This is a genomic window from Yinghuangia soli (genome assembly GCF_021502675.1).
GTDB lineage: Bacteria > Actinomycetota > Actinomycetes > Streptomycetales > Streptomycetaceae > Yinghuangia > Yinghuangia soli.
In genome coordinates, this window is the sequence record NZ_JAKFHA010000004.1 from 180,565 (window position 1) to 238,235 (window position 57,671).

Consider the following 57,671-nt stretch of genomic DNA (forward strand, 5'->3'; position numbering starts at 1 on the left):
GCGCCGACCCGCACCACGACCAGGGGGCGACTTCCCCGAGAAGGCGCCCTCCGACCCCGCACCGGGGCCCGGAGGGCGCCTTCTCGCCGTCGGGGGAGGGGGGAGAGCCGCACGGAGGCGGCGGGGCCGCCCCAGGGGCTGCGGGGGCGCCGCCACACCGCGGCCGCGCGGACGGCGGTGGATGGTGGAGCGGACCGAACTGCGGTGCGCCCGGTGCCTCAGCTGAGGGTGCCGTCCGGGCGTACCGCGTACCGGGTGACGACGTCGGGCTGCCCCGGGACGGTGGCGGTGCGCAGGATGGCGCCCGGTTCGACTGACCACTTCGCGGCGGTCATCGCGGGATCGCCCTGGACGGCCTTGACGCCGAGCGGGACCGGGACGCCGCCGTCGAAGCGGAACAACTCCACGAACTGCGTGACGGGGCCGCCCGCGCCGGGCGTGCGGGTCAGCACCACCACGACCGCCGGTTCGCCCGCGAAGGTGGCCGGGACGGTCTCCGACAGGTCCACGCGGTCCGCGCCGACCGTGGCCGAGCCGCCGATCAGGGTGAGCGACGCGCCGCCCGCGGTCGGGTCCGCATAGGTGCGGTTGGCCCAGTCCGCGGCGGGCGCCGACGCCGCGGGCGCGAGCGCGCCGACGCCCTCGGAGACCACCGGCTTCGGACTGCCGGCCGGCTTCCCGGAGTCGCCGCCCTGGAACGCCGCGATGGCCAGCGCCACCACGGCCGTCACGATCACGAAGACGATGGCCTGGTGCACCAGGATCCGGCGGCGGCGCTGCTGCGCGCTGGGACGGGCGCCGGACGTCGAACCGCCCCGCGAGCGCGGACCGGGACCCGCACTCGGGCGGCCGGCGGCCCCGTTCCGCGCGGCGCGGTTGCGGCCGGTGTCCGGGCCCGAGGCGCTCCCGCCGCCACCGGTACGCCCGTTGGGGGAGTCCGCGGCGCCGCCGGGGCGCGGCGGGTGCACGGCATCGGGCTTGGCGTCCGGGGCCGGTGCCGACGTACTGCCCGGCTTCGCGGTGCCGACCCGCTGCGACCCCGAGGGGGAACGCGCATCGCGGCCGGACGAGGACGCGATGCGCTGCGGACCGGAGCGCGGCCCGGCATCCGGCTCGCCGGCCTGGCGCCGGGCCAGCACGGCCAGCCGGTCGCGCACCTCTTCGGCCTTGGGCCGCATCAGCGGGTCCTTCGACAGGCACGCCGAGATGAGCGGCACCGCAGGCCCGGGCACGCCGTCGAGATCCGGCTCCTCGTGCACCACGCGGTACAGCAGCGCGTCGACCGGGCCCGAGCCGAACGGCGAACTCCCGCGCCCCGCGTACGCGAGCGTCACGCCCAGCGCGAAGACGTCGGTGGCCGGGGTGACCGGCTGGCCGCGCACCTGCTCGGGCGCCAGGAAGCCGGGAGAGCCCACCGCGGTACCCGTATGGGTGAGCGTGCCCGCACCTTCCGAGTACGCGATGCCGAAGTCGATGATCTGCGGGCCGTCCGGGGACAGCAGGATGTTCGACGGCTTCACGTCCCGGTGCACGACGCCGGCCGCGTGCACCGACACCAGCCCGTCGGCCACCGCGGAGCCCACCCGGGCCAGTTCGACGCAGCCCAGCGGGCCGCGCTCGCCCACCCGGCGCTGCAGCGAGGGCCCCGGCACGTACGCGGTCGCCAGCCAGGGCCGGGCAGCCTCCGGATCGGCGTCCACCAGCGGTGCGGTGCGGTTCCCGCGGACCCGGGCCGCGGCCGCCACCTCGCGGGCGAACCGGGAGCGGAACTCGGGGTTGTTGGCCAGCTCCGGCCGGATCAGCTTGAGGGCGACCTTCTGCCCGTGCCGGTCGGTGCCGAGGTAGACCACGCCCATGCCGCCCGCGCCGAGCCGGCGCAGCAGGCGGTACGACCCCACGACGCGCGGGTCCTGCCGACGCAGCCGCACCATCGTCATAGGGGGCGTTCTCCTAGTACCTGGTCGTTCCGGCCTGCACGGCCGGGTCCGGCCCGGCGGCCTGCACGGCTGCCATGGGACACACGTTAGAGGAATGTCGACGCTTCCAGCGGCAACCACGCCCCGGCGCGAGCCCGCGCCGAACCGCCGCCCCCGCCCGCGGTACGCAAAACCGGGTGACATCGTACGGCCGGAGCGCGACCCTGGTCCCGGCGCCGCAGCGTGAACCCCCGCTCCGGCGCCGTCCCTTGCGCACCTTCGCCGCCGGACACCTCCCGCGTCCCCCGGACGCCGCCCCCTCAAGGACCCTTTGTGCAGTCTTCCGTGACCGTCACCCCCGCCGCGCTGCCCGAGGTGCTGCTCCATGTGGCCGTCGTGCGGCCGGTGTTCCTGTGGGGCGCGCCGGGCATCGGGAAGTCCGCCATGGTCCGGCAGTTCGCCGACCAACTGGGCCTGGAGTGCGTCTCGCTGCTGGGCACCCAGTTGGCCCCCGAGGACCTGATCGGCGTCCCGCAGATCGCGGACGGCCGCAGCCGGTTCTGCCCGCCCGAGCAGATCGCCCGCGACGAGCCGTACTGCCTGTTCCTCGACGAGCTCAACGCCGCCGCGCCGGACGTCCAGAAGGCCTTCTACTCGCTGATCCTGGACCGCCGCATCGGCACCTACGAACTGCCCGCGGGCTCGGTCGTCATCGGCGCCGGGAACCGGGCCACCGACAACGCGCTGGCCCGGCCCATGTCCTCGGCGCTGGCGAACCGCCTCGTGCACGTCCACCTGCGCGCGTCCGCGGCCGACTGGCTGACCTGGGCGGTGCACGCGGGCATCCACCCGTGGATCGTCGAATACCTCACGCAGCGCCCCGACCACCTGTGGAGCGCGCCGCCGAAGACCGAGGAGCCGTTCTCCACGCCGCGCAGCTGGCACATGCTGTCCGACACCCTCACGTCGTACGGCGACGCCGTGAACGGCCCGCGCGGCACCGAGATCGTCGGCCTCCTCGCGCACGGCACGCTCACCGCGACGCACGCCGCGGGCTTCCTCGCCTACCTCAAGACCGTGCGCAACGCCTACGGACTGGAGGCCATCCTCAAGGGCGACGCCCGCTGGCCCGCCGCGCCCGCCGACCGCGACCTGCTCTACTTCCTCGCCGAGACCTTCCGGGCCCGGCTGGCCAAGGACCTGCCCGCGGACAAGCGGCACGCCTCGGCTTCCGTACGCCAGTTCGCCTTCCGGGCCAAGGGCCTGCTGGTCGAACTGGCCGAGATATCCCTGGAGATCGCCCAGCTCGTGATCGCCGACGACGACGCGGGCAACACGCCGCTGCCCGGCTGGTTCCTCATCGACGCGGCCAAGGACATGCCGCGCCTGGTCGCGGCCCGCGCGGGGAAGTGAGGCCGGTGTCCCGCGCGAAGGCGAAGGAGCAGGCCGCCCGCCGCGCCGCCGCCCGCGCGGCCGGCCAGGAGATCGTGCGCGGCCAGGGGACGCTGAGCAGTCTGCTGGGCAGCCCCCACCAGGACGCCGCAGGCCCCGAGCCGGTCGCCTGGGCGCGTGTCGGTTCGCGCGGCGGGATCGAGGTCAACCCGTACCAGGAAGGCCGGCCCGAGGAATGGGCCTGGGTGTTCACCCATCTGCTCCTGCACCTCGGACTCGGGCACACGGCTCCCGACCGGCTGCGCGAAGCCGGCATCGACCCGGGCGGCCCGGTGCCCGACGCGTACGCGGCCGCCTGCTGCGTCGCGGTCGAGCGGTTCGCCCAGGAGGCGCTGCGCATCGGGCAGCCGCTGACGCACCAGCCGCCGCTGCCGAACGGGGACGAGACCGTCCTCGCCGCGCGCTGGGCCGAGACCGGGGTCCCGCCCGAGCTGCGCGGCCTGGGCACGAACGGGAGCCGGCCCTGCTTCGTGTCCCTCCCCGAGCCCCACGGCTGGGACAGCACGTACGAGCCGTGGGACCCCGACTGGTCCGCGATCCTCGCCCGCGGCCTGGCCCGCACCGCGCAGGCGTCGATGCGCAAGGCCAACGAGCAGGCCGGCGGCGTGCAGCGCAAGACCGCGCCCGGCCCGTGGGACCGCGCGCTGAACTGGTTCGTCGCTGCGTACCCGCTGCTCGGCGCGCTGGCCGCGGGGCTGACCGTGGTCGACGATCCCGCGGTGGCCCGGGCCTGGGACATCGAGATCGCGGCGGTCAGCGCGTCCGCGGGGGAGATCTACATCAACCCCTACGCCGACCTCACCGAGCGCGAATGGCGGTTCGTGCTGGCTCACGAGATGCTGCACGCGGCCCTCGGCCACGAGCGGCGCCTCGCCGGCCGCGATCCGGAACTCTTCAACATCGCCTGCGACTTCGTGGTCAACGACTGGCTGGTCCAGATGGGTGTCGGGGACATGCCCGACGGCCTGCTGTACGACCCGCAGCTGCGCGGGCTGTCCGCCGAGGCGGTGTACGACACGCTCGCCACCGACCTGCGCCGGGCCCGCAAGCTGCGCACGGTGGCCGGCCGCACCCACGCGGGCAAGACCGGCGACGTGCTCGGCGACTGGCTGTGCGACCCGCAGGCCGCGGAGCGCCGCGGTACCCGGCACCGGGACCGCAAGACGCTGCCGCCCGCGCCGTGGGAGCGGGGGCAGGGGCCGCGCACGACCGTGGACCTCGACGAGTTCTACCGGCGCGCGCTGACCACCGGCCTGGCGTACCACGACTCGTCGCGCGGGCTGGTGCCCGCGGGGCTGATCGAGGAGATCCAGGCGCTCGAGCACCCGCCCTTGGCCTGGGATGCCAAGCTGGCCCGCTGGTTCGACGCGCACGTGCGCATGCCGGAGCACCGGCGGTCGTTCGCCCGGGCCTCGCGCCGCCAGGCGGCCACGCCGGACATCCCGCGGCCCGGCCGGTACCTGCCCGAAGACGTCCTGGCGCAGTGCACGTTCGGCGTCGTCCTGGACACCTCGGGGTCGATGGACCCGGAGCTGCTCGGCAAGGCGCTGGGCGCGATCGCGTCGTACGCGAGTGCCCGGGACGTGCCGTGCGCCCGCGTGGTGTTCTGCGATGCGGCCGCGTACGACGCCGGATTCCTGCCGGTCGAGGACATCGCCGGCCGCGTCCGGGTGCGCGGCCGCGGCGGCACCCGGCTGCAGCCCGGCATCGACCTGCTGCAGCGCGCCGAGGACTTCCCGCCCGACGGCCCGATCCTGGTGATCACCGACGGCCAGTGCGACCGCCTCGCGGTGCGCCGCGAGCATGCGTACCTGGTGCCGCGCGGCGCCCGGCTGCCCTTCACGCCGAGGGGTCCGGTCTTCCATGTCGTGTGACCGGTAGCCTGACCCGGTCATCGGCGGGAAACCCGGGAGGATATGGGCGTGACGGACCGTCAGCGCGTCGTCGAACTACTCACGCAGACCTTCGCCTGGCGGGATACGCCGGTCGGCGTGTTCGCCGACCTGTCCGGATGGTGGCGCGATCCCGAGCTGCTCGGCATGCTCGGCCCGGCGCTCGCCGGACTGCACGCCGACCGCCCGGACACCCCGCGGCCGACCGTGGTGGCCGGCATCGAGACGCGCGGCCTGGTGCTCGGTCCGCTGACCGCGCAGCACCTGGGCGTCGGATTCGTCGAGGTGCGCAAGGAGTACCGCATCGCGGGCGAAGGGCAGCGGGACGGCGACGACCCGATGCTGCGCGGCCGCACTCCGCCCGAGTACCAGGACGGCGGCCTCACCCTCATCGCCCCGCGGCGGTTGTTCGGGCCGCAGGACCGGGTCCTGCTGGTCGACGAGTGGATCGAGTCCGGCGCGCAGGCCAACGCGGTCCGGCGCATGGTCGCCGAGACCGGCGCGGACTGGGCCGGCGTCGCGGTGATCGTCGACGCCTGCGAACCGCGCGTGCGCGAACGCCTCGGCGTGCGCGGACTGGTGGCCGACACGGAACTGCCCGGCTGACCGGCCGCCCCCGCGACGTCCGGTCCCGCGCCCCGCGCTCCTGCCCTGCGTCCCCGCCTCCGCCCGGCCGCTCCGGCCGGGCGGCTAAGCCGCGTGCTCCTTTTCGCGCAGCAGCGCCGCGCGTTCCGTCTCGCCCATCCCCGCCCACACTCCGCGCCGCTCCGGAACCGTCAGCGCGTGGTCCAGGCACAGCCTCCGCACCGGGCAACTGATGCACACCTTCTTCGCGACCCGCTCGCGGGCCCGGCGCTCGCCGGGCCGCTCCTGGTCGTCCCCGAAGAACAATGCGGCATCCATCCCCCGGCAGGAAGCATCCTCCTGCCACCCGTAGCGCGGCGGTGTCGGAATGGCGATCCTCGTGGTCCCCATCGCCCCGTTCTCCTCCTGCTCGACCGGCACTCCCCGACCGGATATCCGTTTGGGCCTGTGCCGTACGGCCCCATGTCCTTATCCGACGCGCGTCTTGCCGTATTGGTTTCCGTGCGGCAGGAGTTTTCGTGCGGGAGGATGAGGGGCCACCCGGCGCGTCATCCCCTCCGACGATGCGCGCGGGTGCTTGCGTGCCCCCGCGAGCCCTTGCGCGGCACGGCAGTTCGCGACCCGAGGCGGCGCCGCGCGGCCACCAACCGATTGGCTCCGGGCCAAGTCGAACCCCCCGTTCACGCCCGGCAGGCCGCCGGTAGGGTTCCACCTCGACCGTAGAAGGGACGGGGTTTGGCCGTGGGATACAGACGTCTTGGCGTGATGGCGGCAGGGGCGGCGGGGGCGGCTCTGCTGGTCGCCGGGTGCGGGGACGGCGGCAGCGAGGACAAGCCGTTCGGCGCCAACAACCCGACGATCTTCGTGACGCCGCAGGCGCAGACCGGCACGCCGGCCGCCGAGCCGCCTTCCTCGCCGCCGGCCGGCGGCCCGAGCGGCAGCGGCACGGCCACCGCGACGTCCACGGGCGCGGCCGGGGATCCCAAGCTGGAGCTGTCCAACGCGTACCCGGACGCCGACACGCCTCCGAAGACGCTGGCGCTCCCGTCCGGCTCCTGTGTGGCGTGGGGCGACAAGACCACGCCCGCGGAGGAGATCCAGACGCGCACCGCGGCACCGGCCCCCGAGCGCGAGCTGTGCTTCGACGGCACCGCCCTGCAGTACGGCACCGCGGTGCTCTCCGCGGGCGCCGCGAAGCCGGACGGCACGTGTGCAGCGCCGCTGGAGGCCAAGCTCAGCGGGCCGCGCGTATCGGGCAAGGTCGACCTCGGCAAGTTCTACTGCATCGCGCAGACCGGCCACACGGTCGCGTTCCACGCCGCCAAGAAGGACACCGGCGTCGAGGTCACCTACGCGGTGCTCGCGCTGCGGGCCCCGGCGGCGTCCTGACCCGCCGTCACGCGGCCGCGGGCGAAGTTGCCCGGGGCCGCGGAGCAACCGCGCGGCCCTGCATTGCGTTCATGTGATCGACACACGAACATCGACAGCTCGGTCACAACCGGGTCCGGGTCCGCCCGCGGGCGCCCTGCCGGGTTCGGCGTTGGGTAGCGTGGCGGGACGTACGGCCGGGGATCCGGCGGTTGGCGGCAACAGGAGGCTCAAGTGGGCAGGTCAAGGCGACGGATTCCCTCGGTGGTGCCAGTGGCGCTGTCCGTCGTGGTCGCGGTCGCGCTCACCGGATGCAGCGGCGGTGGCGGGGACGGCAAGGACGCCTCGGAGCAGACCGCCAAGGACTTCCTTGCCAAGTGGCAGGCCGGCGACATCGCCGGCGCCGCCGCCCTGACGGACGACCAGGCCAAGGCGAGCGCGCAGCTCGACGCGGCGCGCCAGCAGCTCCAGCTGAAGTCCGGCGAGTACGTGCCCGGCGCGTACACCAAGGGCAGCGGCGACAAGCCCGGCACGCTCGCGTACAAGTCGAAGATCATGGTCGGCGGCATCGCGCAGCCGGTCGAGTTCGACGCCGTGGTGCCCGTGGTCAAGAAGGACGACAAGCCGGTCGTGCACTGGCAGTCCACGATCGTGCACCCGCAGTACGCCGAGGGCAGCAAGTTCGTGAACTCGCGCAAGCTGCCCGACCGCGCCTCGATCCTGGACCGCCAGGGCAACCAGCTGGCCGGCTCGTCGCCGGTCGTCGCGATCAGCCTGTGGCCCGCCAAGATGGGCGCCAACGCGGACGCCATCTACGCGGAGCTGTCCAAGCCGCTGTACGACGTGGACGTGCCCAAGCTCAAGGAGCGGGTGGCCAAGACCGCGAACCAGGACCAGGCCGTCGAGGTCGTCTCGCTCAAGAAGGACGTCTTCGAGTCGCAGGCCCGCGCCAAGCTCGCGCCGTTCGCGCCGGGCGTGCAGATCAAGGAGACGACGCAGCAGACGGCGCTGGCCGCCAAGCAGCTCGTCGGTACCACGGGCGCCGCGACCGCCGAGATCCTGGCGAAGAAGGGCTACGAGAACGCCGGGGCCGGCGACACCGTGGGCACCTCCGGCCTGCAGGCCCGCTACCAGGGCACGCTGGGCGGCACCGCGACCTCGAAGCTCACCATCGAGGGGCCGAACAAGCAGCCGGTGGCGACTCTGGTGGACATCCAGGGCAAGCCGGGCACTCCGGTCAAGACGACCATCGACAAGCGCCTGCAGGAGCTCGCCGAGCAGTCGGTGAAGATCTCCTCGGACAAGAACGCCGCGCTGGTCGCCATCGACACCAAGACCGGCGAGATCCTGGCCGCCGCGAACAACCCGCCGACCGGACAGAACCGCGCCTTCGAGGGCCACTACGCGCCCGGTTCGACGTTCAAGACGGTCACCGCGGCCGCGCTGCTGCAGGCCGGCCTCAAGCCGTCCGACCCGGCGCCGTGCGTCGCCACCGTGGTCGTCAACGGCCAGACCTTCAAGAACTACGACGCGCTCGACCCCATCCCGAACGCCGACTTCGGCACCGACTTCGCGATGTCGTGCAACACCGGCTTCATCGACCAGCGCAGCAAGCTGCAGAACGACTCGCTGGCCAAGGTCGCCAAGGACGTCTTCGGCATCGGCGATGCGTGGGACGTCGGCGCCAGCACCTTCGACGGCTCGGTGCCCGCCGCGACGAGCGCGAACGAGCTGTCCGCGTCGATGATCGGCCAGGGCAAGGTCCAGGCCAGCCCGCTGGTCATGGCCTCGGTCGCGGCCACCGTCGACTCCGGCACGTTCAACCAGCCGGTCCTGGTGACCGAGCCCGCGCTGCCCGGCCGGGTGGCCGCCAAGCCCGTCGACCCGGCGCTGGCCCAGGAGCTCAAGGGCCTCATGCAGCGCGTCGTGCAGAGCGGCACCGCGCAGGGCCCGCTGTCCGGTTCGGGCGCCGAGGGCGCCAAGACCGGCACCGCGGAGTTCTCCGAGGGCGGCGCGACCCTGACCAACGGCTGGATGATCGCCTTCAAGGGCGACATCGCGGTCGCGGTCATCGTGGAGAAGGGCAAGTCCGGCGGCGTCGCGGCCGGTCCGCTCGTCAAGGCGTTCCTCAGCGGCGTCTGATCCCCGCGCACACCACCGCACATCACGCGGACGCGGCCCCGGTGCTCCGGCACCGGGGCCGTTTCCGTTTCCATTCCCGTCCCCGGTGCCGTGCGGGCCGCCGCGTCCTCAGTGCCGGGGGTACGAGCCGTGCGCCCGGGCCGCCGCGGCCTGCTCCAGCGCGGTCCGCAGGAACGCCGCGGCATCCGCGCTCTCGACGGGGTCCGCGGACAGCAGCGGGCCCAGCAGCTCGGTCACCGCGACCACCGGCGGTCCCACGCCCGCGAGTTCGGCCAGCGACTGGGCGGACACCGCAAGATCCGGGCCCTCGCCGCGCCGGGCCAGCCGGTAGCGGCGGAACAGCCCCTTGCGGTCCGGGAGATAGGCGCCGTTGAGCTCGCGGGCCAGGCGTACCGCGGTCTCCGAGGGCATCTCGGCGGGCCACTCGCGCAGTTCGAAACCCGCGGCGGGAGGCTGCGCATGCCCGTTCCGCGGCGCGCTGCCGCTCCCGTTGCCGCTGTTGTCGCCGGTGCCGTGCTGCGCGGCGTCCGCGACCGCGACCGCGCTGTCGAGCAGCCGGTCCACCAGCAGCGGTCCGAGCCGCTCGGGCGGCAACGACGCGGCGTGGATCGGGGGATGGCGCTGCATCAGGTCGAACCACCGGGATCCCACCACGCGCAGGATGCCGTGGTACGTCGGCCGCCACGCCTCGTCGGCCGGCGCCGGCGTGATGGTGCGCAGCACCGTGTCGCGGCGCTCGCAGCGGGCCATCAGCCGGTGCGCGATGCGCCGGTCGCCCGGATCGGGGGAGCGCGACAGGTGCTCCAGCTCGATCGACACGTCCGGATCCGCCACGTCCACGAGCGCCTCGAGCGCGGCCCGGCGCCGCGGCCCCGGGGTCGCGGCGAAGGCGCGCACCCACATCACCACGGCCGGATTCGCGCTGCCCGCCGCGGTGCGCACGAGATCGGGGAACAGCTCGGGCTCGGCCACCGACAGCGCGTCCATCAGGGTGACCGAAAAGCGCGGCTGCAACTGTTCGGGCACCGCCACGCACACCAGGATCGCGAGCAGGTCCGCCCGGGTCGCGGCGTCCGGGTGGGACGCGGCGAGGTCCAGCAGACGCTCGGCGGACTCGGGTGCGAGCGGTTCGCACACGTCGATCACGCGACAACCTCCCGGCGTCCGGGTTCCTCTTGGGTCTCCCCTTGAGTGGTACCCGCCCGCGGCCCTGCGTCATGCCCTTCCGGTCCGCCAACCCGGTTTCCGGACCGGAAGGGCGGGCAACACCGGAGTCATCCGGCCGGCCGCTCAAGAACGGTGCCGAATCTGTCGATAGGTGTCGATAAGTATCGACAAGTGTCCAAATATTGCCGGGTGGCGACGCCCGCATCCGAACGGAGAACTCGCATGTCGAACAACGTGACCCTGGTCGCCCGCGTCCCGGTCCTGCGCTCCACGGATGCGGAACGACCGGTGGAACTGCGCTTCGGACCGCACACCGACGAGGAGGGCCGCCCCACCGAGGAATGGACCGTGGAGCGCCTCACGCTCGCCCAGGCGGCCCACCTCGTCGAGGACCTCGCGGCCATGCTCGGCATCCCGGTCGGCGGCCCGCCGGACCTCCGCGTGGTGAGCTGACCCGCCGTCACCGCGCTTGCGCCAGTCGGGTGGTTGGCGCGACCGGGCCGTCGAGGTCCGCCGGAGACAGCCCCCGGCCGCTCCACAATGTGGCGCGTGACCAGCAGCAAGACCGGGGCCGGCGCCGGTGCGGCACGTCGTGCCGGGCACGCCCCGCTTCACCCCCATGTCCCTGCCGCGCCCGACCGGAAGCGGGCGCGGACCGACGAACCCGCGCCCCCCGAGGCGCGGGTTCCCGGACCCGCCCCCGAACCCGCCGACGAGTCGCTGCCCGGCTCCGGCACCCCCGCCGACCTGCGCAGCACCCCCGAACTCGCGCGCCCGCACCGGCGCATGCGGCCGCCCCGCGTCCGCATGCGCCTGCCGGACGGCCAGCACCTCGACGTGACCCTCGTCAGCTGGCACCAGTACCGCGACGGCACCTGGCGGGCCCGCGTCAGCTGGCCGGTCTGGGGCGCCGTGGCGCACGCCGGCGAGGTCCAGACGAGGACCTGCGCACAGGAGGCGTACGTCCCGGCCCGTATGCTCACCCCGCTGCCCGGAGAGGACTACCGGGCGGTACGCCGGCACCGGCCGCGGATCAGTTTTCCGCGACAAGCCTGAAACGGGCCCCCGAGGCCCTACAGTCGGGCGACGAAGCCGCCGCGTCCCGCCCCGCCACGGGCGGGCCGCGAGGCCTCGTGGACGTCGTCCGGCGTTCATGTCCGTGAAATCCTGTTGCCCCCTGATCCGGCGCGTCGGATCCTGGCGACATGTTCGATCCAGCCAGGAACAAGTCATGACCAGTCGGGCACGTGCCGCGTACGAGTCGGCGGACCCCGCCGATGCCGCAGGCACCCCGGCCGGCCACCCGCTGCAGTCCGACCTGCTCGCGCAGCTGCGCAGCGGCCACGGGGAGGGCGCCCGCCGGGCGCTCGCCGCCGACGGCCCCGCCGCGCGCGCCGAGGTGGCCGCCGCACTCGATTCGTGCGTCCTCCGCGATCCGCGCGCCGTCCCGGCGACCGAATCGCGCTCCCTCTACTACGCACGCCTGTACCACCGGCTCGACGCCCCCCTCGACGCCCTGTCCGCGCACCTGCTGTGCGACGCCGACTGGGAGGACGAGGACGCCGAGCGCACCGCCTTGCCCTTGGCCGTGCTGGGCAACTTGGCCCGATTCGGCCGCACCGACGCCGTCGACCTGCTGCGCGCCTACGCCGCGGAAGGCCGCGACTGGACCCTCGCCCTGGAGCAGTTGGCGCACGCCGCCGACCCGCACGCGCTCACCGGCATGCTCGCGCTCGCCCTGGAACGGGCCGATGACGAGGAGCTGTACGAGTGCGTGCGCCGAGGTACCGGCATGCGCCCGTGGCGCATGTGGGGCTTCGCCAACGTGCGCATGCGGCGCATCGTGGAGAAGGTCGACCTCGACTGGTGGCGCTGGGAGCTGGCCCGCGGCAAGGCCGCCGCCCCCGAGCCCCGGCCCGCCGCCACGGTCGACCAGGTCCTGTCCGAGGCGGCCTCGAGCCCGCGCCGCAGCACGGTCTGCGGCAGAAGGCTCGCGACCCTCGCCACCCCCGAGCACCGCGGCCTGATCCTCGCCACCGCCTGGTCCGGCGCCGCGGGCGCCCGCATCGCGGCACTGCGCTACCTGGGCGACGTCGGCGACCCGGCCCTCCTGGACCTGGCCGAGACCGCGCTGGGCGCGCAGACCCCCGCACCCGTGCGCCAGGCCGCCGTGCAGGCGGTGGGCGCGCTGCGCAGCGGCGAGGCCGTCCTCCGCGCCCGGCGCTGGATGGGCGCCGACGGCCCCTTGGGCGAGGTCGCCGTCCGCATACTGGCCGGCGCCGGCGAATCCGCCGACGGACCCGCCCTCATCGCGGCCCTGCAGCGATGTCGGACCGCGGCCGCCGACGACCGCTTCACCCTGACCGACCTCGTGGACGGCATCGGCAGACTCGGCCTCACCGAGGCCCTCGACCCGGTCCGCGACGTCTACCGGGCCAGCCCCTGGGCCGGGCTGCGGTCCCGCGCCGTGGACGCCCTGGCCCGCATAGAGCCCGACTTCACCGCCACCACCGCGGTGGACTGCCTGTGGGACTGCGAGGCCGAGACCCGGCTCACCGCCGTCGAATGGGCCGACCTGAAGGTCGCCGGCGTACCCGACCGGCTCCGCGAACTCGCCCGCGACCCCGCGGAGGACGACGAGGTCCGCGAGGCGGCCCGGCAGCGGCTCGCCGCCGTGTGACCCGCCGCCCGGCGGCTGCGCCGATCGGGTAGCCTGACCGCTCGGCCGAACGGCCGACCGCCCCTTGGGCCGGTCGGCGCAATGCGGTCCCGGCGACACCGGCGAGGCCTGGCCGGGAGTGTCCCCCCGACGCTCTACTCTTGTCGACCGTGACCGTTTCCGCCCAGGCTGCCCGTGTTGGCACCCCCGCCATCCCCGGGGCCGCGCCGTACCGCGCCGGGGTCACCGAGGACGGCCTCGCCCGGCGCCTGAAGGCCCTCGCCTGCACCGCGCCGCTGCACGACCTGGAAGCGCGCAAGGCCAACCTGGCCGGCGAGTACTCGGTCTACGCCATGGCCGAACTCGGCCTCACCGCGATCGACCTGGTCACCGTGACCATGGACTTCGACACCGGCGCGGACCACGAAGAGGTCGTCGCGCGGCTGCGCCCCCGGGTCGCCGCGCAGGCCCCCGACCGCGGCCCCGCCGAGCACGAGCGGGTGGCCCGCTGGGTCCTCGAGAGCCTCATCAACGTCGGCAGCGTCGACCGCGGCTTCCGCGCGGTCTACGGCACCTGGACCCAGGCCGACGGCTACGTCCGCCGCGACTACGACTTCAAGCTCCTCGAAGAAGTCCCCGGCCCGGACGGCGACATCTTCCTGCGGGCCACCGACGAGGCGGTCAACGTCCTGGTCGGCGCCCTCGACACGGACGTCACCAGCGCGCAGATCGCCGCCGAGGTCAAACTCGAGCACCTCATCCGCCGCGGCCGCCTGGCCGAGGCCAGGTTCGCCGCCGAGCAGGCCCGCTACCGGACCGTGCAGTACGCCGAGACGCTGCGCCGCGCCCTGGAGGCCACCCGCCGCAACGTCCGCGCGGTCGACTGGCTCAAGGCCGTGCCCGACCTGATAGACGAGGCACTCGACCACGTCGCCGAGCGCTACCGGCACGAGAACGCCATCCTCACCAACATCCGCCGCGCCCGCGACGAGGCCGAGGAACCCGAGCACAAGCGCAGCGCCGCCGAACTGGTCGACATCGTCCAGGACTGCATCCGCCGCCACACCCAGCTGCAGACCCGCCTCATGGAGGCCGGGCCGCTCTTCCGCGCGGAGCAGGACCGGCAGGCGTTCGCGGCCCGCCCGCAGCGCCCCGGGCTGGACCTGTACGGGCAGCTGCTGCGCCCGGTCCTCGAACTGCCCGTGGGCGACGCGCGGGCCGTCACCGACCGGTTCTTCGCGGCCGGCACCGGCCTGCGCACCCCGGTCGCGGTCCGCCTGCACGACCTCACCGAACTGCTGCTCACCCCGCCCGTCGAGCGCGAGCACCTGGGCGCCGAGGTGCCCGAGCCGGACCTGGTGGCGACCCCGGACGACAGCCGCTTCAGCGAGGCCCAGCACGACGCCGCGGCCGCGCTGCTCGACCTGCCGCCGGACGCCCCGCGCCGGCTGTCCGGCCTCCTCGCCGAGGCCCGCGCGGGCGACCCCGACCTGCCGTACCTGGTCGCCCTGCTGGCCTTCCACGCGGCCTCCCCGCCGGTCGGCACCGCGCTGCGCCAGGGCGACCGGTCCCTGCTGGTCGCCATCGACGACGGCGTGATCCTGGACGACCCCGAGGTCGGCGGCGCCGACCTGATCGTGGGCACCGCCCTTCTGGCCGCCGAAGGCGAGCCCCAGGGGGTCGATGCCGCGGGTCCGACGGAGTCCGCCCCCGCGATGCTGCCGGACGCCGCCTTCGAGGTACCCCTGCACTCCGACGCGGTACGCCCGCCCGGCGCGCTCCCGCGCGCCGACGCGCCAGGCCCCGCGGCGGAACTCGCGGGGGAGCCGGCGCAGCCGGCCGGCGTCCCGAACCCGGGTGGTGCGGTTCAGGATTCCCCTTCCGAGCCCGGCGCGCCGGGCCCGGATGACCCCATCGACAGGCGGAACCGCGCGTGACCGACCCCAGCAGCTCCTCCACCTCCTTCCCCGGCCAGGACCGGCACGCGTCCCCGGGCGGCAGCCCCGCCGCGGCGCCGATCACCTCCGCGGACGTCAGCGACGCCGCCCGGCTCGTCGCGTTCGGCCTGCAGCCCAAGCTGCTGCCCGCGCGCGACGCCGAGTACGCCGAGCTGGTGCGCCGGCACCGCGAGGACCCGCGCTTCGCCTCGCTCTGCGATGCGGTCGCCGCCGGGCTCGGCCTGGTCGTCCTCGAAGTGTCGCCGCGCGCCGGCATGGCGGTCACCGCCGCCGAGGACTCCGTCTTCGCGGTCCGGATGAGCGACTACGCCCGGCGCGCGTCCACCGAGTCCGCCGACCGCTTCCTGCACGGCCTGGCCCATCTGGCCATAGCGGCACTGGCGTTCCCGCGCCCCGAGGACCTCGCCGAGGACTCCTACGTGGGCCGCATCAGCGTGCACGGCGTCGACGCCTTCGTCCGGCAGGCCTGCCGGCGCCTCGAGGAGCGCGCCGAGCAGAGCGGCGAGAACATCGACCCGGCCGTCGACGCCCCCGGGCTGGAAGCCGCCTGGCGCGTGTACGCCCGGCGCAGCGCCACCGGGGCGACCAAGGACGCCCGGCGGCTGTCCGCCTCGACCGTCGGCATCGTCGGCAAGGCCGTCGCGTTCCTGGTCGACTCCGGCTTCCTGCAGCGCGTCTCCGACGAGGCGGGCGGCACCTACCGCACCACCGCCCGCTACCAGCTCCAGGTCCGCGACATGGCCGGCAGCGCGGCGATGAGCGAACTGCTCGAACTGGGCGTCGTCCCGGTGTCGGACGGCAGCGCGACACTGGTGCCGCCCACCGACGACGCGGGCGAGCTGGTGCCCGGCGCGGGACTGCCGTTCCACGGCGTCTGACCTCCGCGGCCCGCGCCCCGACCCCTGTCCCTGCTGAAGCGAGAGAAGACCGCCACCGATGTACGAGCTGTCCCGCGTCCGCCTGTTCTCCATCGGGCCCGCGGGTGCGCGCTACGCCGACACCGTGCTCGACCTGCGCGGCGTCGGCGAGCCGGTGCCCGACCCGGCACCCCGGCAGGCCCAGCTCTTCGAGGGCGAGCCGGTCGGCCCGCCGCGCCGCCCCGCGCCCGCGGGCGTGCTGTTCCTGGAGAACGGCGGCGGCAAGTCGGTGCTGCTCAAGCTGATCTTCTCGGTCATGCTGCCCGGCCACCGCAACACCCTGGGCGGCGCCAGCTCCGGCGTGCTGCGCAAGTTCCTGCTCGCCGACGACTGCGGGCACGTCGCGCTGGAATGGCAGCACACCCAGACCGGCGAACTCGTCGTGGTCGGCAAGGTCAGCGAATGGCGCGGCCGCCAAGTCTCCTCCGACCCGCGCAAGTTCGCCGAGGCTTGGTACTCCTTCCGGCCCGGCCCCGGCCTGACCCTGGACGACCTGCCGGTCGTCTCGGCCGGCCGGCGCCGCACGATGCGCGGTTTCCGCGACGCGCTCGCCGAGACCGCCAAGCTCTACCCGGACGTCGACGTGGTCTGGGAAGAGATCCACGAGCGCTGGAACGACCACCTCAACCACCTCGGCCTCGACCCCGAACTCTTCCGCTACCAGCGCGAGATGAACGCCGACGAAGGCGAGGCGGCCGGCCTGTTCGCGGTCAAGAACGACGCGGACTTCGTCGACCTGCTGCTCCGGGCGGTCACCGACACCGCGGACACCGACGGCCTCGCCGACCTGGTGGACAGCTTCGCCGCCAAGCTCTCGCAGCGCGCCGAGCTGATGGCCGAACGCGACTTCGTGGAAGGCGCCACCGGCCTCCTGAACGCCCTCTCCGATGCCGCCGACCAGCGCGGCCGGGTGCGCGCCGCGCACCACGCCGCCGAGGACGAAGCCCGGCTGCTCGGCCGCGAGTTCGCGCTGCGCGCGGACCGCGAGCGGAGCCGCGCCGCGGACCTGTCCGACCAGGTCGCCGCGGCTGCCGAGTCGGTCGACGCCGCGCAGCGCTCCCGCGCGCACACCGCACTGGTCACCGCCGAGATCACCCACCGGCACGCCGGCATGCGGCTGGCCGCCGCGGAGGCCGACGGCGCCGCCCTCAAGCGCGAACTGACCGAGGCCCGCGGCATGCTCGCCGCCTGGCTCGGCACCGAGGCGGTGCTGCGCCAGCGCTCCGCGGCCGACCGTGCCGAGCGCGTGGCCGCCGCCATCCAGGCCGCCGAGCGCGACGCCGCCCCGGCGCTCGCCGCCCGCCAGGCCGCGGCCGGCGCCCTCGTCCGCGCGCTGAACGCCGCCGCCGCGGTCGCCGACGAACGCGCCGACCAGGAAGAGCAGCGCGCCGCCGAGCTCCAGGAGCGCGGCGAGTCCGCGCAGCGCGCCGCCACCGTTGCGGCCACCGAGACGCAGCGCACCCGCAGCGAGGCGGTCCACCTGCGGGCCCGGCTCAGCGAGGTGGGCAGCGAACTGGGCCAGGCCGTCGAGGCGGGCTGGATCGCCGAGGACGACGACCCCGCGGAGGCCGCCGAGCGCGCCGCCGCCGAGGAGAAGTCCGCCGCGACCGCCTGGAGCGAGGCCCGGGCCGCGGTCGAGTCCGCGGCCGGCGCGGTCCGCGACGCCGAGTCCGAACACGGCCGCGCCCAGCTGGAAGCGGCCCGCGCCGCGGACCGGCTCGGTGCCGCGGAGCACGAGCTGGCCGGCGTCCGCACGTCCTCCCGCGAACTCCTCGCCGAACCCCGGGTCGCCGAACTCCTCGGCCTGGAAGGCACGTCCGGCGCGGCGGACGACGGTCCGGCGGGCCCCGTGGCGGTCCTCGACCAGGCCGCCGACATCCTCGGCGGCCGGCTCGCGGACGCGGTCGCGGACGGCGAGCGCGCGCTGTTCCAGCTGCGCACCGAGGCCGCCGAGGACAGCCGCATCCTGGCCGCACTCGGCGACGGCGGCCTGCTGCCGCCCAACCCGGACGTCCTGGCCGCCGTCGAGCACCTCGGCGAGCACGGCATCCCGGCGCTGCCCGGCTGGCGCTACCTGGCCCAGTCCGTACCCGCCGAACGGCACGCCGCGGTCCTCGACGCGCACCCCGACCTCGTCGACGGCGTCGTCGTCACCGCCCCGAGCGAAATGCCGCGTGCCCGCGAGGTGCTGGCCGAGGCCGCGCTGCTGCCGCGGTCCGCGGTCGCGGTCGGCACCCCCGACGCACTGCTCGCCGCCCGGGCCGCGGCACCGGCCGCCGAGACCGTCTTCCTCGTCCCGCCGAACCCCGCGATGCACGACGAACGCGCCGCGGACACCGAACGCCAGGCGCTGCGCCGCCGCGCGACGGACCGCGACGACGCGATCCGGCAGCGCGCCGCCCGCCTGGAAGGCGACCGCAACCTGGTCGGACGCCTCGCCGCCTGGCGCGCCTCGTGCCCGGCCGGGCGGGTCGGCGAACTCGTCGCCGCGGTCCAGACCGCCACGCAGGCCCTCGTCGACGCCCGCGCGGCCGGCGCCGCCGCCGAGGCCGCCGCGGCGACCGCCGAGACCGTCCGGGCCCGCGCCGTCGACCAGCGCGACCGGCGCATGGACGCCGCGCAGCTCGCCCGGCGCCGCGCCGACACCCTGGCCGGCCTCGCCTTCCGGCTGCGCGAACGGGCCGGCTGGACCCGGCGGATCCGCGAACTCGACCAGGAGACCGGCGAGCACGAGCGGGCCGCCGAGGCCAACCTGAACCTCGCCCGGGCCGCCGACCAGGACCGCCGGCAGGCCCAGCGGGCCGCCGACGACGCCCGGCGCACCGCCCGCGCGCTGCTCGAGGAGCGCGCCGAGATCAGCGGCGCCCCCGACGACGACGCGGCCGCGTCCGGCGAACCGCCCGCCGCGCTGCCCGCGCTGCGTGAGGCGTACCGCACCGCATCGGTGCTGTACGACAAGGTCGGCGTCGGCGCCGACCTGCGTGCCGAGCAGGCCCGCGCGGAGAGTGAGCAGACCGCCGCGCAGGCCGCGTTGGACCGGCTGTCGGCGCGCGTCCGCAAGCACGCCGCCGAACTCCTGGAGAGCCCGGACGGTGCGGACGGCCCGTCGCGCCTGGCGGCCGGCAGCCGCGCCGAGGAACACGTGCGGACCCTGGAAGGCCGCACCGACGCCGCCAACGAACTCCTGGGCCGGCTCCGCGGCGAGGTCGAGCGCCACGCGCCCGGCGACGGCCGCGACGCGCACGTCGAACTGCCCGCGGACCGGATCCCGAGCGACCCCGCGCACGCGCAGGAACTCCTGCGCGAGGCGGCCGCCGAGCATGCCGCCTGCACCGAGCAGGTCGACACCGCCCGCGACGCGCACACCCGCCTGGTCCGGGCGCTGTCCGAAGCCGAGTCGGGCGTCTCGGTGTTCGGCGAGATCTCGGTCTCGCTGACCGACACCCTGCCGGCCGCCGAGGCGGGTCAGGACGACGACTGCACCGCGTTCGAAGGCAGCTCCACCGAGGCCCGTGAGGCCGCCACCGCCTGCCGCCGCGCGCTGCGCACCGCGGCGGGGGAGTTGTCGGCCGCCGAGGGCCAGGTCCGGGAACGCGCCGAGGCCGTCGTCCGGCACGCCGGCTCGGCGCGCTTCGAGCAGGTCCGCATGCCGGCCCGCCAGCAGATCCGCGAACTCCCGCTGTCCGCACTGCCCGAGCATGCGCTCGCCTGGGCCGCCGCGTTCGAGCCGCGGCTGCGCGTCCTCACCGACGAGCTGGCCCAGATCGAACGCAACCGCGACAGCATCGTGGACCGGCTGCGCGGCATGGTCGAGTCGTCCCTCACCACCCTGCGGGCCGCCCAGCGGCTCTCCCGGCTGCCCGAGGAACTCGGCGAGTGGTCCGGGCAGGAGTTCCTGCGCATCCGCTTCGAGGATCCGGACGCCGCACACTTGTCCGAACGCCTGGGCGAGGTCGTCGACGAGGCCACCCGGGCGGCCCGCCGCACCGGCGCCGCCGCGGTCCGCCGGGACGGCATGACGCTGCTCCTGCGCGGCGTCCACGCGGGCCTGGAGCCGCGCGGCGTCCAGGTCGAGATCCTCAAGCCGGACTCCGTCCTGCGCGCCGAACGCGTCCCGGTCGGCCAGATGGGCGACGTCTTCTCCGGCGGCCAGCTCCTCACCGCCGCCATCGCCCTCTACTGCACGATGGCCGCGCTCCGCAGCAACGACCGCGGCCGCGCCCGCCACCGCCACGCGGGCACGCTTTTCCTGGACAACCCCATCGGCCGCGCGAACGCCTCGTACCTCCTGGAGCTGCAGCGCGCGGTCGCCGACGCGCTCGGCGTCCAACTGATCTACACCACAGGCCTCTTCGACACGACGGCGCTCGCCGAGTTCCCCCTCGTCGTCCGCCTCCGCAACGACGCGGACCTCCGCGCGGGCCTGAAGTACATCTCCGTCGAGGAGCACCTGCGCCCCGGCCTCCCGCAACCCGACCCGGAAATCCCCGAGGGCCTGGGCCAGATCCACGCCACAAGGGTCTTCCGCAAACCGGCCGACACCCCGTCCGTCCCGCCCCAGACCCCGCAACCCGCCTCGAAGGACACCCCGGGCGTCAGCGTCCCCTGAGTGGTGGCCGCCGTGCCGCCGCGCCGAGCGGCGGTGCGGTCAGGCGGCGAGGTGGTGGACCTTGGCGGCGGCGGTCGCGGTCGTGTCGGCGGGCGGGGTGCCGGGGCGCGGGGTCCGCAGGGCCAGCAGGGTGCAGGTGGCGAAGCCGAGGGCGTTGGCCACTCCGTGGGTGGCGGCCATCCAGGTCAGGCTCAGGTGCGGGAAGTCGCTGACCAGGCCCAGGGACCAGCTCAGCGCGAGGAGCATGCTGGGGACCGGGACCAAGGCGGCTGCGGTCAGCAGCGTGCGTGCAGTGCGGGTGGCCGCGGTGGGGCGGGCGTGGTGCCAGATGGTCCAGGCGAGGGACCACATCGCCGCGGTCAGGGCGACTGCGCCTGCCAGTTGGAGCCAGGCGCCGGCGAAGTAGCCGAGCAGGACGGCGAGCGTCCCGGCGACCGCGGCGACGGCTGCGAAGGAGCCGTGGCCGGGGGCGTTGCGGGTGCAGAGCAGGGCGGCGACGAGCATGGCGGCGAAACCCGTGTAGTGGAAGTGCGCTTCGGTGAGCGCCAGGATCGCGAGGTCGAAGCCGAAGAGCTCGTGGCCGGTGCGTTCGGCGGTCTGGGCGGTGGCGGCGACCGCGGGGGAGGCCAGGGCGGTGAGGATGGCCAGTTCGCGCGGGGCCAGGGAGCGGGTGCGGAGCAGGCGGGCCGGGGCGCAGGCGGCCAGGGCCAGGGTGGCGGCCAGGTAGAGCGCGGCGAGCGCGGCCGCGTCCGGGCCGCGGGGCATCCAGAGGGAGACGGCGCCCGGCACGGCGGCGAGCAGCCACACCCGGGACAGCGCCACGGCGCCCGGGTCGGGCAGCAGCCGCAGGCCCGCGGGCAGGATCACGAGCATGCCGAACGTGACGAGCAGGTTCACGAGAGGAACCATCACGACCCCCTGAATTGAACGTGTTCAAAGCCTATCCAGAAGATTTGAACGTGTTCAACTGGGGGTTCGGAGGGTGACACGTGTCGGCTCCGGCGACTTTGGCCGGTACGGGGAAGTTCCCTGATGGGGAGGGGTTTTCGGAGGCACGCGACAAGGGGCGGCGGGTGGGGTGGGCATCCGAAAAGCTATCTCGGTTTGCTATTGACCATCGCCGGACGCTGGTGTGTGATCGTCGCGCATCCGATGCGACCGAGACGGCCCGGTGGCATTTCCGCGACATTCTGATCGGGGGATCAGTGTGACCGAAATCCATCCCAGCCGTAGAAGCCTCATCAAGGGCGCCGGCGGCCTCGGGGCCGCTCTGGCCTTGGGCGGTGCAGGCGTCGTCGCCGCTGCCGGCACCGCGAACGCCGCCACCGTCGCCGACGGCTTCGGCCTGCGGCTCATCGACCACAACGAGGACCACCCGCGGCTCAAGTACTACCGGGTCAAGACCGCCGAGATCGGCTGGCCGACCGGCCCCGGCATCAACGTCCTGCTGCCGGACGGGTACGCGACCAGCGGCCTGCGCTACCCGGTGCTGTACCTGTTCCACGGCGGCGGCCCCGGGCTGGACTTCACGCAGTGGGACTGGATCGTCCCCTACACCGCCGGCCTGCCGATGATCATCGTGATGCCGGACGGCGGCCAGGTCGGCTGGCACTCCAACCCGGTCAGCTCTTTCGTGGGCCCCCGCAACTGGGAGTCCTTCCACATGAACCAGCTCGTCCCGTGGATCGACGCGAACTTCCGCACCCACGCGGAGTTCGCCGGCCGCGCCGTGTGCGGCTTTTCGATGGGCGGATTCGGCGCGCTCAAGTACGGCGCCAAGTACTACGGCCACTTCGCCTCGGTCAGCTCGCACTCCGGGCCGGCCAGCATGCGCCGCAACTTCGGCGCCGCCGGGCACTGGGCCAACGCAACCTCGGCCGCGATCGACCTGGCCGGCGGCACCATCTACGGCGTGCCGTTCTGGGACCAGGCGCGGGTCAGCGCCGACAACGCCGTGGAGAACGTCGAGCGCTACCGCGGCAAGCGCGTCTACCTGGTGGCCGGCAACGGCACCCAGGACATCCTCGCCGACTTCAAGGGCTTCACCGAGAACCAGGTCCTGCAGGGCCACCAGGAGTTCTCCGCACTGCTCACCCACGCCGGCATCCCGCACCAGCAGTTCTCCGAACAGGGCGGCCACGTCATCCGCTTCCAGCGGATCATGACGGACTTCCAGGAGATCGTCGCCCACCTGCGCCCGGCCTCCTGAGCCGACCGCGCACCCGGACCGCAGGGCCGTGCCGTGGGCACGCGGCACGGCCCTGTGCGGTTCCCGGCGTGCTGTCCCGGCGTGCTGTCCCGGCGGCGACTCAGCCGGGGAACTCCGCGTACACCGCGTCGGAGCGGTCCCGGCGCCCGGTGAGCATGCCGTCCGGGACCGGCCAGTGCGCCGCCGGGTCGTCCACCCGCACCCACTCGGTCGTCGCCACCCGCCGCGCGATGCGCCACTGCCCGTCCCGGCGCGTGAAGTCGTCGACGTAGCGGAATCCGGTGGTCAGATTGCCGCGCGGATCGTCCGTCGCACTGCGGTGGTACGCCACCCCGTAGGTCTCCGCCCGCGCCAGGTCCGGGCCCTGGAACTCGGCCAAGTGGTTCGCGACCAGGTGCATCGTCATCGCGTACCGGGGCAGCAGCCGTCCGATCCAGGCCAGGAACTCGTCCACGGTCCCGGAGAAGCTGCCGTGGCTGTCCGTGGCATCCGGGTGGTAGCAGGCGCGCACCAGCTCCAGGTCCATGCGGTCCACGCCCCGGCAGTAGCGCAGCACCGTCTCGTGGATGTCCTGCTTGTCCAGCAGCCGCCGCACCGCCGCGTCGTGATCATGAGCCATGCGCGCATTCTGGCGGCCGGGCGCTGCCGGTACCAGGGCGCCCGGCGGGGTAGCGTCGAAGAGAGGTCCATGATCGACGACGCCGGGGAGGCAGGCGCGATGTACCAGCGCGAGGAGGAGCTGACCCTCCGCGAGTACGCCGGGGAGATCCGCGAGCTGGGCTCCCGTTGGCTGGACGGTGTCCTGTCCGACCCGCAGGTCGAGGCGGCCGGGGGAGACGCGGTCTGCTCGCCGGCCGGGCTGTGGCTCGCCCTCGCGGCGATATCCTGCGGCGCGCTGGGCGACACCGCCGACGAGCTGGCCGACCTGGTGGGCCTGGCCGGCCCCGAGGCCGCGCCGCTGGTGACCGCCGTGGCCCGCGACCTGGCCGGCACCGACGCCCTGGCCGCGGCGACGGGCATCTGGAGCCGCGCACCGCTGCGCGAGGAGTTCGCCGCCGGCCTGCCCGACGTCGGATGCGGGCCGCTGGGCGACCCCGCCGCGATCGCCGCCTGGATCCGGGACGCGACCGGCGGACTCGTCGACAAACCCCCGGCCGCCCCCGGCCCGGACACCCGGCTGATCCTCGTGAACGCCCTGGCACTCCGGGCCCGCTGGGCCGAGGCGTTCGCACCCGCCGACACCCGCGAGGCGGTCTTCCGGCCGGCCGCCGGCGAGCCCGCCAGGGTCCGCATGATGTCCCGCACGCTGCCGCATGCCGACGTCTGGACCATCGGGGCGTACGGCGGTTCCGTACACGTCGCCGAGCTCGCGTGCGCCGGCGAGCAGCCCGCGGTGGTCCGCTTCGCGCTCGGCCCCGAGGGCATGCCGCCCGCCACGGTGATGGCCGCGGCCTGGGCCCCGCGCAGCGCGGGCAACCCCGTCCCGTACGAGGAAGTCCGGCTCTCCCTGCCGCGCTTCGAGCTGCGGACCTCGCTCGCGGTGCACGGCCACCTCCCGGCCCTGGGCGTCGAACTGGCGCTCGACGAACACGCTGCGGAGTTCGGCGGACTGTCGTCCGAACACCTGTACCTCCAGCGCGTCGACCAGGAGTGCGTCGTACGCGTGGACGAGGAAGGCGTGCAGGCTGCCGCCGTCACCGACGTGCAGATGGCCTGGATGAGCTACACGCCCCCGCCGCCGACCCTGAACCTCGCCTTCGACCGCCCGTTCGCCTGCGCGGTCATGGACGCCTCGGGCACCGTGCCGCTGTTCGCCGCGTACCAGGCGACCGCGCCGCGCCCCGGCGGGGAACCGGTGGCAGCGCATCCGGCCGGGTAGCGTCGAGGGACGGCCCATGATCACCGAGACGCGAGGCAGGTGCGATGCTCCCGTACGCCGGCGAACCGCACGCGAGCGAACCACGTGCGCGCGAACCGCATCCGACTGAACCGCATCCGACCGAACCGCTCCCGGGTGACTCGTCCCCGAGCGACCTGCACGCGGGCGACCCGGACCCCACCGGGCTCTTCGACGGAGAGCCCGCGCTCCGGCAGTTCTCCGGCGAGATCCGCGAACTGGGCTCCCGGTGGCTGGACAGCGTGCTGTCCGACCCGGCGGTGGCCGCAGCCGGCGGCGACGCGGTCTGCTCCCCGGCCGGCCTCTGGCTCGCCCTCGCGGCCGTCGGATGCGGCGCGCAGGGCGACACCGCGGACGAGCTGGCCGACCTGACCGGCCTCGCCGGACCCGAGGCCGCCCCGGTCGTGACCGCGGTGGCCCGCGAACTCGCGGCCACCGACGCGCTGGCCGCGGCGACCGGCGTCTGGACCCGCGTCCCGCTGCGCGCGTCCCTCGTCGAGGCCCTCCCGGACGTCGCCTTCGGGCCGCTGCGCGACCCGGCCGCGATCGACGCCTGGGTGGCCCGGGAGACCGCCGGGCTGATCGGCGCGCTGCCGTTCCGCCCCGGGCCCGCAACCCTGCTCGTCCTGGTCAACGCCCTTGCGCTGCAAGCCCGCTGGGCCCGGCCCTTCGCCCCGGAGCGGACCCGCGACGCACCCTTCCGCACCGCGCAGGGCACCGAGGCGACCGTCCGCATGATGTCCGCGGACGTCCCGGTCGGCGACGTCTGGACCATCGGCGCGCACGGCGGCGACGTCCACGTCGTGGAACTCGCCTGCGCCGGCGAGAACCCCGCACTGGTGCGCTTCGCCCTGGGCCCCGAGGGGATGCCGCCCGCACCCGTGATGTCCGCCGCCTGGGCACCGCGCCGCGCCGGCACCCCCGCCCCGTACCGGCGGGCCGCCGTGCGGATACCCCGCTTCGGCCTGCGGACCGTCCTCGACGTCACCGCGCACCTGCCCGCCCTCGGCATCACCGCGGCCGCCGACCCGCGGACCGCGGACTTCGGAGGACTGGCCGAAGGGGGCGCGGACGAGGAGTTCTTCGTCGACCGGGTCGGCCAGGAAACCCTGCTGCGCGTCGCCGAGGAGGGCGTCGAGGCGGCCGCGGCCACCTGGGTCGCGACCCGCGGCGGCGCGCCCGCCGCGCCGCCGTCGTTCCTGGAGCTGGTCTACGACCGGCCGTTCGCCTGCGCGGTCATGGACGCGTCGGGCACGGTACCGCTGTTCGCCGCCTACCAGGCGACCGCCCCCGACCCGGGCGAAAACCCTGCCCGGGCCTGACGGGCTCCTCGGGTACGGTCGCGGCATGGCCGAAATCCCCGTCCCCCCGATCCCGTCCACCTCCCGCACGCCGGTCTCGGCGGCGGACGTGGAGTACGCCGTCGCGCTCGCCGTCGCGGCCTTCCGCGGCGCCCCCGCGGACGCCTCGTGGCAGGCCAAGGCGGGCGGCCTGGAGTGGGACTGCTGGGAGACCGGCGAGCACCTCGCCGACGACTTGTTCATCTACGCCGCACTGCTCGCCCCCGCGGTCACCGCGCCCGGCCGGTTCGGCCCCTACCAGGCCTCGGCGGGACGCCCCGGCGGACCCGAGAACACCCTGTTCCTGGACCGCGATTCGGGCCCTGAGGGCATGTACGAGGGACTGGAGGCCATGGCCGCCTACCTGGCCGCCATGGTGGCCACCCGCCCGAACGGCCCGCGCGCGTTCGGCGGCTACGGCCTCACCGACGCCGAGGGCTTCGCGGCCATGGGCGTCGCCGAGACGCTGCTGCACGCGCACGACATCGGCGCCGGACTCGGCGTCGGCTTCACGCCGCCCGCCGACCTGTGCGACCGCACGCTCGGACGGCTCTTCCCCGACGCGCCCGCCGGCACCCAGCGGTGGCAGACCCTGCTGTGGGCCACCGGGCGCGCCGAACTCCCCGGCCACCCGAGCCGGAAGGACGGCTGGACCTGGCACTCCGCGCCCCTGGCCGCCGAGACCGCGCACCCCGTACCGACCGCAGAGGAAGAAGAGGACCCGCAACGTGGCTGACACGCTCGCACCGGCCGGCACCCCGCACTCCGCACCGCGCACCCCCGTCATCGCCGCGGACATCGAGGCGACCATCGCGATCGCCGTCGCCGCACTGTCCGCAGTGCCTGCCGACGCCGACTGGGGTGTGCCCGCCGGTGCCACCGACTGGACCTGCCGCGAGTTCGCCGACCACCTCGTGGACGCACTGTTCAGCTACGCCGCCCAGCTCGCGCCCGGCCGCCCGCCGACCGACGCGTGGGTCCCGTTCCAGGAGGTCCGCGGCCGCGCCGGCGGGCCGTCCGTCATCGTGGCGGCCGACCCCGAAGCGGGCGCCGCAGGAGTGGCGCAGGCCGTCGAGGCGGTGGCCGGCATGGTCGCCGCGCTGGTCGCGCTCCGCGGCCCCGAGGTGCGCTCGTACCACTCGTACGGGATCGCCGACCCCGAGGGCTTCGCAGCCATGACGGTGATCGAGACCCTCGTGCACACGTACGACATCGGCCAAGGCCTCGGGTTCGCGATCACCCCGCCCGAAGACCTGTGCGACCGGGCGCTCGCCCGGCTCTTCCCCGAGGCTCCTGCCGGCACCGGGCGGTGGCAGACGATGCTGTGGGCCACCGGCCGCGCCGAACTCCCCGGCCAGGAGCGCCGGGGCCCCACGTGGCGCTGGCACAGCGCCCCGCTCGGCGAGGCGGTCTGACCCGGGCGCAGCCGACCCGCGGCCTCAGCCCCAGACGCGCTGCGCCGCCGCCCAGGCCCGGCGGGCGAACTCCGCCGGGCCCAGCGCGGCCAGCTCCGGGTTGATCACCTCGACGCTGACCACCCCGTCGAACCCGACCGCGTCCAGCGCGCCGCGGAAGGCGGCCAGGTCGAAGACGCCGTCGCCGGGCATGACCCGGCTGCCCATGCACTCGGTGTAGAGGTCGGCGTCCGCGGCGAGCGCGTGCGGGTGGTCGTCGAGCTGCACGTACGCCAGCTCGTCGGCGGACAGCTCGGCCAGGTCGCCCAACTCGCCCGGGCCGTTGAAGACGTGCCACGAGTCGACCAGCACGCCCGCCCGGTCGGTGCCCGCGTGCCGGACGAGCGTGCGCGCGTCGGCGACCGTCGCGATCGGGCTGAACGGCAGGAACTCCACGGCCGCCTTGCCGCCCGCGGCCGCGATGATCTCCGCGCAGCCCGCGAAAAGGTCCTGGCAGCGGGCGTCCGCCGGGAGCGTCACCATGCCCAGGGCGAACGACGCACCGAACGCGGCCACCGCCTCGGCGACCTGCCGGGCGCCGTCCAGCGTGCCGGGCTCGTCCTCGGCGACCACGAAGCCGAGCATCTCGGGGCAGGACAGGCCGGCGGCGCGCATCTGCGCCGCGAGCTGCTCGTAGGTGCGGCCCGACTCGGCGTACGAGGCCAGCGTGAACGCGTCCAGGCTGAGCGCCTCGAAGCCGGCCGCCCGCACCCCGTCCAGGAGTTCGGCGAAGTCGACGGCCTCCTTCGCGCCCGCGAACGGCGAGAAGGTGAAGGTGTTGAGGCACAGCGTGGGCACGTCGGGACTCCGATCGCCAGGATCACCAGGGACCGCGCGGCAGGGGCGCGGCGCGGGCTGACGCTATCTCAGATACCTGCAACATTCGACGCATCGGTTCGGTTAACCGAACACGCTCGGTCGGGTTCCGGCCCGGCCCGAGCCGCGTGCCCGGTGGCCTGCCACAGCAACGCGCCCGCGTACGACCAATGTCCCCGACGGTGTGGTACTTGTGAGAACGCTCGGACAGACGCCCACATCGCGGAGGCCTTCGGTGAGCAGTGACCGCATGCAGCGCTACGGCATCACCGTCCCGCTGAACGCACCCCTCGGCGAACACCCGCGCCTGGTGCGGGAGCTGACCGCGGCCGGCTACACCGACATCTGGTCCGCCGAGGTCGACGGCCTGGACGGCTTCGCGCCGCTCACCGTCGCCGCACTCGCCGACCCCGGGGTGCGCCTCGGCACCGCGATCGTCTCGCCCTACACGCGCGGCCCCGCGACGCTCGCCATGAGCGCCGCGTCCCTCGCGGAACTGGCCCCCGGGCGCTTCCAGCTCGGCATCGGCTCGGCCTCCCAGCTGATCGTCGAGTCGTGGAACTCCGCCGAGTTCGACCGCCCGTACAAGCGCGTGCGGGACACCGTGCGCTTCCTGCGCGCGGCCTTCAGCGGCGCGAAGGTCACCGAGGAGTACGAGACCTTCTCGGTCCGCGGCTTCCGCCTCACCCGCCCGCCGCAGGTCCCGCCGCAGATCCTGGTCGCCGCGCTGCGCGAGGGCATGCTGCGGCTGGCCGGCCGCGAGGCCGACGGCGCGATCATCAACTGGCTCTCCGCCGACGACGTGCGCGTCGTCGTGCCGCACGTGCACGCGGGCGGCCCGGGCAAGGAGATCGTGGCGCGCATCTTCGTGTGCCCGGTCGACGACCCGGTCCTGGCCCGCTCCATCGGCCGCCGCATGATCACCTCGTACCTCAACGTCCCGGTGTACGCCGAGTTCCACCGCTGGCTGGGCCGCGGCGACGTCCTCAAGCCGATGTGGGACGCCTGGGCCGCGGGCGACCGCAAGAAGGCCCTGGAACTCGTCCCGGACTCCCTGGTCGACGAACTCCTCGTGCACGGCAGCCCCGAGCGCTGCCGCGCGCAGATCCAGGCCTACGTCGACGCCGGCGTCACCGTCCCGGTCCTCGCCGTGATCGACCCGCGCCCCGACGCCGACCCCCTCGAAGCGGCCCTCTGGCTGGCGCCGACGGCCTGAGCCGCGACCCGGCGGGTCGTCAGGGATCGACCGGTCTCACCATGAAGACCCCCGGACGGCCCGCAAGGCCCGCGACGTCGTCCGAGAACCGGGCCGGGTCGGCCAGCTTGACCCGGAACGAGGCCGGCAGGTGCTCGGGCCCGATGTCGTTCTTCTGGGCGGGGTACCGGCGCGAGAACGCGAGGTACGCCTCCTCGGGGCTCTCGTAGAACACTGCGGCGACATCGGGCGAGGACTCCAGGACGCGCCGGATCTCGTCGGTCTGCGCCGCGGCCACCCTCACCACCGCATGCTCGCAAGGCTCGGCGGCATCCTCGGCGAAACGGGACAGCACACCGTCCGCACCGGCGCCGAGAGCAGGCAGAACACCCCGGAGGCCAGGGCCGTTGCGGTGCGGTTTCGTATCGTCCCGAGCATGTCCCGCCCCCGTTCCCCGGCTGCCGGTCGGCCGCCGGGGGAGCGTAGCAGCGGACCAACAGGGGTGTCAGAGCGGGCGGATCATGGTGGTGCGGGGCCAGCGGTCGAGGCCGTGGGCGGCTTCCGCGGTGCGGATTCGGCGTAGGCCCGGGCCCAGTTCGTCGTCGGCGAGAGGGCGGAAGCCCAGGCGGGTGTAGTACGGGGCGTTCCACGGGACGTCGCGGAATGTGGTGAGGGTGAGGGCCGGGAGGCCGTGCGCTGCGGCGTGTTCGGCGGCGTGGTCGATGAGGGCGCGGCCGAGGCCTTGGCGGGCGTGGTCGGCGTGCACCGAGACCTGCTCGATGTGCAGGTTGCCGTCGATCTCTTCGGCGATGAGGTACGCAGCCGGCTCGGGGGAGCCGTCCGGGACCGCGACCCAGGCGCGTCCGGCCTTGGCGTACGCGGCGAGTTCGTCGGTGCCCGGCGGGGCGTCGTCGGCGACCTCGGGCATGCCGATGTCCCGGAAGCAGGCTCCGGCGGAGCGTTCGATGTCCTGCAGCCGCGCCAGATCCGGCCCGGCTGCGGTGCGGATCAGCATGCGCTCAGTGTGGCACGGCGCACGGGTGCGGCCGCTTGACCGATTGTCTTAACGTTGAGATATATTCTCTTAGCGTTAAGAAATTGAGAAGCGGACGGCATTTGCCGTCGGCCAGGGGAAGGGGGCGCTCGTATGCGCATCACCGTGTTCGGCGCGGCGGGAAGCGTGGGCAGCAGGGTCGCCGCGGAGGCGTCGGCCCGAGGCCACGAGGTCACCGGGGTGGTACGAAGCCGGGCCAGGCTGGCCGAGTTGCCGTCCGGGGTGCACGGCCGGGTCGGCGATGCGGCCGAGCCGCAGGACGTGGCCCGGCTCGCGGCCGGGCAGGATCTCGTGGTCTCGGCCACCCGGCCCGCCCCCGGCCAGGAGGCCGAACTCGTCGCGGCCACCCGCGGCCTGCTGGCCGGACTCGCGGGCAGCGGCGTGCGCCTGCTCCTGGTAGGCGGCGCCGGCAGCCTCAGGATCCCGGGCGGCGGCGGGCTCACCGTCGTGGACGGGCCGGATTTCCCGCCGAGTTGGCGGCCCATCGCGCTCGCCTGCAACGACCAGCTGGACGCCGTCACCGCCGACTCCGGCGCAGTGGACTGGGCCTACCTGAGCCCGCCCGCGATCCTCGAGCCGGGGGAGCGCACCGGGGCCTACCGGCTCGGCACGGACGAGCTGGTCGTCGCCGCGGACGGCACCTCGTCCATCTCGGTCGAGGACCTCGCCGTCGCGCTCGTCGACGAAGCAGAGCGGCCCAAGCACCACCGGGTCCGCTTCACGGTCGGCTACTGAGGCGGTCGCGAGCCGCTATCGGCGGCGGCCGGGCCGGGGCGGGCGCCGGGCGGCGCGGCACAGAGCCGACGGCCCGGACGGCTCGGGCGCTGAGAAAGGCGCGAACGGTCCGAACGCCCCGGACGGCCCGGACGGGGCCGGCTGCGGCGCGGCAGCGTCCGGCGAACTCCCGGCGTCGAAGCCGGGATACGGGACGGCCGGCACGATGACCGCCGCCGGAGGCGCGGTCGCGGGCCGGAGGGGTGCGGAGAACGATCTGCGGTACATGGCCGATGGATCTCCCGTACGGCCCGGTTCAGACAGGCGTGCGAGTGCACGTCAGCCGCACGGTCCATCAAGTTGACCGGCTCGGCGGTACCGATGTCATGAGTCGGCCACAAGCCCGCGTCCACCAGGGTGTCGCCTTGCGGCCGGTGGGCGCGCGGCCCGCCCGCGCACTGTCGGGGTGCGCGGGCGGGGCGGCCGGTCAGAGGCCGAGGACCCGTAGCGCGTTGGTGCGCAGGAACTTCGGCCAGACCTCGTCCTTGAACGGCACGTTGGGCAGCTCGGCGAAGATCCGGTCCAGCGTCAGGCCGTACGGGAAGTACCCGGCGTACATGATCTTGTCGGCGCCGCGCGTGTTCGCGTAGTCGACGATCTCGCGCGGGTAGTGCTTCGGTGCGAACGCGGACGAGGACCAGTGCAGGCCGGGCCACTTGAGCATCAGCTTCACGGCCAGGTCGCACCACGGCTCGCCGCCGTGCCGCATCACCACGGTCAGCTCCGGGAAGTCGTAGCAGACCTGGTCGAACCGCATGACGTCCTGCGCGGTGGCGGGCACCCGCGGACCCGGGATGCCGGCGTTCACGAAGACCGGCAGCCCGAGGTCGATGCACGCCGCGTACAGCGGGTAGGCGAGCCGGTCGTCGACCGGGACCGGGGGAGTGCAGCCGCACGGGAAGAAGGACGCCGCGACCACGCCGGCCTCCTCGCGGGCCCGGCGCAGCGCCCGTACGCCTTCCATGATGTTCGTCGGGTCGACCTGGAAGCTGCCCAGCAGGCGGTCCGGGTGGCGGCGTACCGCCTCGACGGTGTCCGCATCGTCGAAGCTGACCGGAATCAGCGCCTTCTCGATGCCGAACCGGTCCATTTCATGGAGCAAATCATCAGAAGACGTGGCAGAACGCTCAACCTCAGGTAGAGCTTTGAACATGTATCCGGCCGGGTGGGTCATGCCGCTGCGGCTGTCCTCGTCGCGCAGCGTGCCCGCCATCGCGGTCGCCCACCAGCGGCGGTCGCGGTTCGGCAGGCCCATCAGCAGATCGACGACCCCCAGGTCCGAGATGTCGGACGGAAATCCCATGGCTGCGCACCCTCCTGCAGGTTCCGGCGCCGCGCGGCGGCCCGGAGCCGCCCGGGGCGCCCCCGAGGCGCCCCCGAGACGCCGGAGCCCCGACGGCGCGCGGCCGCCGGGACTCCGGAAATGAATCGATATGACGCTATGACGAGATGATCATGCTGAGATGATCACGCCGAGATGATCATGGTGAGATCGGCTAGCGCGTCACGATGATCGACGAGCCGTGCCCGAACAGGCCCTGGTTCGCGGTGATGCCGACCTTCGCGTTCGCCACCTGCCGGGCGCCGGCCTGGCCGCGCAGCTGCCAGGTCAGTTCGCAGACCTGGGCGATGGCCTGCGCGGGGACCGCCTCGCCGAACGAGCCGAGGCCGCCCGAGGCGTTGACCGGGATGCGGCCGGTGACCTCGGTCGCGCCGTCCCGCAGCAGCTTCTCGGCCTCGCCGCGGCCGCAGATCGCCAGGTCCTCGATCCAGTCCAGCTCGAGCGCGGTGGACAGGTCGTAGACCTCGGCCAGGCTCAGGTCCTCGGGGCCGAGGCCGGCCTCCTCGTACGCGGCGTGCGCGAGCGAGGCGCGGAAGGACAGGTCGTTCGGCTGCACGGCGGCCGACGAGTCCGTCGCGATGTCGGGCATCTCGATGACCGCGCTGGGGAAGGTCGGGGTGACCGTGGAGACCGCCGAGATGCGCACCGGGTTGGTGGTCCGCTTGGCGGCGAACTCCTTGCTGCACAGCACGACTGCCGCGGCACCGTCCGAGGTGGCGCAGATGTCCATCAGGCGCAGCGGGTCGGCGACCACCGGGGAGGCCGCGACGTCCTCGAGGGTGAACGCCTTCTTGTAGCGGGCGTTCGGGTTGTGCAGGCCGTTCTTGGCGTTCTTGACCTTGACCTTGGCAAAGTCCTCGACGGTCGCGCCGTACAGGTCGATGCGGCGGCGCGCGTACAGCCCGAAGTAGGTCGGGTTGGTGGCGCCGAGCACGTGGAAGCGCACCCAGTCCGGGTCGTCCGGGCGGTCGCCGCCGACCGGCGCGAAGAAGCCCTTGGGGGCGGCGTCGGCGCCGACCACCAGCGCGACGTCGACCAGGCCCGCGAGGATGTTGGCACGCGCGTTGGCGATGGCCTGCGAGCCGGACGCGCACGCGGCGTACGAGCTGGAGACGCGCGCGCCGGTCCAGCCGAGCGCCTGCGCGAAGGTGGCGCCCGCGACGAAGCCCGGGTAGCCGTTGCGGATGGTGTCCGCGCCCGCGACGTACTGGATGTCGCGCCAGTCGAGACCGGCGTCGGCGAGCGCGGCCTGCGCGGCCGTGATGCCGTACTCGACGAAGTTGCGGCCCCACTTGCCCCACGGGTGCATGCCCGCACCGAGGACGACGACCTCACGTTCGCGTGTCATGCGGAGGCTCCCGTCGGCTTGAACTTCCAGGTGGTGAAGACCTGGTCCTCGGTCTCGTACAGCACGCCCGGGACGATCTCGACCTCGGCGCCGACGGTCAGGTCGTCGACCGTGATGCCCGGCTCGGCCTGGCCGAGGACGATCATGCCCTCCTCGGCGAGCTGCACCGCGACGATGGTGAACGGCACCCACTCGACGTCCGGGTCGGACACGTACGGGGCGGGCGGCCGGTATCCGGCGTTGGTGTACGACCACACGGTGCCGCGGCCCGAGAGCTTGAGCTCCTCGAACTCGGTGCCCGCGCACGCGGGGTTCTTGCAGAACGTGTCCTGCCGGGGGAAGAACACGGTCCCGCAGGCGGTACACCGGGTGCCGAGGAGGCGGAAGTCCTCGTCGTCCGTGGTGAACCAGCCGGGGACCACAGGCTTGTGGTCCTTCATCGCCTGGGCCTCCTTCGTCTCGGGTGCAGTCCTCTCCGGGACGGGCGGCCGGGAGGGCCGGGCCGGGGCCGGTGGAGGCTGGCGGTTGCTCGGGCAGGGGCCGCGAAGGCCCCCACCCTATTCTGACGGTACGTCAGTTACCCGAGGCAAGGTGGTGGGCAGTAGCCCTGCTCACACCCCTGCTCACACGCCGCGCGCGGCCGGCGGCCGGTAGTCGCGCGGGACCAGCCCGGAACGCCGCCACAGCGCCAGTCCTGGGCCGCCCATCAGGTCGTTCTCCTCGAAGAAGCGCACCAGCCGCTTGGCCCAGTCCTGCATGGTCTGATTGCGGTGCGGGTTGGCCAGCGCCTCGCGCCGGGCGGTCTTCGGGTCCAGCCCGACCGCCGCGTAGACCTCCGGGTGGATCAGGTGCAGCGAGATGACGTGCGCCGAGCGCGCGATGATCAGCCGGGTGAGCGCCATCTCGGCCTTGTTCAGGCGCGGCGCGCGGCGGATGACCTCCTCGCGGGCATACCGCACGTGCCGGGCCTCCTCGATCACGTGGATGCGCGAGACGTTGCGGGTCAGCGGCTGGATGGCCTCGTCCTGCATCATCTCGCGCTGCGCGGTGTCCAGGATCTCCTCGGCGATCAGCGCGCACGCGAAGGTCTGGATGCCCATGCCGACGGTCTTCATCAGCCGGCCCAGCTCGTGGGCGTGCCGGCGGGGGCGGTAGTTCGGGCACTCGAACTTCTCGACCATGCGGCCGAACATCGTCGAATGCCGGCACTCGTCGGCTATCTCGGTGAAGGCGTACTGGACATGACGGCTCGTCATGTCCTGGTCGTAGGCATGCCTGATGAGCAGCTGCATCAGGATCACCTCGAACCAGATCCCGACGCTCGCGGTGCTGGCGACCTCGTGCCGGGTCAGGTCGATGCGCTGCTGCCGGCTCATCCGCTCCCAGGTGCGGGTGCCGTAGAGCGTGCAGCGCTTCTCGTCGATGAAGAACGTGTCGGGCAGCAGCGGGGCGTCCCAGTCGATCTCGGTCAGCGGGTCGAACGAGTTCTTCGCGGACGCCGCCAGCAGGCGCTCCGCGGTCAGTTCGCGGTCCTTGGTGCCTTCCTTGACCGGCATACGCGGCCTCCTCGTCGTCCGTGGCCGTCCAGGGTGGTCCGGCGGGCGCGGGGCAGCGCGGCCTCGCCGTGTGGTGTTACCGCAAGTAACATCCCGCCTGAGGCGGCAACCTGTCAACCGTCCGGCGGCGCGCCGCAGGGTGCGCGGCGGCCCTGCGGGTGGCATCCTCGGGCCCGGTCCCGAGTACCGAACGCCCGGAGGTGTGCGCATGACCGCCGTACCCGAGCCGTCCGCCGAGCCGCCCGCCGCGGCGCCCGAGATCCTGTGGCGGCCCTCCGAGGAACGCGTCCGCACCGCCCGCATCACCGACTTCGCGGCCCGGGTCGCCGAGGACCGCGGCCTGGAGCCGTTCGCGGACTACGCCGACCTGTGGGCCTGGTCGGTCTCCGAACCGGACGCCTTCTGGGGCTCGGTCTGCGCCTACTTCGACGTCGCCTTCTCGGCCCCGCCGATGCGCATCCTCGCGGCCGCCGACATGCCCGGCGCCACCTGGTTCCCCGGCGCCCGGCTCAACTACGCCCGGCACGCGCTGCGGCGCGCCGAGACCCACCCGGACGAGACCGCCCTCGTGCACATCGACGAGACTCTCGTCCCGCGCGACGTCACCTGGGGCGAACTGCGCCGCCGCACCGCCGCCTTCGCCCACCACCTGCGCGAACTCGGGGTGGGCCCGGGGGACCGGGTCGCGGCCTACCTGCCCAACATCCCCGAGGCCGTCGTCGCCCTGCTGGCCTGCGCGAGCATCGGCGCCGTCTGGTCCTCCTGCGCCCCCGACTTCGGCGCCCGCAGCGTCCTGGACCGGCTGCAGCAGATCGAACCCGCCGTGCTCATCGCCGCGGACGGCTACCGCTACGCCGGCAAGGAGATCGACCGGCGCGCCGAAGTCGCCGAACTGCGCCGCGAACTCCCGACCGTCCGGCACACCGTGCACGTCCCGCTGCTCGGCACCCCGGCCCCCGACGGCGCCCTTGCCTGGGACGACCTGGTCAAGGGCGAGCACGAGGACGACTTCGAACCCGTCGACTTCGACTACCCGCTGTGGATCCTCTACTCGTCCGGCACCACCGGCCTGCCCAAGGCCATCGTGCAGGGCCACGGCGGCATCCTCCTCGAGCACCTCAAGCACAACGCCCTGCATCTGGACCTCGGCCCCGGCGACCGGTTCTTCTGGTTCACCTCGACCGGCTGGATGATGTGGAACCTGCTGGTCGGCGGCCTCCTCGTCGGGTCGACGATCGTGCTCTACGACGGCAGCCCCGGCCACCCCGGCCCCGACGTCCAGTGGACCGTCGCGGAACGCACCGGCGCGACGGTCTACGGCACCTCCGCTGCGTACGTCATGGCCTGCCGCAAGCGCGGCCTGCGCCCCCGCGAGACCCACGACCTGGCCAAGGTCCGCTGCATCGGCACCACCGGCTCGCCGCTCCCGCCGGACGGCTTCCGCTGGGTCTACGAGGACGCCGCCCCCGACGTCTGGCTCGCCTCGGTCAGCGGTGGCACCGACGTGTGCAGCGCCTTCATCGGCGGCGTCCCCACCCTCCCCGTCCACCTCGGCGAACTGCAGGCCCGGCACCTCGGCTGCGCGGTGCACGCCTGGGACGAGAACGGCAACCCGGTCGTCGACCAGGTCGGCGAACTGGTCCTCACCGCCCCCATGCCGTCCATGCCCACCCGCTTCTGGAACGACCCGGACAACGAGCGGTACAAGGCCAGCTACTTCGACACGTACCCCGGCGTCTGGCGGCACGGCGACTGGATCACCGTCACCTCCCGCGGCACTGTCGTGGTGCACGGCCGCTCCGACTCCACCCTCAACCGGCAGGGCGTCCGGATGGGCTCCGCGGACATCTACGAGGCCGTCGAGCGCATCCCCGAGATCGCCGAATCCCTCGTCGTCGGCATCGAGCAGGCCGACGGCGGCTACTGGATGCCGCTCTTCGTCGTCCCCGCCCCCGGCATCGAACTCGACGACGCGCTGCGCGAGCGCATCAAGCACGTCATCCGCACCGAGGTCTCCCCGCGGCACGTCCCCGACGAGATCATCGCGGCGCCCGGCGTTCCGCACACCCTCACCGGCAAGCGCATCGAGATCCCGGTCAAGAAGCTGCTGCAAGGCCGCGCCCTCGACGACGCGGTCAACCCGGGATCGGTGGACGACATGGAGGTGCTGGGCTTCTACGCCCGCCTCGGCGCGGCCCGCAGCGCGGCGAAAGCCGGTCCCGAGCAGCCGCCGCAGGCGGGCCCCGAGGCACCGCCGCAGGAGTGAACCGGGAGCCGGTCCGGCCCTGCCGATGAGTTTCCGGGCCCGCCGCGGTCTACCACTCGACGGAGCACCAGAGGACACGACCGACACACCGGGAGCACGCCATGGGCCGCATCGGCATCGAACTGTTCGCCACCCTCGACCTCGTCGGGCAGGCCCCGGGGGCCCCGACGAGGACCCCGAGGGGTTCCCGTTCGGCGGCTGGCAGGCGCCGCTGTTCGACGAGGTCTCCGGGGCGCGCGTCCTGGCCGCCTACAAGGGCACCGACGCCCTCCTGCTCGGCCGGCGCACGTACGACATCTTCGCCGCGTACTGGCCGTACCAGGAGGGCGGCCAGGACAACGAGATCGCCGAGCTGTTCAACCGCATCCCCAAGTACGTGGCCTCGCGCGGCAAGCCCGACCTGACCTGGGCCGGGTCCACTCAGCTCGGCCCGGACCTGCCCGCCGCGGTCCGCGAGATCCGGGACCGGCACGAGCAGATCAAGGTCGTCGGCAGCCTGGACCTCGTGCAGACGCTGCTCCGCGAGCGGCTCTTCGACGAGATCGACCTGTGGCTGCACCCGGTCACGCTCGGCGTCGGCAAGAAGGTCTTCGACGGCGGCGTGGTGCCCGCGAACCTCACCCTGCTCGAACCGCCCGCGGCCGGCCCCAAGGGCGTCGTGAACCTGCGCTACGGACTCGCCGAAGGCACCCCGCAGACCGGCGACATGAGCGAGCCGCGGGAGGGCTGAGCACCCGCGCCGGCCGTATCGCCGGCACCGGCGGGCGCCCCGGCCCGGCACACCCGTACGGGTGACCGCCGAATGGCAGCCGGGACGCCCGCCGGGCGATGATGCCGAACATGTACCGGCCCCGAGGCAACCGGACCCTGTCCGCGCGCTTATGGCTCCCGCTCGGCCTGGTCCTCGCCGCCGCCGCGGCGACCGCCTGGGTGTGGACCGTACGGCACCAGCCCGACTGGCTGTGGCGGCTCATAGACCTCCAGGTCTACGACGCGGCCGGCGACACCCTCCAGCGCAGCCAGCACCGGCTCTACACGCGCCGCTTCGGCGACGGCAAGCTGCCCTTCATCTACCCGCCGTTCGCCGCCCTGGTCTTCTACAAACTGCCGTTCGCGTTCGGCACCCTCAAGCTCTTCGTCACCGGACTGAGCGCCGCGTCCCTCGTCGCCGTGGTCTGGGCCTCGTGGGGCATGCTCGGCTACCGCCGCGACCTCGGCCGGGCCGGCGCCACGCTGGTCGTGGCCGCCGTCGCGCTGTGGCTCGAACCGGTCCAGCAGACCCTGATCTTCGGCCAGGTCAACCTGATCCTGATGGCCGCGGTCGTGCTCGACCTCGCCCAACCCGACGCCCGCTGGTGGAAGGGCGTCGGCATCGGCCTGGCCACCGGCTTCAAGCTCACCCCCGCGATCTTCGTGGTCTACCTGCTGCTCACCCGGCGCTTCCGGGCTGCCGCGGTCGCGGCCGGCACCTTCGCCGCGACCGTGCTCGGCGCCTGGGCACTCGTCCCGCGCGCCTCGCGCACCTTCTGGTCCGACGTCATGGGCATCGGCGACCAGGTCGGCCAGGGCTTCATCTCGAACCAGTCGCTCAACGGCATGCTGCGCCGCGTCTTCGCCGAAGGCCCCGCCGAGAAGCCCCTGTGGCTGCTCCTCGCCGCCGCGACCGCCGTGCTCGGCATGGGCGCCGCCGTCCTCCTGTCCCGGCAGGGCCGCGAGCTCGCCGCGGTGCTCACCTGCGCGGTCACCGGACTCCTCGTCTCGCCGATCTCGTGGACCCACCACTGGGTCTGGGTCGTCCCGGCCCTGGTCCTGGCCGTGCACCTCGCCCTCACCCGGGCCCGGACCGCCGGACCGCCCCCGCTGCGCGCCGCCTGGCCGCTGCTCCCGCTCGTGCTCGCGCTGCTCGCCTTCGCCTGGCCCATGTCCCTGCCCGGCCGCCCCGCACTGACCCCGCAGGGCCTGCTGTGGCGGCTGCCGTACGACGCGGGCCGCGAGCACCACTGGACGCCGGTGCAGTTCCTGGCCGGCAACGCGTACGTCTTCGCCGGCCTCCTGATCGTCGGGCTCGCCGCCCGGACCGCCTGGCGCGGCCACCGCGCCGGAGCCGGGCGCGGCGGCCCGCACCGGGGGCGTGCGTCGGCCGGCGGCCCCCACCCGGATACGCTCGAGGCGTCAGTGCCCACCGGCGGTCGTACGCCCTGATCAGGAGACACGAGTGGTCGAGGCGTCACCGTCCCGCGCATCCGAGCCCCGCGAAACCGACGGGTCCGGCCCGGCAGGCGGCAACCCGGTCACCACCGACCGGATCTTCACCATCCCGAACCTGCTGAGCTTCGCGCGCCTGCTCGGGGTGCCGGTGTTCCTGTGGCTGATCCTGTGGCCCGAGTTCGGCGGCCCCAAGCACGACGTGGCCGCGCTCGTCATCCTGATGGTCAGCGGCTTCACCGACTGGCTGGACGGCAAGCTGGCCCGCAAGTGGAACCAGATCAGCCGGCTCGGCCAGATCCTCGACCCCGCGGCCGACCGGCTCTACATCATCTCCACGCTGATCGGCCTGACCGTCCGGGACATCCTGCCGCTGTGGGTGACCGGCATCCTGGTGGCCCGGGAACTGTTCATCGCCGCGCTGTTCCCGTACCTGCGGGCGCACGGCTACGGCCTCCTCCCGGTGAGCTTCATCGGCAAGGCGGCCACCTTCAACCTCATGTACTCCTTCCCCTGCCTGCTGCTCAGCGACGGCACCGGACGTGTCGCAACTCTCGCGGCGATCTTCGGGTGGGCCTTCGCGTGGTGGGGTATCGCCCTCTACTGGTGGGCAGGAGTCCTGTACGCGGTCCAGGCCCGGCGCCTGGTGTCCGAGGTGAAACAGGCAGAGGCCGGCTACGCGTAGCACGGCCCTGCCTTGCCGCCCGCGAGGCTTCCGCAACGACGGAAGCCACTCCGCGCGGGCGAAGCGAGTGAAGAGGAGGACGTGACTCGATGAAGGCCGTCGTCATGGCCGGTGGTGAGGGAACCCGCCTGCGCCCGATGACCTCCAGCATGCCCAAGCCGCTCCTGCCGGTGGTCAACCGGCCGATCATGGAGCACGTGCTGCGGCTGCTGAAGAGGCACGGGTTCTCCGAGACCGTCGTCACCGTCCAGTTCCTCGCCTCCCTCGTCCGGAACTACTTCGGCGACGGCGAAGAACTGGGCATGAGCCTGACGTACGCCAACGAGGAGACCCCGCTCGGCACCGCGGGGAGCGTCAAGAACGCCGAGGAGGCCCTCAAGGACGACAGCTTCCTGGTCATCTCCGGCGACGCGCTCACCGACTTCGACCTCACCAAGCTGGTCGAGTACCACCGCGCCAAGGGCGCCCTGGTCACGGTGTGCCTGACCCGGGTCCCCGACCCCGTCGAGTTCGGCATCACGATCATCGACGACGAAGGCCGCGTCGACCGGTTCCTGGAGAAGCCCACCTGGGGCCAGGTCTTCTCGGACACCGTCAACACCGGCATCTACGTCATGGAGCCCGAGGTCTTCGACTACGTCGCCCCCGGCGTCTCGGTCGACTGGTCCGGCGACGTCTTCCCGCGGCTGCTCCAGGAGGGAAAGCCGGTATACGGCTACGTCGCCGAGGGCTATTGGGAGGACGTCGGCACCCACGAGAGCTACGTCAAGGCCCAGGCCGACGTGCTCGACGGCAAGGTCGACGTCGACATCGACGGCTTCGAGCTCTCCCCGGGCGTCTGGGTCGCGGAAGGCGCCGAGGTGGACCGCGAGGCCGTCCTCAAGGGCCCGCTCTACATCGGCGACTACGCCAAGGTCGAGGGCGGCGTGGAGATCCGCGAGCACACCGTGCTCGGCAGCAACGTCGTCGTCAAGCGCGGCGCGTTCCTGCACAAGGCGGTCGTCCACGACAACGTCTACGTCGGCCCGCAGACCAACCTGCGCGGCTGCGTGATCGGCAAGAACACCGACGTCATGCGCGCCGCGCGCATCGACGAAGGCGCGGTCATCGGCGACGAATGCCTCGTCGAGGAAGAGTCCCTGGTCGCCGCCGGGGTCCGGGTCTACCCGTTCAAGACCATCGAGGCCGGCGCGGTCGTCAACACCTCGGTCATCTGGGAGTCCCGCGGCCAGAAGAACCTCTTCGGCCCGCGCGGCGTCTCCGGCATCCTCAACGTCGAGATCACCCCCGAACTCGCGGTCCGGCTGGCCGGCGCCTACGCCACCACGCTCAAGAAGGGCGCCACGGTCACCACCGCGCGCGACCACTCGCGCGGCGCCCGCGCCCTCAAGCGCGCCGTGATCTCCGCCCTCCAGGCCAGCGCCATCAACGTGCGCGACCTGGAGAACGTCCCGATGCCGGTGGCCCGCCAGGAGACCGCCCGCGGCTCGGCCGGCGGCATCATGATCCGGACCACGCCCGGCGTGCCCGACTCGGTCGACATCATGTTCTTCGACGAACGCGGCGCCGACCTCTCGCAAGCCGCGCAGCGCAAGCTCGACCGCGTCTTCGGCCGCCAGGAGTACCGCCGCGCGTTCCCCGGCGAGATCGGCGAACTCACCTTCCCGTCCCGGCCGTTCGACAGCTACGCCGGATCGCTGCTCAAGACCGTCGACATCACCGGCGTACCCGACTCCGGCCTCAAGGTCGTCGTCGACGCCGCGCACGGCAACGCCGCACTGCTGCTGCCCAGCGTCCTGGGCCGGCTCGGCATCGACGCGCTGTCCGTCAACACCGGCCTGGACGACGCCCGCCCGACCGAGACCGCGGAGGACCGCGCGGCCGGGCTGATCCGGCTCGGCGAGATGGTCTCGTCCGCGCGCGCCGCGTTCGGCGTGCGGTTCGACCCGGTCGGCGAGCGCATGTCGCTGGTCGACGAACGCGGCCGCATCATCGACGACCACCGCGCCCTGCTGGTCTTCCTCGACCTGGTCGCCGCCGAGCGCCGCGGCGGGCGCATCGCCCTCCCGGTCACCACCACCCGCATCGCCGAGCAGGTCGCCGCGTACCACGGCGTCCAGGTCCGCTGGACGACCACCTCGCCCGACGACCTGGCCCGGGTCGCCGCGCAGGACGGCACGGTCTTCGGCGGCGACGGCCGCGGCGGCTTCGTGGTCCCCGAGTTCAGCACCGTCTTCGACGGCACCGCCGCGTTCGTGCGCCTCATCGGCCTGGTCGCCCGCACCCAGCTGACGCTCAGCCAGATCGACGCCCGCATCCCGCGCGCCCACGTGCTGCGCCGCGACGTGCCCACCCCGTGGGCCGCCAAGGGCATGGTCATGCGCTCGGTCGTGGAGGCCGCGGGGGAGCGCGGCATCGACACCACCGACGGCGTCCGCGTGGTCGAGTCGGACGGCCGCTGGGCACTCGTCCTGCCGGACGTCGCCGAGGCCGTCACGCACGTCTGGGCGGAAGGCCCGGACGACGACGCCGCGGTCGAACTCCTCGACGAGTGGAGCGCGGTGGTCGAGCGCGCCGGCGACTAGCGTGTAGGCCAAGGCCGGCTGCGGCTCGGGGGCGGCGCCCCGGGCCGCGGCGCAGGCCGGACCCTGCGCGGAGTGCGCGGGCCGACATGGAACGATGGGGCCCATGACGCCGAAGTCGACGCCCGGGGAGGCGCAGTACAAGCGCCCTGACGCGTCGATGTCGCTGCTGATCAACATCATGGACCACAGCCTCGACGAGGGGTACGCCGAGGCCACCGCGCGCCGGGCGGTGCGCGGCGAGGAAGGCGTGATCAGCCGGGCGCCCGGCGCCCGGCTGCTCGTCGCGGTCGGCGTGGGCCTGATCGCGGTCGTGGTGACCATGGCCGCGATGCAGGTCCGCGCCGCCGCGCCGCAGGCCGAGAAGGAACGCCGCGACCTCATCAACCGCATCCACACCCGCGAGACCGACGCCGACGTCCTGCAGAAGGAAGTCGAGGCGCTGCGCGACCGGCTCGACGCACTGCAGGACAAGAACCTCTCCCCGGACGAACTGAAGCGCGTCCAGCAACTCGCCATGAGCACCGGCGCCGAGGCCGTCGAAGGACCCGGCGTCAAGGTCGTGGTCGACGACGCCGAGCAGGCCGACGCCAAGGACGGCGCCAACAAGGACCCGCGCCAGCAAGCCGAATCGCTCGCCAACGGCCGCGTCCTGGACCGCGACCTGCAGCGCGTCGTCAACGGCCTGTGGGCGGCCGGCGCCGAGGCCATCGGCATCAACGGGCAGCGCCTCACCGCGCTGTCCGCGATCCGCGCCGCGGGCGCCTCGATCCTGGTCGACAACCGGCCCCTCTCGCCGCCGTACACCGTGCTGGCCATCGGCGACGCCAAGAAGATGCAGGTCGACTTCCAGGACGGCCCCGACGGCCGCTACCTGCACGCCCTCGGCGAGCGCTACGGGATCCGGGCCACCATCGGCACCCAGAAGAAGATCAAGCTGCCCGCCGCGATCGGGATAACGCTGCGCGTCGCCCAGCCCGAGGGCAGCACCCCGCAGGGCGGCAGCACGCCCTCGCCCGGTCCCGGGCCTTCGCCGGGCGCCGGCCCCGGTACGGTGTCCCCCTCGGCGGGCGGCACCCCGTCCCCGGGCGCCACCCGGACGGCCTCGGCACCCACGCGTACCCCGAGTCCGGCCAAGACCGGAAAGACCACTCCGGGAGCCGGCACCGGTTCCCCCTCGAACAAGGCGGCCGCGCGGGACCCCGCACCGGCGCATGAGGAAGGACAAGCGTGATCGCGGTACTCGGCCTGGTGTTGGGCGTCGTGGTCGGGTTCTTCGCCCGCCCGGTGATCCCGCACGAGCTGGAGCCGTACCTCCCCATCGCGGTCGTCGCCGCGCTGGACGCGGTCTTCGGCGGCCTCCGCGCACTGCTCGACGGGATCTTCGACGACAAGGTGTTCGTCGTGTCCTTCCTGTCCAACGTCGTGGTCGCGGCGCTCATCGTCTTCCTCGGCGACAAGCTCGGCGTCGGCGCGCAGCTGTCCACCGGCGTCGTCGTCGTCCTCGGCATCCGCATCTTCTCCAACGCCGCGGCCATCCGCCGCCACGTCTTCCGGGCCTAGGGGACAGGGGACACGGATGGCAGACGAGACACCGCCGCAGCCGCCGCACGAGGGCGACGAGCAGGCCGCCGCGCCAGGGCCGCAGCACCGGCGCCCGGGACGTCCCGTGCCGCCCGCCTTCCGGGCGTTCCGCGACATGGAGGCGGCCGACCGCGAGGAGGCCGCCGAGGCGCCGGAGGCACCCGGGACGCCCGAGGCTCCCCAGCCCCCGCAGGCCTCCCGCGGCTCCCACGCCTCCCCGGCCCCGGAGGGCCCCGAGCCGGACCCGTCCCGCAAGCCGACCCTCGAGCAGCGCCGCCCGGACGATCTGTACGGCGCGGCCCGCGGCCGCCGCGCGGAACCGCACGGCCGGCTCGACGACGAGACCGGCGAACTGCCGCCGGTACGCGGCCCCGAGCCGGCCCCGCCGGCCGCCGGGGGCGGCTGGTTCGGCGGTCCGGGCGCGGCCCGGCGCCTCGGCCCCGACACACCGCGGGCCGGCGACACCGCGCGCCTGACGCCCCGTCCGCCGACCGTGCGCGGCCCGCGCGACACGCCCGGGAATCCGCAACGCGGCACGGATCACACTCCGGTCCACGGCACGCATCGCGCGGAGTCCGGCGCAGCGGCGCCGGCAGCGGTCCCGGGAGCCGCCGAGGCGGTACGCGGTGCGCACGGCGGCACCCGCAGGCACGCGGGGGCCGGGAGCAAGGGCGGCGACGGAGACGGCCCCGCCGGGCCCGCCGCACCGCACGGCCCCGCCGGGTCCGGCGGCGGCGAACCGCCCGAGGACCCCAACACGCCCGAGCCCAGCGGCCGCCGCAGACTCCTGGAAGCGGTCTGGCCGCCGCGCGTCAGCCGGGCCCAACTGATCGTGGGGCTGCTGCTGTTCACCCTCGGCGCCGGACTGGCGATCCAGGTGCGGAGCAACACCGAGTCCGACCCGCTGCGCGGCGCCCGCGAATCGGACCTCGTCCGCGTGCTGGACGAACTCGAGCAGCGCACCCAGCGCCTCGACTCCGAGAAGCGCAAGCTGGAGATCAACCGCGACCAGCTGGAGAGCAGCAACAACCGGGCCGAGGAGGCCCGCCAGCAGACCGACCAGCGCGCGCAGGTCCTCGGCATCCTGGCGGGCACCGTGAAGGCCACCGGGCCGGGCATCACGCTCACCATCAACGACCCGATGGGGAACGTCCGCCCGGACATGCTGCTGGACGCCCTGCAGGAGCTGCGCGCGGCCGGCGCCGAGGCGATCCAGATCAACAACGTGCGGGTCGTCGCCGAGACGTTCTTCACCGAACCCGCGCAGGGCCAGATCGAGATCGACGGCCAACGGGTCACCGCGCCTTATGTCTTCAAGGTCATCGGCAATCCGCAGGACCTGCAGCCCGCCCTGAACATCCCCGGCGGCGTGGTGCGCACGCTGGAGAAGAAGCAGGCCCAGGCGCTCGTGGTGCCCTCCCAGCAGGTCGTCGTCGATGCCTTGCGGGTGCCGACGGCGCCTGACTACGCTCGCTCGGCACCAGGCTCGGGCAACGGCGGCTGACCCCCGGGTGATCGAGACCTGACAGAATCAGCGGCAGCGTCGGCGTGTGGGGCGCCGGCGGCCCGGACCGGCCGTCCGGTGCAGCGTCCCCACACGGCCGCGACACGGGCATCACACGGGCAGCACACGGCGACACGAGGCGCCACGAGGCAAGGAAGGCAGGGCGGATCCGGCATGTACCCCGCAGACCTCACGTACACCGCGGAGCACGAGTGGGTGCGCTCCCTCGGCGACGAGGACGGGACCGTGCGGATCGGCATCACCGAGTACGCCCAGGACGCCCTCGGCGACATCGTGTACGTGACCCTGCCGCAGACCGGCACCGCGGTCGCGGCCGGCGAGCCGTGCGGCGAACTGGAGTCCACCAAGAGCGTCAGCGACGTCTACGCTCCGGTCAGCGGTGTGGTCGTGGCCGTCAACGACGCGCTGGAGACCGCGCCCGAACTGGTCAACTCCGACCCGTACGGGGACGGTTGGATGTTCGAGGTGCGCCCGGACGACCCGGACGCGGCCGGCGCCCTGTGGGACGTCGCCGCGTACGTGAAGAGCCTGGACTCCTGAGCGCCATGCCCGGGAACCGCCCGCGGAACCACCGCGGCACATGTAGCACTTGTGTCACCGGTCGCACGAGCAGTTGTACGACCACCGGATTTACCTGTTGCATCAGCACTGGCAGCAGCCGCAGTACCACTGGCAGCACCACAGGCATCACCACGACGACTCATACCTGCCCGACGGGCGGGCCAGGCTTTCTCGGGGAGGTTCTCGCGTGAAGTTGTTCGCGAGGCTGTTCGGTCGTTCGCGTCGCACCGAGCAGGAGGCACCGCAGGCGCCTGCCGGCGGGCCGTACCCCGGGCCAGCCCAGGGCGCGCCCGGCGCGGTGCCGCCGGGCCCCGCCTACGGCGCCCCGGACCCGCGTTCCGCTCCGGACCTGTCCGAGAGCACGCAGAGCTTCCCGGCGTTCGGTGCGGCCGTCGCGGCCGCCGACCCCGGGACGGTGGTGTGCGGCAACTGCGGCAACACCAACCCGGCGGCCGGCCGCTTCTGCTCGTACTGCGGCAACCCGCTGCGCCCGGACGTCGAGCGGCCGTCCGAGCAGACCTCGACCATCTCGATCACCGGCATCGAGGCGCTGGACGCCGAACCGGCCCCGCGCGAGGTGCTCAGCCCCGAGGCGCAGGCCGCCGTCGAGGCGCTGCCGCCCGGCACCGCCCTCCTGGTGGTCCGCCGCGGCCCGAACTCGGGCAGCCGGTTCCTGCTCGACTCGGACCGCACCACGGCCGGCCGCCACCCGGAGAGCGACATCTTCCTGGACGACGTCACGGTCTCCCGGCGGCATGCGGAATTCCGCCGCAGCGCCTCCGGATTCACGGTCGCCGACGTCGGCAGTCTGAACGGCACGTACGTCGGCCGCCAGCGGATCGACGAGGTACCGCTCACCGCGGGCGACGAGGTGCAGATCGGCAAGTACCGCCTGGTGTTCTTCCCGAGCCGCCACGCGCAGATCGGCAGCGGGGAGCACGCGTGACGTCGGCGCCGCCGCGCCGCGGCGGCGGCCGCGCCCTCGTGGGCATCGGCGAGGTCATGGCGATGCTGCGGGCCGAGTTCCCGGACGTCAGCATCTCCAAGATCCGCTTCCTGGAGGCCGAGGGGCTGGTCGAACCGCAGCGCACGCCTTCGGGCTACCGCAAGTTCGGCCCGTCCGACATCGACCGCCTGCGGTACGTGCTGCGCGTGCAGCGCGATCAGTACCTGCCGCTCAAGGTGATCAAGGACCACCTCGATGCGATCGACCGCGGTCTCGAACCGGACGACGACGGTCTCGGCCTGGCGCCGGCCGGGACCGCCGCCGACGGCGAGTCCGAGACCGCGCCGCCGGCCGTCCTGCTCGACCGGGCCGAGCTGCTGGCCGCGGCGGGCATAGACGAGCCCGCGCTGGCGCGCCTGGAGGAGTTCGGCCTGATCGAGCGGCGCCGCGCGCCCGAGGCGCCGGGCGAGGAGGTGCCGGCCGATGCAGCGGCGTCCCCGCAGGCCACGGAGATCGCCGAGGCCGCGGAGGCCGCAGAGGCCGTGGAAGTCGTCGAGACGGCGTACTACGACGGTGATGCGCTGGTGGTCGCCCGGCTGGTCTCGGCGCTCGGCGAGTATGGCTTGGAACCGCGCCACCTGCGGCAGGTCAAGGCCGCCGCGGACCGCGAGGCCGCGCTGGTCGAGCAGATCGTCGCACCGCTCCTGCACCGCCGCGGTGCGGGCGCCAAATCCGGCGCGGAGGAGACCGTCCGCGATCTCCTGTCGCTCACCTCGCGGCTGCACACGGTCCTGGTCGGGGCCGCTTTGCGGCCACTCCTGGACCGCTGAAAAGCCCGCTTCGGGCGCCCCGGTTTTGCCCGGGGTTTGCCGGACCCGGTGAAAATGCGACGAATCCACGCGCGAATGGGCCCGGGGGGATCTGTGCTCCTCAGCTGGGCGCGCTAGTGTGGCGATGTGAACGAGCTTGAGGTCGTGGGCGTCCGGGTGGAGATGCCTTCCAATCAGCCGATCGTGCTCCTGAAGGAAACAGGAGGCGATCGGTACCTCCCGATTTGGATCGGCCCGGTGGAGGCGACCGCGATCGCTTTCGCCCAACAAGGCGTGGTCCCGGCGCGGCCTCTGACGCACGACCTGTTCCGCGACGTCCTCGAGGCGCTCGGCCAGGAGCTCACCCGGATCCGGATCGTCGACCTGCGCGAGGGCGTCTTCTACGCCGAGCTGGTCTTCGCCAACGGCACCGAGGTCAGCGCCCGCCCGTCCGACGCGATCGCGCTGGCCCTGCGCACCGGGACGCCGATCTTCGGCGCCGAGGCGGTGCTGGACGAGGCCGGCATCGTGATCCCGGACGAGCAGGAGGACGAGGTCGAGAAGTTCCGCGAGTTCCTCGACCAGATCTCGCCCGAGGACTTCGGCACCACCAGCCAGTAGGCCCCCCGCTTTTCGCCGCGCCCGCTGTCCGCCGCCCCCGCGATCTTCGGCTTTAGTCGACATTTGGGTCCCGAGACCTTGCCGGGCGCGCCGGGGAAGCACCCGACCGAGTGATCTGCGGCGAAAAAAGTCGATACAGCGATGATTCGCGACACGCCGGTGGGCTTCACCCGATCGGGGCGGTTTGATCGCACCCGGACCGGAAGCGACACGTGTGCGGTCGCCATGCGTACCCGTATAAACGCTCCGCCAAACCGCCTTTGAGAGATGCGTCACTCGGCGTGCCGAATGCGACGGTCGTTGACGCGCTGTGGGTGACTGCCTACCGTCGAAATCGACAGTTCCGGGGGTGATCCGTGCGCGTTGCACTCCGCCGCTTGCGGCCCGGAACTCACGGCATTCCTCTCGCCGCAGGCAGGTGCGGGGAGACGAAACGGAGGTCGGCGTGAGCAGCACCGGCGACATGGCGGGCCAGGCCCGTGCGGCCCGCCCGATGCCGTCCGCGATGCCCCGGGGCGGCCCCCGCGACGAAGCCGTGCCCGGCACCCCGACACCGGCCGCCGACGAGGTCGGCTACCGCGGGCCCACCGCCTGCGCCGCGGCGGGCATCACGTACCGCCAACTCGACTACTGGGCGCGCACCGCGCTCGTCGAACCCAGCATCAGACCCGCACACGGCTCGGGCACGCAGCGCCTCTACAGCTTCCGCGACATTCTCGTCCTGAAGATCGTCAAGCGGCTCCTGGACACCGGCGTCGGCCTGCAGAACATCCGGGTGGCGGTCGCCCATCTGCGCGGCCGCGGCGTCGCCGACCTGGCCGGCATGACGCTGATGAGCGACGGCGCGAGCGTCTACGAGTGCACGTCGTACGACGAGGTCGTCGACCTCGTGCAGGGCGGCCAGGGCGTCTTCGGCATCGCGGTGGGTGCGGTGTGGCGCGAGGTCGAGGCGTCGCTCGGCACGCTGCAGGGCGAGCGCACCGACACCGGCGAGACCCTGTTCCGGCACCATCCGGGGGACGAACTCGCCCGCCGGCGCCGCGAGCGCGCGGGCTGAGCAGCGGACCGGCGCCGCCCGGGCCCGTGACGCCTGGCCCGGCGCCCCCTGGACCGGCACTGCCCGGCCTGGCGCTGCCCGGCCCGGCACTGTCCGGCCGTATCGCGCGGACCGCACCGCGCACTCGGTAGCCGCGGGAACCGGCCGTACGCGGCCCGGCGTCCCCTCGCACATGGCATCACGGGTGGCGAAGTTCCTCCGCGCACGCCGCGGGCAGCGGATCATCTTCCAGGCGGCCGTCGTCGCCGCGGTCGTCGGGCTGACCCCGGTGACCTGGGTCTACGCCGCCGCGGACGGCAGAGTGCGGACCGCCTCCGACGTGCCGCACATGCCGGTCGCGCTGGTCCTCGGCGCCGGGGTGTGGGGCGACCAGCCCTCGCGCCTGCTGGCCCGCCGCCTGGACGTCGCCCTGGAGCTGTACCGGACCGGCAAGGTCGACGTGATCCTGGTGTCCGGCGACAACAGCCGGGACTCCTACAACGAACCCGACGTCATGCGGCGGTACCTCGTGGAGCGCGGGGTGCCCGCGAAGCATGTCGTCGCCGACTATGCGGGATTCTCCACCTGGGACTCCTGCGTGCGCGCCAAGCAGATATTCGGTGTCGACAAGGCGATCGTGGTGAGCCAGAGCTTCCACGTGCGGCGCGCACTGGCCCTGTGCGACGCCGCCGGGGTGGACGCGTACGGCGTGGGCGACGACTCGATGGGCGGCGACCTGGTCGGCCCGACGGTGTTCGGCAGCGCCCGCGAGATCCTCGCGGCGTACAAGGCGGTCGGCGAGATGACGCTCAAGCCGTCACCGGCGGCCCTGGGGGCCAAGGAGACGGGCGTCGCCGAGGCGCTGGCGGACCGGACGGCCCGCTGACCCGGCGCCGCCTTCAGCGGGCCGCGGCGAGGTCCGCGGCGGCGGCCTGCCAGATGCGGGCCAGATCCGCGGCGGGGTCCGTGCCGCCGGCCCAGGTGTCCGCCCAGTTCGCGGTACGCGCCGAACCCCGGCTGCGGTAGCGGCGCATGATCGCCACGTGCTCCGGGAGCCCCACGAAGCCGTGCATGGCCCGCGCATCGCGCCACACGGCGACCGAACCGGCCCGGCGGGCGGCCGGCAGGGTCCACAGCCACACCCCGACCGCGCCGTCCAGTTCCGGCCACACCCGGCGCAGCCGGAACCCGGCCCGCGCGATGCCGGGAAGCGCGGTGTGCCGCTGCGCGGTGAAGTCGGTGACACTCACGAGCACGTCGCCGGCATCGGCTGCGGCCGCCCCGGCCTGCCATCCCGTCCGCAAGATCGCCATCCGGCGAGCGTAGGCGCTGGGGTCGGCGGAACTCGGACCGGGCTGCTGCGGGGCCGCCTTGCGGGTCGGGTCGCGGATCGTGAGCAGGGCGCCTGGCGCGGCGGCGCGGGTGGGCGCGGCGCGGCCCGTGGGGCGCGCTGCGCTTCTGTGTCGGCGGGATGCGCCATGATCGGAGGAAATGCGACAGACCCCGGCCATCCTGCACCTCGACATGGACGCCTTCTACGCGGCCGTCGAGCAGGTCGCCAAGCCCAGCCTGCGCGGCAAGCCCGTGATCGTGGGCGGTGTCGGCGGCCGCGGGGTGGTGGCGACCGCGTCGTACGAGGCGCGGAAGTTCGGGGTGCGCTCGGCGATGTCGACAGCCGAGGCGCGCCGCCGGTGCCCGAACGCGGCGTTCCTGATCCCGCGCTTCGCCGCCTACCGCGAGGTCAGCGACCTCGTCATGGGCCTGCTCGGGCAACTGTCCCCGCTGGTCGAGCCGCTGAGCCTGGACGAGGCGTTCGTCGACCTGGCGGCCGGCCCGTACGCCGACGGGCTGGACACCGCGCGGGCCACCGCACTCGCCGTACGCCTGCGCGCCGACATCCTTGCGGCCACCGGGCTCACCGCGTCCGTCGGGCTGGCCCCGTCCAAGCTGGTCGCCAAGATCGCCTCGGAGGCCGCCAAGCCGGACGGCCTCGTCGTCGTCCCGCCCGATCAGGTCCGCGCCACGCTCGACCCGCTCCCGGTGCGCGCGCTGTGGGGCGTCGGCCCGGCGACCGCGGAGGCGATGCGCAAGGTCGGCATCACCACCATCGCCGACATCGCCGCGACGGACGCCGACGAACTGGTCCGGTTGTTCGGCCAGGCGCACGGGCGCGCACTGCACGAGCACGCGCTGGGCATCGACGACCGCCCGGTGGTCGCCGAACGCGACGCCAAGTCGGTCTCCGTCGAGGACACCTTCGAGGTCGACCTCGTCGACCGCACCCGGATCACCGCGGAACTCGACCGCCTCGCCGCACGCTGCGTGGAGCGGCTGCGCGCGGCCGGCCGCTCGGGCCGCACCGTGGTGGTCAAGATGCGGCGCTACGACTTCAGCACCCTCACCCGCTCCGAGACCCTGCGCGGGCCTACGGACGACCTGGCGGTCGTACGCGAGACCGTGCACCGGCTGGCCGCCCAGGTGGATTTCACGGGCGGGATAAGGCTGCTGGGCGTCGGGGTCGCGTCGCTGGCGGACTTCGCCCAGCAGGACCTGTTCGGCGACGACCACGAGGACGCCGCGGGGGACGCCGTGGGCGTCGCGGACGCGACGGAGACCACGGACGCCACGGAGATCTCGACCGGCCCGGCCGGCTCGGCCGCTGGGGCTGCGCCGCGCGCAGTCGACGCGATCGAGCCCGACGCCACCTCCGGCGCGGCCCCTGATGCCGCCCTCGCCCCCGGCGTCGACCCGGCACCCGAGTCGGCGGCCGGCGACCCCGCGGATCCGGAAGCCGGCGCGTACGGGCGCGTCCCGGTCTTCCACCCGGGCCGGTTCGGCAGCACGCGCTGGCTGCCCGGGCAGGACGTGACGCACACCGAGCACGGGCCGGGCTGGGTGCAGGGCAGCGGCGTGGGGCGCGTGACGGTCCGCTTCGAGACGCCCGGCTCGGCACCCGGCCGGATCCGCACGTATCTGGTCGACGACCCGGACCTCACCCCATCGGCAGCGCTGCCCTTGGTACGCCGCACCGAGCTGGACCCCAAGCCCGAGCCTGAGCCCCAGCTCGCACTTGAGCCCGAGCCCGAGCCGGAGCCCGCGCCCAAGCCCCCGGCCGAGCCCGAGCTTGGGGCGGACCCGCCCCCCGCCCCGGACTCGCCCTAGGCTTCACGCCCGCTACTGGCCCACGCGCCCGTCGATGCGCTCGCGCAGGAAGTCGGCGTGCCCGTTGTGCCGGGAGTACTCCTCGATCATGTGCACGAGGACTTCCCGCAGTTCGACAGGCCGCCCATGGTCGACGCCGGTCACGTACAAGTCGCGGGCCTCGGCGACGAACCGCTCCGCGAATGCCACCTCGTCCCGCCACCGCCCGAACGCCTCGGCGACCGCCTCGGGGTCCGGCACCGCGCCGTCGAACTCCTCATTCGGGGACGCCTCGGTGCGGTAGTGCCGCACCACGCTCTCACCGGCCATCACGCGGCGGAACCAGTTCTGCTCGACCATTGCCATGTGCCGGACCAACCCCAGCAGCGACAGGTTCGACGGCGGCACCGAGCGCCGGGCCAGCGCCGCTGCGTCCAGCCCGGCGCACTTCATCTCCAGCGTCAGCCGCTGGTTGCGCAGATAGCCGACCAGGATCGCGTGCTCGCCGCGCACCAGCTCGCCGCCCCGCGGATCGTCCTCCGGCGCGACGAAGACGTCCCACCATCCGAATTGCCGCTCGGGCAGGCCGCCGGGCAGTTCCGCAGAGGTCTCGACAGGCTTACGGGCCGATTCGTCCGTCATGACGAGGATCCTCGGCGATCACCGCCGGAAGCACCACCCGCCACCCGTACAGCCGCCGCTCGCAGCCCGCGGCGTACCCTCACTCGCATGAGCACGACCGAAAGCCCGGCCCAGTTGGAATGGTGGGCCAATTCGCGCACCCGCCTCGGCGTGATCCCCCTCCGGATCCGCGCGACCGGCAACGGCACCTGGCAGGCCGCCGCCACCGGCGAGACCGACGACGAACGCCGCGCCGACCTCCTGTTCCTCATCGACATGGACCCGCACTTCACGCTGCGCTTCCCCGACGAGTCCGCCGTCGAGGTGACGGTCGCCCACGACGGCGACCTCGCCCACCTGCGCCTGACCCGGGCCGAGGCAGCCGACAGGCAGCCGGAACCTGAGCGCCCCGCCGTCCGGACCACGTTGCCGCTCGTCGAATAGGACGGGAGCCGGCTGCCCGGAAACCGAGTGCTCCGGTCCACCTCGAGCTGCGAGCATGCCGCCATGGGCTACCCGGCGAACCTTGTCGTCATCGGTGAAGACGGCCAGGTGCGGATCGGCCGCGCTCCGTACACCGGCTACAAGCTCGATCTGCACCTCCTGGGCGGCCCGGCGCACGCGGCCCCGCGACTTCCTGCCGTGGGTGCCCCGCGAGCCCTTTCGCGTGGAGCCGGACGAAGTGGGCGAGTACGCCGACGAACCCGACCCGGTCATCTGCCTGGTGACCATCGACGAGGCCGGGCTCGCACCTTCCTGCTACGCGGTCTTGGGAACGGAATGCCATCCGGTGGCGCTCGGCCCTGCCCTGCTGGACGAGTTCATCCCCGAGTACGACGTGGGACCGTGGCACGGGCACGCCATGGCCGGGATCCACGTCGACGTCGCCCGCCGCCGGGTCGCCTGGTGGGGGCTGTACCCGGCGTCGCATCCCATGCCCGGCGAGGTCGAACGCCTCTGGCCCGGCTGGCAGGTCGACTTCCACGGCGATGCGTGGGAGGAGCACGTACGCCTCGCCGCAGGCGCTTTCGTGCCGCCCCGGCCCGACCCTGACCGCGCGTACGCGGCGATCCTCGAGGATATAGCCGAGATCGGCTGCTCCTTCATGCCCTGGAGTCAGGCGACGTCGACGCCGTAGTGGCGGGCCAGGGCGACCGCGTCGAACTGGTAGCCCTGGCCCCAGGCGCGGAACCGCCACGCGTCGCCGCGGCGGTAGAACTCGCCTAGTACCAGGGAACGTTCGACCGTGGCGGCGTCGAGGATGCTGCGGGTCTCGGTGGCGCCCTGGAACGGGGCGACCTGGACCTCGATCGGCCCGACCGCGTCGAAGGCGCTCGTGCCGTCGACGACCGCGGCGACCGCGATACGCGCGATCTCGGGCGGGAGGCGGTCGAAGTCGATGGTGATGCTCTGCTCGGCGGAGCCGAGGATGTCCACCGCGACCGTGCCGTCGGGCGTCGCCGGCTGGTTCCAGAAGACGAAGTCGTCGTCGCCCCGTACCTTTTCGGTGCCGTCCAGCAGGAAGGCCACGACGTCGACCTCGCCGTCCGGGCGGTCCCAGCGCCAGGAGGCCTGCAGCGTCCACACCCCGGGGCGTGCGGCGCCTGGCAGGTCGTGGACGCCGCCGCGCGGGAGCTCGCGGCCGGGTCCGGGGTCGTCGGGGCCGGCCGGCGGGGTGCCTCCGGCGACCGGTGCGTCGTCGGCCTGCCACGCGGCGAGCGGCAGGCACGTGATGCCCATGGCCGCGGCGCGGGCGGCCCGCGGGTCGGCGGCGCCGCCGGGCAGGACGATCACCAGGTCCACGGACTGCGTGAGGTTGAGGCGCAGCCGGTGGCCGCGCTCGACGAGCAGGGCGCGGACCGTCCCGGCCTCGGCGTGCTCGGAGCGTCCGTGCAGGATCAGGACGTTCGGGGTGGTCCGGGGCCTGCGTCCGGAGCGTGGCGGGGGAGTGGGGGCCGGAGCCGCGGCCGTGGGCGGTGCCGCTGGGACAGGAGCCGGTTCGGGCTTTGCCTCCGGAGTCGGGCGGGCCGCGGGTATGGGCGGCGTGGCCGCTGGAGCGGCTGCGTCCACCCGGGCGCCCGGCCGGACGTCCGCGAGAAGGGCGACGAAGGCCTTCTCGTCGAGGATCGGCACACCCAGTTGCTGCGCCTTGCGGTTCTTGCCGGTGCCGGTCCCGGTGTCGTTGGTGACCAGGACGGAAGTCTTGCCGCTCACACTGCCGGTCGGATGCAGGCCGACGGCCACCGCGCGGGCCTCGAGGTCCTCGCGGGCGACCGCGGTCTCCCCGGTGAAGGCGACGCGCATGCCCTGCACCAGGACGCCGTCCCGGAGCGGCCCCGGATTCACGTACGCACACGGCTGCTTCGGTGCCGGCCGCGCCGCCGGGACCCGGGTGATGCCGCGCCGGCCGGGCCGGGTGACGGGCAGCGGGAAACCGCCGCCGGAGTCCAGGGCCGCCGCCTCGTGCAGGGCCGTGCGGAACGCCTCGGCGAGCACGCGGGCGTCGTCCTCCGCGGTGTGCGCGGCCAGCTGCCGGACCCCGTAGTACGCGGCGAGGCTGCCCAGCCGCCAATCCGGCAGCGGGAGTTCGAGCCGCTTGGCGAGCGTCATGGTGCACAGGCGCTCGTCCGCGGGGAACTCGCGTCCCAGGCGCCGGTATTCGGCTTCGAGCATCTTCCAGTCGAAGGACGCGTTGTGCGCCACCAGCACGCGGCCCGTGAGCAGCTCGGCGAGGTCGTCGGCGACGTCCTGGAACAGCGGCTGCCCGGTGAGGTCCGCCGCGGTCAGCCCGTGGATGTACGTGGGCCCGGGATCGCGCTGCGGGTCGACCAGCGAGGACCAGCGGCCGGTCACCGCACCGGTCGCGTCCAGCAGCACGACGGCCGCGGAGACGATCCGGTCGCGGGCGGTGAGGCCGGTGGTCTCGACGTCGACCACCGCATAGTCGCCCGGGTAGCCGGCCGGCCAGGCACGTGGGGAAAGGGCGTTCGCTGAGGCAGCACTCACGGCAGACACGGCAAGCCACGCTACCCGGCCGCCGCCCGTCCGGTTGGCGATTCCGCAGAGGAGGGGCGAGGTCCTGCCGCTGCTCACGCCTTTTGTCGGTGGGGGTGCGTAGGCTCGGGGCGGCGGCCGGAGTCGGGGGGTGGCTGCCGGGTGCCTGTCCGTTTCTCGTCCGGAAGAGACTTCCTCGCCGCCATGACTGATGCCGGACCCGCTGTGCCGTCCGACCCCGCGGCCGGGGCGCCGCATGTTGCCGAAGCGGGGGGTGGCCGGCTGATCGGGCGGGTGCACGCTGCCGGGTTGCTGCGCGCCGAGGTGGAGCGGGCTGCGGTGAGCCACGGCGGGCTGGTGCTGGTCACCGGCGAGGCCGGGATCGGGAAGACGACGCTGGTCACCGGGGCTGCGGACGAAGCGCGGCAGCGTGATGCGCTGGTGC

Annotated in this window: 50 protein-coding genes and 1 pseudogene (1 of these 51 running past the window's edge); 36 read left to right on the forward strand and 15 right to left on the reverse strand. The window is 73.8% G+C overall.

Annotation, left to right across the window (positions count from 1 at the left end; all coding sequences use genetic code 11):
• Positions 1-218: 218 nt before the first annotated feature.
• On the reverse strand, positions 219-1,937 hold the full coding sequence (locus LZ495_RS09805; RefSeq protein WP_235051655.1) for a serine/threonine protein kinase: 1,719 nt from the start codon (positions 1,935-1,937) through the stop codon (positions 219-221).
• Positions 1,938-2,249: 312 nt separating this feature from the next.
• Here LZ495_RS09805 and LZ495_RS09810 point away from each other — a divergent pair, with 312 nt between their 5' ends.
• From LZ495_RS09810 to LZ495_RS09820, 3 genes are read left to right on the forward strand one after another with little or no spacing between them, the layout of a single operon-like run.
• Positions 2,250-3,329: an AAA family ATPase gene (locus LZ495_RS09810; protein ID WP_235051656.1), complete on the forward strand. Its 1,080-nt coding sequence runs from the start codon at positions 2,250-2,252 to the stop codon at positions 3,327-3,329.
• Positions 3,330-3,334: 5 nt separating this feature from the next.
• Positions 3,335-5,242, forward strand: a complete 1,908-nt coding sequence (locus tag LZ495_RS09815; RefSeq protein ID WP_235051657.1) for a vWA domain-containing protein — start codon at positions 3,335-3,337, stop codon at positions 5,240-5,242.
• A gap of 48 nt (positions 5,243-5,290) precedes the next feature.
• Positions 5,291-5,866, forward strand: a complete 576-nt coding sequence (locus tag LZ495_RS09820; protein ID WP_235051658.1) for a phosphoribosyltransferase family protein — start codon at positions 5,291-5,293, stop codon at positions 5,864-5,866.
• An 84-nt stretch (positions 5,867-5,950) separates the two neighbouring features.
• Here the strand turns inward: LZ495_RS09820 and LZ495_RS09825 are convergent, their stop codons facing one another.
• On the reverse strand, positions 5,951-6,235 hold the full coding sequence (locus LZ495_RS09825) for a WhiB family transcriptional regulator (protein ID WP_268822570.1): 285 nt from the start codon (positions 6,233-6,235) through the stop codon (positions 5,951-5,953).
• Between the two features lie 351 nt (positions 6,236-6,586).
• On the opposite strand from LZ495_RS09825, the gene LZ495_RS09830 reads away from it, so the two are divergent.
• Complete coding sequence (locus LZ495_RS09830; RefSeq protein WP_235051660.1) at positions 6,587-7,234, forward strand: hypothetical protein; 648 nt, start codon at positions 6,587-6,589, stop codon at positions 7,232-7,234.
• Between the two features lie 243 nt (positions 7,235-7,477).
• Positions 7,478-9,355: a penicillin-binding transpeptidase domain-containing protein gene (locus tag LZ495_RS09835; RefSeq protein ID WP_235051661.1), complete on the forward strand. Its 1,878-nt coding sequence runs from the start codon at positions 7,478-7,480 to the stop codon at positions 9,353-9,355.
• 108 nt (positions 9,356-9,463) lie between these two features.
• Here LZ495_RS09835 and LZ495_RS09840 read toward each other — a convergent pair whose 3' ends face one another.
• A complete protein-coding gene (locus tag LZ495_RS09840; protein WP_235051662.1) occupies positions 9,464-10,501 on the reverse strand; it encodes a hypothetical protein in 1,038 nt (345 codons plus the stop codon).
• Positions 10,502-10,744: 243 nt separating this feature from the next.
• Between LZ495_RS09840 and LZ495_RS09845 the strand changes: the two genes are divergently transcribed.
• From LZ495_RS09845 to LZ495_RS09870, 6 genes are all read left to right on the forward strand, one after another.
• Entirely contained in the window at positions 10,745-10,975 is a 231-nt protein-coding gene (locus LZ495_RS09845) for a hypothetical protein (RefSeq protein ID WP_235051663.1), read from the forward strand.
• A 96-nt stretch (positions 10,976-11,071) separates the two neighbouring features.
• Positions 11,072-11,578 (forward strand): hypothetical protein, encoded by a 507-nt coding sequence (locus tag LZ495_RS09850; protein ID WP_235051664.1) that lies wholly within the window; start codon positions 11,072-11,074, stop codon positions 11,576-11,578.
• A gap of 175 nt (positions 11,579-11,753) precedes the next feature.
• Positions 11,754-13,202: a HEAT repeat domain-containing protein gene (locus tag LZ495_RS09855; RefSeq protein ID WP_235051665.1), complete on the forward strand. Its 1,449-nt coding sequence runs from the start codon at positions 11,754-11,756 to the stop codon at positions 13,200-13,202.
• 191 nt (positions 13,203-13,393) lie between these two features.
• The gene (locus LZ495_RS09860; protein ID WP_235051942.1) at positions 13,394-15,118 is read left to right on the forward strand and encodes a hypothetical protein; all 1,725 of its coding nucleotides are present in this window, start codon (positions 13,394-13,396) and stop codon (positions 15,116-15,118) included.
• Positions 15,115-16,017: a hypothetical protein gene (locus LZ495_RS09865; protein ID WP_505011340.1), complete on the forward strand. Its 903-nt coding sequence runs from the start codon at positions 15,115-15,117 to the stop codon at positions 16,015-16,017. The genes LZ495_RS09860 and LZ495_RS09865 overlap by 4 nt, the downstream gene beginning before the upstream one ends.
• Positions 16,018-16,075: 58 nt before the next feature.
• The gene (locus LZ495_RS09870; RefSeq protein ID WP_235051666.1) at positions 16,076-20,665 is read left to right on the forward strand and encodes a hypothetical protein; all 4,590 of its coding nucleotides are present in this window, start codon (positions 16,076-16,078) and stop codon (positions 20,663-20,665) included.
• Positions 20,666-20,704: 39 nt separating this feature from the next.
• Here LZ495_RS09870 and LZ495_RS09875 read toward each other — a convergent pair whose 3' ends face one another.
• Positions 20,705-21,574, reverse strand: a complete 870-nt coding sequence (locus tag LZ495_RS09875) for a YndJ family protein (protein ID WP_235051667.1) — start codon at positions 21,572-21,574, stop codon at positions 20,705-20,707.
• A 298-nt stretch (positions 21,575-21,872) separates the two neighbouring features.
• Here LZ495_RS09875 and LZ495_RS09880 point away from each other — a divergent pair, with 298 nt between their 5' ends.
• On the forward strand, positions 21,873-22,874 hold the full coding sequence (locus tag LZ495_RS09880; protein WP_235051668.1) for an alpha/beta hydrolase: 1,002 nt from the start codon (positions 21,873-21,875) through the stop codon (positions 22,872-22,874).
• A 100-nt stretch (positions 22,875-22,974) separates the two neighbouring features.
• Here the strand turns inward: LZ495_RS09880 and LZ495_RS09885 are convergent, their stop codons facing one another.
• Complete coding sequence (locus LZ495_RS09885) at positions 22,975-23,493, reverse strand: nuclear transport factor 2 family protein (protein WP_235051669.1); 519 nt, start codon at positions 23,491-23,493, stop codon at positions 22,975-22,977.
• Between the two features lie 69 nt (positions 23,494-23,562).
• Here LZ495_RS09885 and LZ495_RS09890 point away from each other — a divergent pair, with 69 nt between their 5' ends.
• The 4 genes from LZ495_RS09890 to LZ495_RS09905 are packed head-to-tail and all read left to right on the forward strand — an operon-like array spanning position 23,563 to position 27,526.
• Positions 23,563-24,753: a serpin family protein gene (locus LZ495_RS09890; protein ID WP_235051670.1), complete on the forward strand. Its 1,191-nt coding sequence runs from the start codon at positions 23,563-23,565 to the stop codon at positions 24,751-24,753.
• Positions 24,754-24,797: 44 nt separating this feature from the next.
• Positions 24,798-26,093 (forward strand): serpin family protein, encoded by a 1,296-nt coding sequence (locus LZ495_RS09895; RefSeq protein ID WP_235051671.1) that lies wholly within the window; start codon positions 24,798-24,800, stop codon positions 26,091-26,093.
• Between the two features lie 25 nt (positions 26,094-26,118).
• Positions 26,119-26,847: a hypothetical protein gene (locus LZ495_RS09900; RefSeq protein WP_235051672.1), complete on the forward strand. Its 729-nt coding sequence runs from the start codon at positions 26,119-26,121 to the stop codon at positions 26,845-26,847.
• Positions 26,840-27,526, forward strand: coding sequence for a maleylpyruvate isomerase N-terminal domain-containing protein (locus tag LZ495_RS09905; protein WP_235051673.1), 687 nt, complete (start codon positions 26,840-26,842; stop codon positions 27,524-27,526). The genes LZ495_RS09900 and LZ495_RS09905 overlap by 8 nt, the downstream gene beginning before the upstream one ends.
• Before the next feature lie 24 nt (positions 27,527-27,550).
• Here the strand turns inward: LZ495_RS09905 and LZ495_RS09910 are convergent, their stop codons facing one another.
• Positions 27,551-28,363 (reverse strand): sugar phosphate isomerase/epimerase family protein, encoded by an 813-nt coding sequence (locus tag LZ495_RS09910; protein WP_235051674.1) that lies wholly within the window; start codon positions 28,361-28,363, stop codon positions 27,551-27,553.
• Positions 28,364-28,616: 253 nt separating this feature from the next.
• On the opposite strand from LZ495_RS09910, the gene LZ495_RS09915 reads away from it, so the two are divergent.
• Complete coding sequence (locus LZ495_RS09915; RefSeq protein WP_235051675.1) at positions 28,617-29,597, forward strand: LLM class F420-dependent oxidoreductase; 981 nt, start codon at positions 28,617-28,619, stop codon at positions 29,595-29,597.
• Positions 29,598-29,616: 19 nt separating this feature from the next.
• On the opposite strand, the gene LZ495_RS09920 is transcribed toward LZ495_RS09915, so the two are convergent.
• Positions 29,617-29,880, reverse strand: a complete 264-nt coding sequence (locus LZ495_RS09920; RefSeq protein WP_235051676.1) for a permease-like cell division protein FtsX — start codon at positions 29,878-29,880, stop codon at positions 29,617-29,619.
• 201 nt (positions 29,881-30,081) lie between these two features.
• Positions 30,082-30,591 (reverse strand): GNAT family N-acetyltransferase, encoded by a 510-nt coding sequence (locus LZ495_RS09925; RefSeq protein WP_235051677.1) that lies wholly within the window; start codon positions 30,589-30,591, stop codon positions 30,082-30,084.
• Between the two features lie 132 nt (positions 30,592-30,723).
• Here LZ495_RS09925 and LZ495_RS09930 point away from each other — a divergent pair, with 132 nt between their 5' ends.
• Complete coding sequence (locus LZ495_RS09930; RefSeq protein WP_235051678.1) at positions 30,724-31,365, forward strand: NAD(P)-dependent oxidoreductase; 642 nt, start codon at positions 30,724-30,726, stop codon at positions 31,363-31,365.
• A gap of 466 nt (positions 31,366-31,831) precedes the next feature.
• Here LZ495_RS09930 and LZ495_RS09935 read toward each other — a convergent pair whose 3' ends face one another.
• The 4 genes from LZ495_RS09935 to LZ495_RS09950 all read right to left on the reverse strand — a co-directional run bounded on the left by LZ495_RS09935 (position 31,832) and on the right by LZ495_RS09950 (position 35,650).
• On the reverse strand, positions 31,832-32,707 hold the full coding sequence (locus LZ495_RS09935; RefSeq protein ID WP_235051679.1) for an amidohydrolase family protein: 876 nt from the start codon (positions 32,705-32,707) through the stop codon (positions 31,832-31,834).
• A gap of 193 nt (positions 32,708-32,900) precedes the next feature.
• A complete protein-coding gene (locus LZ495_RS09940; protein ID WP_235051680.1) occupies positions 32,901-34,094 on the reverse strand; it encodes a lipid-transfer protein in 1,194 nt (397 codons plus the stop codon).
• Positions 34,091-34,534, reverse strand: a complete 444-nt coding sequence (locus tag LZ495_RS09945; protein ID WP_235051681.1) for a Zn-ribbon domain-containing OB-fold protein — start codon at positions 34,532-34,534, stop codon at positions 34,091-34,093. Before LZ495_RS09945 ends, LZ495_RS09940 begins: the two co-directional genes overlap by 4 nt.
• Before the next feature lie 183 nt (positions 34,535-34,717).
• The gene (locus LZ495_RS09950) at positions 34,718-35,650 is read right to left on the reverse strand and encodes an AurF N-oxygenase family protein (protein ID WP_235051694.1); all 933 of its coding nucleotides are present in this window, start codon (positions 35,648-35,650) and stop codon (positions 34,718-34,720) included.
• A gap of 208 nt (positions 35,651-35,858) precedes the next feature.
• Between LZ495_RS09950 and LZ495_RS09955 the strand changes: the two genes are divergently transcribed.
• The 14 genes and pseudogenes from LZ495_RS09955 (at position 35,859) to LZ495_RS10020 (ending at position 51,356) form a co-directional block, all read left to right on the forward strand.
• A complete protein-coding gene (locus LZ495_RS09955) occupies positions 35,859-37,916 on the forward strand; it encodes an acetoacetate--CoA ligase (RefSeq protein ID WP_235051696.1) in 2,058 nt (685 codons plus the stop codon).
• Positions 37,917-38,017: 101 nt separating this feature from the next.
• Positions 38,018-38,646 (forward strand): annotated as a pseudogene (locus LZ495_RS09960) (dihydrofolate reductase family protein).
• A 110-nt stretch (positions 38,647-38,756) separates the two neighbouring features.
• Positions 38,757-40,118, forward strand: coding sequence for a glycosyltransferase 87 family protein (locus tag LZ495_RS09965; protein ID WP_235051699.1), 1,362 nt, complete (start codon positions 38,757-38,759; stop codon positions 40,116-40,118).
• Between the two features lie 103 nt (positions 40,119-40,221).
• A complete protein-coding gene (clsA, locus tag LZ495_RS09970; RefSeq protein WP_235051944.1) occupies positions 40,222-40,806 on the forward strand; it encodes a cardiolipin synthase ClsA in 585 nt (194 codons plus the stop codon).
• Between the two features lie 89 nt (positions 40,807-40,895).
• Entirely contained in the window at positions 40,896-43,391 is a 2,496-nt protein-coding gene (locus LZ495_RS09975) for a mannose-1-phosphate guanyltransferase (RefSeq protein ID WP_235051701.1), read from the forward strand.
• A 103-nt stretch (positions 43,392-43,494) separates the two neighbouring features.
• Complete coding sequence (locus LZ495_RS09980) at positions 43,495-44,622, forward strand: DUF881 domain-containing protein (RefSeq protein WP_235051702.1); 1,128 nt, start codon at positions 43,495-43,497, stop codon at positions 44,620-44,622.
• The gene (locus LZ495_RS09985) at positions 44,619-44,951 is read left to right on the forward strand and encodes a small basic family protein (protein WP_235051704.1); all 333 of its coding nucleotides are present in this window, start codon (positions 44,619-44,621) and stop codon (positions 44,949-44,951) included. The genes LZ495_RS09980 and LZ495_RS09985 overlap by 4 nt, the downstream gene beginning before the upstream one ends.
• A gap of 514 nt (positions 44,952-45,465) precedes the next feature.
• On the forward strand, positions 45,466-46,476 hold the full coding sequence (locus tag LZ495_RS09990) for a DUF881 domain-containing protein (protein ID WP_372498553.1): 1,011 nt from the start codon (positions 45,466-45,468) through the stop codon (positions 46,474-46,476).
• A gap of 174 nt (positions 46,477-46,650) precedes the next feature.
• Positions 46,651-47,037 (forward strand): glycine cleavage system protein GcvH, encoded by a 387-nt coding sequence (gene gcvH / locus LZ495_RS09995; protein WP_235051706.1) that lies wholly within the window; start codon positions 46,651-46,653, stop codon positions 47,035-47,037.
• A 208-nt stretch (positions 47,038-47,245) separates the two neighbouring features.
• The gene (locus LZ495_RS10000; protein ID WP_308267869.1) at positions 47,246-48,004 is read left to right on the forward strand and encodes a double zinc ribbon and FHA domain-containing protein; all 759 of its coding nucleotides are present in this window, start codon (positions 47,246-47,248) and stop codon (positions 48,002-48,004) included.
• 56 nt (positions 48,005-48,060) lie between these two features.
• Complete coding sequence (gene ftsR / locus LZ495_RS10005) at positions 48,061-48,834, forward strand: transcriptional regulator FtsR (RefSeq protein WP_235051946.1); 774 nt, start codon at positions 48,061-48,063, stop codon at positions 48,832-48,834.
• A 126-nt stretch (positions 48,835-48,960) separates the two neighbouring features.
• Positions 48,961-49,434 carry a bifunctional nuclease family protein gene (locus LZ495_RS10010; RefSeq protein WP_235051707.1) on the forward strand — a complete coding sequence of 158 codons (474 nt, stop codon included), beginning with the start codon at positions 48,961-48,963 and terminating at the stop codon, positions 49,432-49,434.
• Between the two features lie 505 nt (positions 49,435-49,939).
• Positions 49,940-50,491: a MerR family transcriptional regulator gene (locus tag LZ495_RS10015; RefSeq protein ID WP_235051947.1), complete on the forward strand. Its 552-nt coding sequence runs from the start codon at positions 49,940-49,942 to the stop codon at positions 50,489-50,491.
• 184 nt (positions 50,492-50,675) lie between these two features.
• Positions 50,676-51,356, forward strand: coding sequence for a SanA/YdcF family protein (locus tag LZ495_RS10020; protein WP_235051708.1), 681 nt, complete (start codon positions 50,676-50,678; stop codon positions 51,354-51,356).
• 13 nt (positions 51,357-51,369) lie between these two features.
• Here LZ495_RS10020 and LZ495_RS10025 read toward each other — a convergent pair whose 3' ends face one another.
• The gene (locus LZ495_RS10025) at positions 51,370-51,783 is read right to left on the reverse strand and encodes a hypothetical protein (RefSeq protein ID WP_235051710.1); all 414 of its coding nucleotides are present in this window, start codon (positions 51,781-51,783) and stop codon (positions 51,370-51,372) included.
• Positions 51,784-51,961: 178 nt separating this feature from the next.
• On the opposite strand from LZ495_RS10025, the gene LZ495_RS10030 reads away from it, so the two are divergent.
• Positions 51,962-53,632, forward strand: coding sequence for a DNA polymerase IV (locus LZ495_RS10030; RefSeq protein WP_235051711.1), 1,671 nt, complete (start codon positions 51,962-51,964; stop codon positions 53,630-53,632).
• Between the two features lie 12 nt (positions 53,633-53,644).
• Here the strand turns inward: LZ495_RS10030 and LZ495_RS10035 are convergent, their stop codons facing one another.
• Positions 53,645-54,253: a DinB family protein gene (locus LZ495_RS10035; RefSeq protein WP_235051713.1), complete on the reverse strand. Its 609-nt coding sequence runs from the start codon at positions 54,251-54,253 to the stop codon at positions 53,645-53,647.
• An 87-nt stretch (positions 54,254-54,340) separates the two neighbouring features.
• Here LZ495_RS10035 and LZ495_RS10040 point away from each other — a divergent pair, with 87 nt between their 5' ends.
• Both LZ495_RS10040 and LZ495_RS10045 read left to right on the forward strand, forming a co-directional pair.
• Complete coding sequence (locus LZ495_RS10040) at positions 54,341-54,676, forward strand: hypothetical protein (RefSeq protein ID WP_235051715.1); 336 nt, start codon at positions 54,341-54,343, stop codon at positions 54,674-54,676.
• 223 nt (positions 54,677-54,899) lie between these two features.
• Complete coding sequence (locus LZ495_RS10045; RefSeq protein WP_235051716.1) at positions 54,900-55,370, forward strand: hypothetical protein; 471 nt, start codon at positions 54,900-54,902, stop codon at positions 55,368-55,370.
• Here the strand turns inward: LZ495_RS10045 and LZ495_RS10050 are convergent.
• Complete coding sequence (locus tag LZ495_RS10050) at positions 55,349-57,238, reverse strand: TerD family protein (protein ID WP_235051717.1); 1,890 nt, start codon at positions 57,236-57,238, stop codon at positions 55,349-55,351. The two genes, LZ495_RS10045 and LZ495_RS10050, sit on opposite strands and share 22 nt — an antisense overlap.
• 192 nt (positions 57,239-57,430) lie before the next feature.
• Here LZ495_RS10050 and LZ495_RS10055 point away from each other — a divergent pair, with 192 nt between their 5' ends.
• Positions 57,431-57,671, forward strand: the start of a protein-coding gene (locus LZ495_RS10055; RefSeq protein WP_235051718.1) for an ATP-binding protein. It continues 3,215 nt past the right edge of the window; the window shows 241 of its 3,456 coding nt (coding positions 1-241); the start codon lies at positions 57,431-57,433; its stop codon lies off the right edge, out of view.

What these genes read in the sequence shown, in the direction of transcription:
- LZ495_RS09805 (WP_235051655.1), bottom strand. Translation starts at nt 1,937, where the DNA reads ATGACGATGGTGCGGCTGCGTCGGCAGGACCCGCGCGTCGTGGGGTCG.
- LZ495_RS09825 (WP_268822570.1), bottom strand. Translation starts at nt 6,235, where the DNA reads ATGGGGACCACGAGGATCGCCATTCCGACACCGCCGCGCTACGGGTGG.
- LZ495_RS09845 (WP_235051663.1), top strand. Translation starts at nt 10,745, where the DNA reads ATGTCGAACAACGTGACCCTGGTCGCCCGCGTCCCGGTCCTGCGCTCC.
- LZ495_RS09855 (WP_235051665.1), top strand. Translation starts at nt 11,754, where the DNA reads ATGACCAGTCGGGCACGTGCCGCGTACGAGTCGGCGGACCCCGCCGAT.
- LZ495_RS09870 (WP_235051666.1), top strand. Translation starts at nt 16,076, where the DNA reads ATGTACGAGCTGTCCCGCGTCCGCCTGTTCTCCATCGGGCCCGCGGGT.
- LZ495_RS09875 (WP_235051667.1), bottom strand. Translation starts at nt 21,574, where the DNA reads ATGGTTCCTCTCGTGAACCTGCTCGTCACGTTCGGCATGCTCGTGATC.
- LZ495_RS09885 (WP_235051669.1), bottom strand. Translation starts at nt 23,493, where the DNA reads ATGGCTCATGATCACGACGCGGCGGTGCGGCGGCTGCTGGACAAGCAG.
- LZ495_RS09890 (WP_235051670.1), top strand. Translation starts at nt 23,563, where the DNA reads ATGATCGACGACGCCGGGGAGGCAGGCGCGATGTACCAGCGCGAGGAG.
- LZ495_RS09895 (WP_235051671.1), top strand. Translation starts at nt 24,798, where the DNA reads ATGCTCCCGTACGCCGGCGAACCGCACGCGAGCGAACCACGTGCGCGC.
- LZ495_RS09900 (WP_235051672.1), top strand. Translation starts at nt 26,119, where the DNA reads ATGGCCGAAATCCCCGTCCCCCCGATCCCGTCCACCTCCCGCACGCCG.
- LZ495_RS09925 (WP_235051677.1), bottom strand. Translation starts at nt 30,591, where the DNA reads ATGCTGATCCGCACCGCAGCCGGGCCGGATCTGGCGCGGCTGCAGGAC.
- LZ495_RS09930 (WP_235051678.1), top strand. Translation starts at nt 30,724, where the DNA reads ATGCGCATCACCGTGTTCGGCGCGGCGGGAAGCGTGGGCAGCAGGGTC.
- LZ495_RS09935 (WP_235051679.1), bottom strand. Translation starts at nt 32,707, where the DNA reads ATGGGATTTCCGTCCGACATCTCGGACCTGGGGGTCGTCGATCTGCTG.
- LZ495_RS09940 (WP_235051680.1), bottom strand. Translation starts at nt 34,094, where the DNA reads ATGACACGCGAACGTGAGGTCGTCGTCCTCGGTGCGGGCATGCACCCG.
- LZ495_RS09945 (WP_235051681.1), bottom strand. Translation starts at nt 34,534, where the DNA reads ATGAAGGACCACAAGCCTGTGGTCCCCGGCTGGTTCACCACGGACGAC.
- LZ495_RS09950 (WP_235051694.1), bottom strand. Translation starts at nt 35,650, where the DNA reads ATGCCGGTCAAGGAAGGCACCAAGGACCGCGAACTGACCGCGGAGCGC.
- LZ495_RS09955 (WP_235051696.1), top strand. Translation starts at nt 35,859, where the DNA reads ATGACCGCCGTACCCGAGCCGTCCGCCGAGCCGCCCGCCGCGGCGCCC.
- LZ495_RS09965 (WP_235051699.1), top strand. Translation starts at nt 38,757, where the DNA reads ATGTACCGGCCCCGAGGCAACCGGACCCTGTCCGCGCGCTTATGGCTC.
- LZ495_RS09975 (WP_235051701.1), top strand. Translation starts at nt 40,896, where the DNA reads ATGAAGGCCGTCGTCATGGCCGGTGGTGAGGGAACCCGCCTGCGCCCG.
- LZ495_RS09980 (WP_235051702.1), top strand. Translation starts at nt 43,495, where the DNA reads ATGACGCCGAAGTCGACGCCCGGGGAGGCGCAGTACAAGCGCCCTGAC.
- gcvH (WP_235051706.1), top strand. Translation starts at nt 46,651, where the DNA reads ATGTACCCCGCAGACCTCACGTACACCGCGGAGCACGAGTGGGTGCGC.
- ftsR (WP_235051946.1), top strand. Translation starts at nt 48,061, where the DNA reads ATGGCGATGCTGCGGGCCGAGTTCCCGGACGTCAGCATCTCCAAGATC.
- LZ495_RS10015 (WP_235051947.1), top strand. Translation starts at nt 49,940, where the DNA reads ATGCCCCGGGGCGGCCCCCGCGACGAAGCCGTGCCCGGCACCCCGACA.
- LZ495_RS10025 (WP_235051710.1), bottom strand. Translation starts at nt 51,783, where the DNA reads ATGGCGATCTTGCGGACGGGATGGCAGGCCGGGGCGGCCGCAGCCGAT.
- LZ495_RS10030 (WP_235051711.1), top strand. Translation starts at nt 51,962, where the DNA reads ATGCGACAGACCCCGGCCATCCTGCACCTCGACATGGACGCCTTCTAC.
- LZ495_RS10035 (WP_235051713.1), bottom strand. Translation starts at nt 54,253, where the DNA reads ATGACGGACGAATCGGCCCGTAAGCCTGTCGAGACCTCTGCGGAACTG.
- LZ495_RS10040 (WP_235051715.1), top strand. Translation starts at nt 54,341, where the DNA reads ATGAGCACGACCGAAAGCCCGGCCCAGTTGGAATGGTGGGCCAATTCG.